We start from the raw sequence: 43,582 nt of genomic DNA, 5'->3' as shown, positions 1-43,582 counted from the left end.
AGCTCGGGTCGTCCTCGCCGAACTCGGTCAGCAAGACGCGGCAGGAACGAGCCGGATGCCGAGTCGGCGAAGCCGAACCTCAATCGCGGGCACCGAGACGTCGAAGTAGCCGGCCATGCGGATCAGCGTGCAGCCCTCGTCTTCGAGTCGTCTCACCGCGTCCTCGGGCATCAGTAGGTTCGCGGCGAACTCGTTGGCATAGAACTCGTGGGCGTCGGTCTTCGACGTCCGTTTGTCGACGAACGCGAACCCTTCCCGCAGGTCTCCCAGCGTCTCGGTTCGCTCGACGAAGTGGCCGAGCTCGTGCGCGCACGTGAACCGTTTCCGAGGACGCGTCTCGGACTCCTCGACGAAGATCACCGGCTGAGTGCGAAGCCGGGAGATCACCATCCCGGACGTCCCGTCCTCGAGCGGTGCCTCGGAAGCGCGCACACCCATGTTCGCGGCGATCTCGAACGGATCGACAGGGAAATCTCGGCCTCGCCAATGCGTAGCGAGCGTGTCCTCAGCGGCGCGACGGGCAGCCTCCTTGATCAGCATCGCCCGAACACCTCCCCTGCCGTGTCATCTCTTGCGCTGCATATGGCAAGAGAGTATCTAGCGCGACTCTAGCTGTCCCCGATACGCCTGACCATTTGGGCACCCCAAGCCGATCCCGGCGCCACATCATTCCCCGCGGAAACGTTCGATACCTCGTCAATGCAAGGAGACAACCGGTGACAACTCGGCACACATCGCATCGTCGCGTCGACGCCGCGAACCTGATCGTGCTCGTGGTCGCCGTCGCCTCCGGCATCTTCGCCTACACGCTCGTCACCTACGCGAGCATGAACGCACTGGTGATCGTCCCGGCAGTAGTGGTCGCGACCCTCAGTGTGCCGAACCTCATCAAGCGCGAAGCCCCGCGTGAGTGACGGCGCAGATCAGAGTCACTCACAGAGTCAAGGGAACCAACCGCATCCTGCGTGCGTCGAAACCTGCATGGACGAGGGGGATGGGACCCGCGACTCGACTGGGTGCTGTGGGAAGTCGAGATCCTCGCGTGGCACGAGACGGGCGGGGACGGCGCCGAGTGAGCTTCCCTCTCACGCGGTGCCGTCCCGCCGCTCACGCTAGCAGCCTATCGAACGAATGTGCGAACATCGGCAGGTGAGGCACACCGAACCCGCACCGACGCACTGCGGCAACGGGCACCCGCTCAGCGCGCGCCGCGTCATCGTCGGCTGGCTGCCCTGCGCCTGCACCGCCGTCACCAACGGCGGCCACCGCACCCACACCTGCCCAGCCTGCGGACACGTCACCCACACACCCGCGTGCACCCGGTGACCGGATGCGTCAGCCGGCGCGCTGAACTCGCGGCCGTAGTACCCACACGAGAACGCCGACTCCGACCGAGAGGAATCCGCCGACGAGGAAGAACATGCTCACGGCTTCGCTGGCAACGAACCCGAGGCCAATGCCGCCGAACATCGCGAGCACGCCGAGGATCGCTAGCAGACGCGAGATCGCGCGGTATGCGTGCACCGGACTGATCGTTCCCGCCGGCGCCTGTGTCGGCGCGGGCGCCGCCGACTCTGTCCATGCTGCCCCGTCCCAGTACCGCACGGTTCCAGCCATCTCGGGATCGGGGTACCAGCCCGCTGCCATCTGTGTCATGGCGTGATTCATATCAGATCTTTCGGGCGGTGCGAACTCTTCATGCGACCTTGTCGCGTTGTGACTCTTGGTGCGCCTTCCACCATCGGCCGACGTTTTTGTCGGAGGTGTCGCATGCGCGGGCGATCGCGCGGAAGGAGAGCGCGGGGTTCGCGGTCTTCATAGAGATGACGCGCTGTCGCGTCTCTTCGGTCGCGGCTGTCGCACCGTTCGTGACCTGCGCGTTCGGGATCGAGGTGAGCTTCGGTGTCGCGGGTGCGACGACGGGGATCGGGACGGTGTCGCACTCGGCTTCCGGCTTCGCCGCGGCGACATCGGGTGTCGCGGGCGAGATGTCGGTCGCGGTGTGCGCCACTGCGGCAGGTGGTGTCGCGCGGCGCGACGTCGCGGGCTCGGTGCGTGTGGGTGCGACATCGGCGCTCTCGCTGTCGCGGCGTGCTTGGTCGTGCATCTTGACCGCGAGGTGCGGTGCGACGAGCAGGCACAGCGGCGGGACGACGTAGACGGCGGCCGTCGCGGCGGGCGGGAGCGGGCCGGGCGGGAGCATGCCGGCGGTGATCGCGGCGATGACGGACACCGAGGTTCCGGCGCCGAGCATCACCCACGCGTAGCGGTGCGCGGACGGCGTGGAGAGGGTGAGGACGCCGCGGGTCGCGACGATCGCGAGGCCGTCGACGGCGAGCGGCCACAGATGCGCGGTGACGGTGCCGTAACCCGCGCGCTCGGCCAACTCGGCGAGCTTGCTGTAGCTGAGGATGAATCCGATCGCGGCGATCGCGTAGGGCGCAGCGATGTCGAGCCGCCGGCCGAAGCGAGCGCCGCCGGACGGCGCGGCGCTCATTTCGCGTCTCCGGTCGGCCAACCCACGTCGATGCCGTCCCTGATGAGGCTGTGGGCGCCGTAGTGAGCGTTCGCGAAGACGTGCGCGTTCGCCAGCTCGATGATCATCGCGTTCAGTGCGGCCCGGATCTCGGGCTGATCCTCGTATCGGTCGCGGTAGTCGGTCGCGATCTTGAAGGCGTCGTACGTGAAGCGTTCGGTCATGTCGGGTGTCCTGTCAGGAGGCGCGGCGCGCGAGGTTCGGGCGGCATGTGGGGCAGGCGACGAGAGCGTCGGCGTCGAGCCACCCGTGGTCGCAGTCGGTGCATGCTGTGGGCCCCGCGGGCACGTCGGTGCGCGGTGCGGTGAGCATCTGCCAGGAGCCGATCCAGCCCTGGACGTAGAGCGTGGGGCGTTCGCTGCGCTGGTGTGCGGCGGCGTGGCGCACGAGGGCGTCGATGCCGTGCTGCGTGATCAGGTGCGAGATCTCGGCGGCCTGGTCCGGTCGGAGCGAGTCCCATCGGGCGGTGATGCCCGCGGTGCGGCATGCGCTCCGGAGCGCGTCGAGTTCGTCGTCGGAGTCGACCTCCACCACCACAGCGCGCTCGGGCGTCGTGCTCGGCTGCACGGGCTTCGCGGCTGCCGGGGTTGTGGTTGTTGATCGGTCCTTTCTTACGGTCCTTTCTAAGGGGCCTGGCGAACCGGCGTCCGGTTCACCGGTCGGAAAACCAGGCGCCGGTTTTCCAGGCCCCGGTGGCGTGGGGACCGGGGACGGATTATCAGGCTCCGGTGGCGCGAGCACCGGGGACGGGTTTTCAGGCTCCGGCTCGGCGAACGCCGGGGACGCGATTTCAGTCGTCGGGCTGACCTGCGGCGGAGTGGGCCGATCGGTGACGGGCTCCTCGTGGACCGTCGAGACGGTCGCGATGCGTCCGGTCCTCGGGTCACGGACCTTCTCACGGACGAGGTAGCCGACTGTCTCGAGCTCGGACAGCGCTCTGCGGATCGCGTCACGGCCTTCCCCTGGCGTCTCGCGTGCGAGGGTCTCGGCACGGGTCGACCAATTCTCCGGCCTGGAGAGGATGGAGGCGAGGACCCCGCGGGCCCGGAACGAGAGACGCGCGTCGGTGAGGACCTTGTTCTGCAGGATCGTGTAGGAGTCCTGCTTGCGCGCAGCGCGACGGATCGTCATGCGATCACCTGCTGCTGCATCTGGGTATGCTTGTGCATCGTTCGACTGCTTTCCTTTCAGAGAATGTCGGACGTTCTGGACCCGTCGCGAGTGCCCTCTCGCGGCGGGTCTCTCTTTTCGGTTGTGTGCCTCATATTGACACGAACCATTGCCGCATGTCTAGATGAGACATGCGCAATGAGGGAGAAGGGTCGGGGATCATCCCCGAGTGGGACGTCGCTGACCGCATGCGGAAGGCGATGCGGGTGGCCGGCCTGCCGACTGGCGTGATGGCGGATCGGCTCGGCGTGTCGCGCGAGAGCGTCGGGCGATGGATCAACGGCCGGGTCAACCCCAGCCTCGACACACTGAACCGCTGGTCCGAGGTGACTGGTGTCTCGTACGCGTGGATCCGATTCGGCGACGACGCGCACAACAACGACAGCTGACCGTGCGTGCTGCACTTCTGCTGCACGCACGGCCTCACGGCACGCGCAGACCGGGCGCATTACCTGGTCAACTACGGTGCCCCCAGTAGGGCTCGAACCTACGACCTGCGGATTAAAAGTCCGTAGCTCTACCAACTGAGCTATAGGGGCGCGGTCGCAGAGTTTAACGGACCGGTGTGCACCCCGGTAGCCGGGTGACGACCGAGCGACCGCTCGGATTGCCTTGCCCTATGACGTCGGTCATACTTCTGCTGCGCGACGGCTGGTTTCGGTGTGCGGCGAGCGGATTCTCCATCGCGCCCGTGGACCGGCAGAACGCCCCCTCGGGCGACCGCCGGCAGTGACCGGAAGTAACGGAGCACCGAAGCCCGTCGATCCGACGCAGAGCACGTCCACCCATTCCTACGGTGCCGTAGGGTGGCGAAGTCACATCGCATTACGGAGGCAGAACCAATGGCGAGGGACCTGACCCAACTCGAGCTCCTGCAAGAGCTGGCAGGTGTGGCCGAAGAGAACGTCAACCGGCACCTGTCCATGGCCAAGGAGTGGCATCCGCACGACTACGTCCCGTGGGACGAGGGACGTAACTTCGCCGCGCTCGGCGGCGACGACTGGGACCTCGAGCAGTCCCAGCTCGACGAGGTCGCCCGCGCGGCGATGATCACCAACCTCCTCACCGAGGACAACCTCCCCTCCTACCATCGCGAGATCGCCGACAACTTCTCACGCGACGGCGCGTGGGGCACGTGGGTCGGCCGGTGGACCGCCGAGGAGAACCGGCACGGCATCGTGATGCGCGACTACCTCGTCGTCACGCGCGCCGTCGATCCCGTCGCGCTCGAGCGCGCCCGCATGACGCACATGACGAACGGTTTCGCGTCGCCCGCCGAGATGGGCGGCGAAGGCGGCAGCTTCCTGCACTCGGTGTCGTACGTGACCTTCCAGGAGCTGGCGACCCGCGTCTCGCACCGCAACACGGGTAAGGCGTGCAACGACCCGATCGCCGACCGCATGCTGCAGCGCATCGCGGCCGACGAGAACCTGCACATGATCTTCTACCGCAACATGTGCGGTGCGGCCCTCGACCTCGCGCCCGATCAGGCCCTCGAATCGATCACCCAGGTCCTCGAGCGCTTCGAGATGCCCGGCGCCGGAATGCCCGACTTCCGCCGCAACGGCGTGCTCATGGCCAAGCACGGCATCTACGACCTGCGTCAGCACCTCGAAGAGGTCGTCCAGCCGGTGCTCCGGAAGTGGCGGATCTTCGAGCGCACCGACTTCACCGCGCGGGGCGAGGCGACTCGCGAACGGCTCGGCGAGTTCCTCGAGAAGCTCGACTCGCAGGCGTCCCGCTTCGAGGAGCAGCGCGATCGCATGCTCGCCCGCGAGGCCGCCAAGCGCGAGAAGAGCGCCGCCGCAGCCGTCTGAGCCGAGGCGGCCACCCGCCGCGACCCGATATCCTGTGCCCGGTGCCCGCGCGACGGGCACAGGTGCGTTCGGCCCCCGCGCACACAGCCGTCAGCCCACGTCACCGCCATTCCGCAGTCCAGAGGTTCCCCTTCATGACCCTTCGCATCGGTTCGCTCGAGCTCGCCAGTCCCGTCGTGCTCGCCCCCATGGCGGGCGTGACCAACGTGGCGTTCCGCACACTGTGCCGCGAGCTCGAAGCCGAGCGTGCCGGGAGCACGTCCGGGCTGTACGTGTGCGAGATGGTGACGGCGCGCGCGCTCGTCGAACGTCAGCCGGCGACGATGCACATGACGACGTTCGCGCCGATCGAGACACCGCGCTCGCTGCAGCTGTACACCGTCGATCCCGAGTACACGTACGCCGCGGCCAAGATGATCGTCGACGAGAACCTCGCCGATCACATCGACATGAACTTCGGCTGCCCCGTCCCCAAGGTCACGCGCAAGGGCGGCGGTTCGGCGCTGCCCTACAAGCGCCGGCTCTTCGGGCAGATCGTCGCGGCGGCCGTCAGGGCCACCGAGGGAACCGACATCCCGGTGACGGTGAAGATGCGGGTCGGGATCGACGACACCCACCACACGCACCTCGACGCGGGCCGGATCGCCGCCGCGGAGGGCGCGGCCGCCGTCGCCCTGCACGCCCGCACCGCGGCGCAGCGCTACTCGGGGCAGGCCGACTGGAACGAGATCACGCGGCTCAAGGAGCACGTCACCGACGTCCCGGTGCTCGGCAACGGCGACATCTTCGCCGCCGAGGACGCCGCCGCCATGATGGCGCAGACGGGGTGCGACGGCGTCGTCGTCGGACGCGGCTGCCTCGGCCGGCCCTGGCTGTTCGCGGAGCTGAGCGCCGCGCTCAACGGTCGCGAGATCCCGACCCCGCCGACCCTCGGCGAGGTCACGGCGATCATCCGCCGCCACGCCGAGCTGCTCGCCGACCACCACGGCGAGGACAAGGGCATGCGCGAGCTGCGCAAGCACGTCGCGTGGTACCTCCGTGGCTTCCCCGCCGGATCGGACCTGCGATCGTCGATGTCGCTGGTGAGCAACCTCACCGAACTCGACGATCTGCTGAGCCGGCTCGACCCCACCGTGCCCTTCCCGAAGGACGCCGAGGGCCCGCGCGGCCGTCAGGGCTCGCCCGGCAACGTCGCACTTCCGGACGGGTGGCTCGACGATCCCGAGGACGACTCGGTGCCCGCCGGTGCGGAGCTGATGCACTCGGGCGGCTGACCGGCACGCCTTCGGGCGGCCGGCCACCGTGGCGCCGCCACGCCCGCGCCACGACTGGAACCCCGTCACGTCATCAGTACTATGGGCGCAATCCGTCGAGTCGACGGTTGCTGGTCCTGTCGGCGGAGAGTTCGGAGTACGACTGTGGGTGACGACCGCGATGAGGAGTCGCCCGCACCCGATTCCCGCGCCCCCTGGGAACGCCCGCTCGCTCGCCGCGACTACCGCGAATCCCGGCCTCCCGGCCACGTGCCGCCCGCGCATCGGCGCCACCCGGAGCCGACCGGCGACCCGTACGATCCCGACCGCACCGAGGTCATCGAACCCGTAGCGGCCACCCCTCCGCCACCGGCTGCCGTCCCGCAGGCCGTCGGCGCGACGCGTGCCGCACGCTCCGCGACGGATCGCCGCCGCAGCCGCAAGCGCATGCGAGTCCTCGGGCGCACCCTCGTCACGCTGGCGTCGATCGTCGCGCTCGCCGCGACCGGCACCGTCTGGGGATACCTGCGCGCGACGGAGGGCAAGCTCTCGCAGGTCTCGGCGCTCGACACCGAGTCGGACGACATCGTCGACGCGCTCGGTCAGCTCGGCGACGAGACCTATCTCGTCGTCGGCACCGACACCCGGGCCGGAGCGTCCGGCGAGATCGGTGCCGGCACGGTCGACGACGCCGGCGGCGCTCGTGCCGACACCGTGATCCTCGTGAACATCCCGGCCGATCGCTCGCGCGTCGTGGCGGTGTCGTTCCCCCGCGACCTCGACGTCGAGCGGCCGCAGTGCGAGGGCTGGGACAACGACACCGGCACGTACACGGGCGAGATGTTCGACAGCGCCTACGGTGACAAGCTCAACGCGACGTACGCGCTCGGCGGCCCGAAGTGCCTCGTCAAGGTCATCCAGAAGATGTCCGGCCTCAAGATCGGGCACTTCGTCGGCATGGACTTCGCCGGTTTCGAGACGATGGTCGATCAGATCGGCGGCGTCGACGTGTGCACCACCGCTCCGCTCGTCGACGGCATCCTCGGCACCATCATCGCGGACCCGGGCAATCACCGACTCGAGGGCCGCAGGGCGCTCGACTACGTCCGGGCACGCCACATCGAGGCCGAGGGCAACAGCGACTACGGGCGCATCACACGCCAGCAGAAGTTCCTGTCCAGCCTGCTGCGGGAAGCGCTGTCCGGCCGGGTGCTGCTCAATCCCGGCAAGCTCGGCGGACTCGTCGACGCGTTCACCCGGGAGACGTTCGTGGAGAACATCGACACCCGCTCGCTGCTGAGCCTCGCGCGCTCGCTGCAGAACGTCGATGCGGGCGCCGTCACCTTCCTCACCGTCCCCACCGCGGGCACGAACGACTGGGGCAACGAGATCCCCCGCACGGACGACATCGACGCGATCTTCCGCGCGATCATCGACGACGCCCCGCTCCCGGGCGAGGAGCGCGCCGAGCCGATCGCGCCGCCGGCGGACGCACCGGCCGAGGCTCCCACCGCCGTCGAGGCCCTCGATCCCTCCGAGGTCTCGGTGCAGGTCTCCAACGCCTCGGGCATCAGCGGCAGCGCCGCGACGACGGCGGACTCGCTCGCGGTGTACGGCTACCAGATCCTCAGCGTCGGCAACTACACCGAGACGACGTACGACACCCTGGTGCGCTTCTCCCCCGGCAACGAGTCCGAGGCCGCGACCGTCGCGTCGAGCATCCCCGGCGCCGTCCTCGAGTCCGCTCCCGGCCTCGGCGGGTCGATCGAAGTGGTCCTCGGTTCCGGAGCGCCCGCGTCGATCAACGCTCCCGCGGTCGTCGGTACGCCGCTCGACGCGACACCGCAGCAGATCGGGAGCGCACCCGAGATCGAGATCCCTTCGGACCTCGCCGTCGTGAACGCGGGCGACACCACCTGCACGTGAGAATCGCGTCGCACGGTGCTCTCGTTCACCTCCCGTTCACCGACGGTCCGTGACTTGTATTCCCAGCATGCGTAGGATTTCGAACCATGCGTGCGGCTTACAACGACAAGATGACCGAGCTCGGTGACCTGCTCGGCGAAATGGCGGGTCTCGCCGGCGAGGCGATGGACAAGGCCACTCGTGCTCTGCTCCAGGCCGACCTGACGCTGGCCGAACAGGTCATCAGCGACCACGACCGGATCACCGAGCTGAGCACCGTGTCCGAAGAACGGGCCTTCGCCCTCCTCGCGCTGCAGGCACCCGTCGCGGGCGACCTGCGCTCGGTCGTCAGCGGCATCCAGATGGTCGCCGACATCGACCGAATGGGCGCGCTCGCGCTCCACGTCGCGAAGATCGCGCGCCGTCGGCACCCGAATCACGTTCTCCCCGAAGAGGTCAACGGCTACTTCGCCGAGATGGGCCGGATCGCGGTGTCGATCGGCGCAGCGGCGAAGGTCGTCCTCGAGACCCGCGACCCGGAACTCGCCGCGCGGTTGCGCGACGAGGACGAGGCGATGGACGACCTCCACCGCCACCTGTTCACGGTCCTCATGGACCGCGACTGGAGCCACGGCGTCGCCGCGGCGGTGGACATCACGCTGCTCGGCCGCTTCTACGAGCGCTTCGCCGATCACGCCGTCGAGGTCGGGCGTCGTGTCATCTTCCTCGTGACGGGCAAGCTGCCCGACGACGACGCCACCGTGAAGGCCGACGCGGACAACCTCACGACGTACCCGGACTAGCACCGGCTTCCCACCGCACACGAACGAGCGCCCCGGCTGGACAGCCGGGGCGCTCGCTTTCGTTCGGGTGATCTCGCAGGGGGCCGGGTCTCAGCCGAAGCGGCCCGAGATGTAGTCCTCGGTAGCCTTCTGCGACGGGTTGGAGAAGATCTTCTCGGTGTCGTCGATCTCGACGAGCTTGCCGGGCTTGCCGGTCGCCTCGAGGTTGAAGAACGCCGTCTGATCGCTCACGCGCGCTGCCTGCTGCATGTTGTGCGTCACGATCACGATCGTGTAGTCCTGCTTGAGCTCGGTGATGAGGTCCTCGATCGCGAGCGTCGAGATCGGGTCGAGCGCCGAACACGGCTCGTCCATCAGCAGGACGTCGGGCTGGACGGCGATCGCACGGGCGATGCAGAGCCGCTGCTGCTGTCCGCCGGAGAGTCCGCCGCCGGGCTTGTCGAGCCGATCCTTGACCTCGTTCCACAGGTTCGCGCCGCGCAGCGAATTCTCGGCAACCTCGTCGAGACGCTTCCGGTTGCGCTCACCCTGCAGCTTGAGCCCCGCGACGACGTTGTCGCGAATCGACATCGTCGGGAACGGGTTGGGGCGCTGGAAGACCATGCCGATCGTCTTGCGCACACCGACCGGGTCGACACCCGAGCCGTAGATGTCCTCGCCGTCGAGCAGGATCGAACCCTCGACGCGGGCACCCGGGGTCACCTCGTGCATGCGGTTGATCGACCGCAGCACGGTCGACTTGCCGCAGCCCGACGGACCGATGAACGCGGTGACTCCGCGCGGCGGAACCGACAGTCCGACGTCGGCGACGGCATGGAACTTGCCGTAGTAGATGTTGACGTCCTTGAGATCCAGACGCTTGGCCATCAGTGGCTCCCTATCGGTTTCGGGTCGTGCGAAGAACGGGGGCGGCGCGTCACTTGCTGCGCACCTGCGAGAAGTGACCGATCGTCTTGGCTGCGATGTTGAGGATCGCGATGAGCAGGATCAGCGTCAGCGCCGCTCCCCACACGCGGTTCGAGCCGGCCTCGGTCGGGTTGTTCATCTCGGCGACCATGACACCGGGGAGGGTGCCCATCTCGCCGCCGAACAGATTGAAGTTGATGAAGGGCGCGTAGCCCACGAGGATCAGCAGCGGCGCGGTCTCGCCCATGACGCGAGCGACCGCGAGCATGATGCCCGTGATGATGCCGGGGCCCGCCGTCGGCAGGACGATCCGGGCGATCGTCTTCCACTTGGGCACGCCGAGCGCGTACGACGCCTCACGCAGATCCTGCGGCACGATGCGCAGCATCTCCTCCGTCGAGCGCACGACGATCGGCACCATGAGGAGGACGAGCGCGAGCGCGACGGCGAATCCGGACTTCGGCATCCCGAAGGTTGCGACCCACAGCGCGAAGATGAACAGCGCCGCGACGATCGACGGAACACCGCTGAGGATGTCGACCATGAACGTCGTGATGCGCGCGAGCTTCGAACGCCGGTCCGCGTACTCGACGAGGTAGATCGCGACGAAGACACCGAACGGGATCGAGATGACGGCGCACACGAGTCCCTGCAGGATCGTGCCCACGAGGGCGTGGTAGACGCCGCCGCCGTCCGACGACGCCGTGAGCCCGCTGAGCGAGTTGCTGAACCACGTCGAACTCGTGATCGCGGGAAGACCCTTCGACACGACGGTGACGAGGACCCAGATCAGCGGGACGAGGGCGATCAGCACCGCGAGCGTCACGAGCACGGTCGCGAGGACGTCGCTGAAGCGGCGCCGCGCGCCGACGCCGGTGAACGTCGGCGACTTGATCGGGCGATCGAGGGTGGATGTGCTCATCTCGCTAGTCCTTCTTGCCCGCGACGACGGCACGTGCGGCGGCGTTCACGACGAACGTGAGCACGAAGAGCACGAGCCCGGCGGCGATGTAGGCACCGGCCTGGATGTTGTTGTTGAACTCGGCGTAACCGAGTGCGATCTTCGACGCGATCGTCGAGCCACCGTCGAAGAGCGACCACGAGAACGCTTCCGACGTCGTGCGCAGAATGAGGTACAGCGCCATCGTCTCACCGAGAGCGCGGCCGAGGCCGAGCATCGAGCCACTGATGTAGCCCGACTTGCCGAACGGCAGGACCGTGGTCTTGACGACCTCCCAGCGCGTCGCGCCGAGCGCGAGCGCCGCCTCGATGTGGGCGGTCGGCGTCTGGACGAAGACCTCGCGGGTCACGGCGGTGATGACGGGCAGGATCATGACGCCGAGCACGATGCCGGCGGTGAAGATCGTGCCGCCGCCCGCGATCGAGCCGCTTCCACTCGCGAAGAGCGGGAACCAGCCGAGATTCGAGTTGAGCCACTCGGCGAACGGGACGATCGCGGGGCCGAACACGAGCAGTCCCCACAGGCCGTAGACGACCGAGGGCACCGCGGCGAGCAGGTCGATGACGTACGCGAGCGGGCGCTTGAGCCACGACGGCGCGTACGAGGTGAGGAAGATCGCGATCCCGAGTGCGACGGGCATCGCGAGGACGAGCGCGAACAGCGACACCAGCACGGTGACCTGCAGCAGGTCGAGGACGCCGAACGCCATGTCGCCGATGTCGACCGTGCGCCATTCGCGGCTGGTGAGGAAGTTCGCCTCGTTGCGGGAGAGCGCGGGGACCGCTCGCCAGACGAGGAAGATGCCGATCGCCGCGATGACGACCGACACGAAGGCCGCGGAGCCCGTCGAGAGCGACCGGAAGATCCGGTCTCCCGGACGGCCTTTCGCGTTGCCACGGATCCGCTCGTCTCGCTGCGGATCCGGTTCGCGAGAGCCTGGTGCGGCATCGTCGCGGGTCTGGGTGGAGCTCACGTCGGCCTCCGCTACGGCGTTGTTCGGACCGCCCGCCCCCGGCCTGGCCGGGGTGGAGCGGGCGTTGGATCTGGGCGCGTCACTCATGCGCTCACATTCACTTTCCTGTTACCGAATAGTAGATCCACGGGCGGTCCGAACTCGTCACGTCGTGATGGGAAGAACGTCGATCAGGCGATCGCCGCGACCGACGCGGTGATCTTCTCGCGCATCGAATCCGGGAGCGGCGCGTAGCCCTGCTCGGCGAGGCCTTCCTGACCCTCGTTCGCTGCGCTGGTGAGGAAGGACTTGACCGCGGCACTGGTGTCGGCGTCGTAGCCGGCCGAGCACACGATCTCGTACGTCGCGAGCATGAGCGGGTACGCCTCGGCACTGGTGTTGCCGTAGATCGACGACAGGTCGAGCGTCAGGTCGCCGGGGCCGCCGTCACCCACGAAGGCAGCTTCCTCGATCGCCTTGCCGGTCGTGGTCTCGTTCAGCTCGACGGGGCCGTTGCCGTTGTCGAGCTTCGCGATGGTGAGGTCGTTCTGCTTCGCGAAGGACTCCTCGACGTACGTGATCGAGTTGGGTCCGCCGGCGACTGCCTGCGCGACGCCCGCCGAGCCCTTGGCGCCCTCACCGACACCGCCCGTGAAGTCCGAGCCGGCACCCGACGTCCAGGACTCGGGGGCGGCGGTCTCGAGGTACTTCTGGAAGTTGTCGGTCGTGCCCGACGAGTCCGAGCGCACGATCGGCGTGATTCGCTCCGCGGGAAGCGAAACGCCCTCGTTGAGGGCCGCGATCGCCGGATCGTTCCACTCGGTGATCTGGCCGTTGAAGATCTTCGCCGTGGTGTCGGCGTCGAGGACGAGATCGTCGACGCCCTCGAGGTTGAAGGCGAGCGCGACCGGGCCGAACACGAGCGGCAGGTTCCATGCCTCGCCGCCGACGCAGCGGTTCTTGGCCTCCTCGGCCTGCTCGTCCTTGATCGCCGAGTCGGAGCCGGCGAAGTCGACCTGGCTCGCGACGAACTGCGTCCGGCCGTCACCCGAGCCGGTCGGGTTGTACGCGACGTTGACCGTCTTGCCCTGCTGCTGGCAGACGGCGATGTAGGTGGCGACGAACTGATCCATCGCGTTCTTCTGCGCCGACGACCCCGCACCCGAGAGATTCGGCTTGCCCTCGCACGTGGCGTCGGAGTTCGCCGCGTCGATCCCGCTCGATGCCGAGTTGTCGTCGCTGCCGCACGCCGCCAGGGTCATCGTCCCCACCAGAAGCGCCCCGGCTGCCGCGCCGGCTCGAAGCACTCCACTGCGCCTGAGATTCACTCGTTCCTCCGAAGTCGGTTCTGTGCACGGGGCACCAGATGGACCGTCGCCACCCAGCGAGTCAACGTAAGGGCCGCTCGTGTCCACTCTCTCGCCGACGAGTGAACGGAAAGTGAACAGCAGGAACAGTTGTCGGCCGACGTGAGCGCATTCACTCTGCGGCGGTGATCGCGGTCACGCGCGCATAGGCGACGTCGACGTGGAACCGCGTGAAACCCAGGCGTTCGTACGTGTGCAGCGCCGCGGCGTTGTCGCCCTCGACGTAGAGCAGGACGGTCCCGAGACCGAGGTCCGCGAGATGCTGCATCCCGGCGATCGTCAGGACGCGGCCGAGGCCACGGCCCTGCGCATCGGGATCGACGCCGACGACGTACACCTCGCCCGCCTCGGGTTCGTCGCCCTGCGCCGGATGAACCTTGGTCCAGTGGAATCCGAGGAGCCGCCCCGTGCCGTCGTCGACCGCGAGGAACAGCCCGCGCGGATCGAACCACGGCTCGGCGCGGCGTTCGGCGACGTCACGCTCGGTCCACGTGCCCTGTTCCGGGTGCCACGCGAACGCGGCGGCGTTGACGCGCAGCAGTTCGGCGTCGTCGGCGGGGCCCTCGTAGGTCCGGAGCGTCACGCCCGCGGGCACCTCCACGGGGGGAATCGGATCGGCGAGCGGGCGGCGGAGTTGCAGCAGCTCCCGCGCTCCCGACAGTCCCAGCCGGGCCGCGACGGCGCGCGCCGCCGGTAGGTCGCCGTGCGCCCACACCCGCGCGCCGGGACCGCCTTCGTCGAGCGCGGCCGACACGAGCGCGGCACCGAGACCGCGGCCGCGATGCTCGGGATCGACGACGACCTCCGCCATCGCGACGTGGTCGTCGTGCCCCGGAACGACCTGGGCGTACCCGGCCACCGCACCCGACTCGGTGTCGACGACGAGGTGACGTGCGGCGTCGCCGCGGCCGTGCACGGCGTGGACGCCCTGTTCCGCCACCGGAGCGGTGCCGTCGGCGGCCGTTGCCTTCGCGAGGAGGGCGTCGACCTGCCCGGGATCGGCGACGGCGCCGGACCACTCGGGGCTGCGCGGCGTGCCGGGCTCGAACCGCGTCATCGGAGGGGCGAGCCGTCCATGTCGGGGAACTCGAGGTCGCCCGACTCGCTCTCGTCCGCGACGACGAGACCGCCCGACTTGCTCCGCGTCGGGCGGACGGCCTTGTAGCCGACGTTGCGGACGGTGCCGATGAGCGATTCGTACTCGCTGCCGAGCTTGGCGCGCAGCCGCCGCACGTGGACGTCGACGGTGCGGGTGCCGCCGAAGAAGTCGTAGCCCCACACTTCCTGGAGCAATTGGGCGCGCGTGAAGACGCGGCCCGCGTGCTGCGCGAGGTACTTGAGGAGTTCGAACTCCTTGTAGGTGAGGTCGAGCGGCTTGCCACGCAGCCGGGCGGTGTACGTGCCCTCGTCGATCACGAGTTCGCCGAGCGTGATCTTGCCGGACGCCTCGGGGGCGGCGGCACCGCCGCTGCGGCCGACCAGCAGACGCAGCCGCGCGTCGACCTCGGCGGGGCCGGTGCCGGGCAGCAGGATGTCGTCGAGACCCCAGTCGGAGCTCACCGCGACGAGACCGCCCTCGGTCAGGACGGCGACGACCGGGACGGCGGATCCCGTGCTTCCCAGCAAGCGGCACAGGCCTCGCGCGGCGGCGAGATCGGTGCGAGCATCGACGAGCGCGACGTCGGCGGCCCCCGCCTCGAGCAGCGACGACACTTCGGTCGGCGCCGGCCGGACGGTGTGCGCGAGCAGCGCCAACGCCGGAAGCACGGCTTTCGGGTCGGGGTCGGAGGTGAGAAGCAGGAGCTCCACACGACCTCCTCTCTGTGCTGCGACAGTAGGGCCGCGACTCGGACACATGTCGCGATCGGGTCGCAAACAGAGTAGCGGTGTTCGGTCCGGTTCGCCTCGGCGAACCCCGGTAGAGCACAGCATGCTCCCGTTCGGCGACTTCCGGCCCGTACGGCACAACAGCCCGCACTGCACAATGGCCCGCACTGCACAATGGTCCGGTGCGCAAACTCATCGCCGGACTCGCCCTGCTGCTGGGGCTCGCCGTGCTCGTGGACTTCGGGTCCGCGGCCTACGCCGAGTACCGGATCTCGAGAGAGCTGCGCAAGGGCGCCGAACTCGACGCCGACCCCGAGGTCACGATCAGCGGCTTCTCGTTCCTGACGCAGGTCGCCGACGGCTCGTACCGCGACATCGCGATCCGTGCGCAGGGGGTGCGCAGCGACGTCGTCGGCGAGGTGACGATCGAGGCCGACCTTCGCGGCGTCCACGCCCCGTACTCGGCCCTGGTCGACGGAGAGCTCACGTCGTTGCCGGTCGACGTGCTCGAGGGCCGTGTCCTCGTCGGCGCGACGGAGCTCGGCCGTTTCCTCGGCATCCCGGATCTCGAGGTGTCCGCACCGCCCGCGAGCAGGTCCGACGGCACGGGCGGCTCGGGCGGCTCGGGCCCGACGACCGCCGGCGGCGTCGTCCTGACGGGGACGGTGCCCGTGGGTCCCATCGAGACCACGGTGTCGGTGCAGGCCGACCTCGTGCTCGCGGACGGCGACGTGCACATCGTCGCGAGCGACTTCTACTTCGGGCCGGAGGGACAGGCCGACTTCTCCATCCCCGATCCGCTCGAACCCGTCGTCCTCGGCCTGTTCACGCGCACGATCGATCCCGAGCAGCTGCCGTTCGGCGTCGTGCCCACCGAGGTCTACGCCGAGGGCTCGCAGATCGTCGTCGAGGGCATCGGGGAGGACGTCACGATCACGCTCGACGAGGTGCAGGCGTGAACGGTCTGCTCGTGGTCCTCGCGATCGTCGTCGTGGCGGTCGTCGTCGGGCTGCTGTTGCGTCGCCGGGAGGGCGCCGTGCGCGCGACGGCGCCGTCGCCCGACGGAACGCCGTCGCCGCTCGCCGCGATCCCCGAGATCGACGCTCGCCCCGCCGGCAGCCCCGTCGTCCTGCACTTCTCTGCCGACTGGTGCGGCCCCTGCGCGGCGGTGCGACGCGTCGTCGCGCGGGTGACCGAGGAGTTGGCCGAGACCGCGGCACCGCCGCTCGACGTCGAACTCGACATCGACGAACATCCCGCGCTGGCAGCGGAATTCGGAGTCCTGTCGCTTCCCACCACGTTCGTTCTCGACGGCGACCTGCACGAGCGTTTCCGCATCGCGGGCGTTCCCGTGGCCGCTGCGCTGCGCGAATCCGTTGCGCCCCTCACAGGGGGCGCGGGTTCCGCTCCGCGAGAAAACGGGTAGGCTCTGGGCCGTGCATACCCCGACCGAGCTGTTGCTCACCCGACGCCGCGCAGTGGACCTGTGCCGCCTCGGGGTGTGTTGCTGTACCTGTCGCTGATCGTCGTCCGTCGCCGCCTCGCGGCGCCGAGCCCCACCGGCTCGCCCCGATCGATCGCACGTCGCGCACAGGGATCGTGTTCTCACGAGATGCTCCCGTAGGCGCGCCGTCGCCCGCCAGCGCAGGAGCATCATGTCCGCACCGAACACCCCCACCGTCGGCGCCACGGAGACCCCGTCGCCCTCGAACGACCTCCCCGGCACCGTGACACGCGTGGACGTCCGGGGACCGCGCTTCGTCGCATGGATCACCACAGCCGTCCTCGCGGCCGCAATCGTCGTCGCCTCCTTCTCCCCCGTCGTGGCGGGAATCGTCCTCGCCCTGCAGGCCGTCGTGTTCGCGATCGGCGCCGCGCTCGGCCCGCATCGCGGCCCGTACGGCCGGGTCTTCCGTGCGCTGGTGGTTCCCCGTCTGACCCCGGTGACGGAGACCGAACCGGTCGCGCCGCTGCGTTTCGCGCAGACGGTCGGCTTCGTCTTCGCCGCCGTCGGGGCGATCGCGATGCTCGCGGGCGTCGTCGCCGTCGGCTTCGTCGCCGCGGGATTCGCCCTGTTCGCGGCACTGCTCAACGCCGCGTTCGGCTTCTGCCTCGGCTGCACGATCTACCCGCTCGTCCTTCGCCTGCGCCCGGCCCACTGAGCTCGTCCCCGAAGCAGGTCGTCCCGACTCGTTTCTCGTCACGAATCGTTTTCTCGTCACAGCTCGACACACCGAAAGGAATCCCATGGCTCGCTCCGACGTCCTGGTCTCTGCCGACTGGGCAGAGCAGAACCTGAACGCTCCGAAGACCGTCTTCGTCGAGGTCGACGAGGACACCAGCGCCTACGACGGTGGCCACATCGAAGGCGCCATCAAGCTCGACTGGCGCAAGGACCTGCAGGACGGAGTCCGCCGCGACTTCCTGAACCAGGAGCAGTTCTCCGAGCTCCTGTCGGCTCGCGGCATCGCCAACGACGACACCGTCGTCCTCTACGGCGGCAACAACAACTGGTTCGCGGCCTACGCGTACTGGTACTTCAAGCTCTACGGCCACCAGGACGTCAAGCTGATCGACGGCGGCCGCAAGAAGTGGGAACTCGACGGACGTCCGCTGTCCAAGGACACCGTGACGCGCGAGGCCACCGAGTACAAGGCGTCGTCGCCCGACCTGTCGATCCGCGCGTTCCGCGACGAGGTCATCGACGCGATCGGCAGCAAGAACCTCGTCGACGTGCGTTCGCCCGACGAGTTCTCCGGCAAGATCCTCGCTCCCGCGCACCTTCCGCAGGAGCAGGCACAGCAGCGCGGGCACGTTCCCGGCGCCATCAACATCCCGTGGAGCACCACCGCGAACGAGGACGGCACCTTCAAGTCGGACTCCGATCTCGAGGAGCTCTACAAGGAGAAGGGCTACGAGGACGGCAAGGCGACGATCGCCTACTGCCGCATCGGCGAGCGGTCGAGCCACACCTGGTTCGTGCTGCACGAGATCCTCGGCAAGCCGGATGTGAAGAACTACGACGGCAGCTGGGTCGAATACGGCTCGCTGGTCGGCGCACCGATCGAGTTGGAGGCGAAGTAACCATGTGCGGAGCACCCGTTCAGACCCAGACGCTGCCCGCCGGCGTCGACGTCGAGAAGGAAACCGTCATCACCGGGCGCGTCCTCGCGGCCGACGGCCAGCCGATCGGCGGCGCGTTCGTGCGTCTGCTCGACGGCAGCGGTGAGTTCACCGCCGAGGTCGTGGCATCGGCCACCGGCGACTTCCGCTTCTTCGCCGCACCCGGCGAGTGGACCGTGCGCGCCCTGTCCTCGTCGGGCAACGGCACCGCCGCAGTGAGCCCGCAGGCTCCCGGCGTCCACACCGTGGACGTCACCGCTGCCGAGAAGTAGGACGGCGAGCGCCGAGCGCGGCCCCGGACCGATCACGTCGGTCCGGGGCCGCGCTCGTCCGTCCCGTGGTCCCGATCCCCCGTCTCGTCGTGCGATGCCCGAGCACGGCGTGCGAGTACGAGAGTTAGGATGACGACGTGGTCATTTTCTTCGAGCTCCTTCTGGTGCTGTGCTCCCTGCTCATCGCGTGGTTCACGTTCTACGTGATCTACCGTCTGGTCACCGACGAGTCGTGAGCCCCAGCGGCACCGGCACTCCCTCCGACGACGCGCACGACGCGTCGTCGGACTCCGGCAGCGCCGCCTCCGGGCCGGTTCCGGGTAGCGGCGACGCCGCGGTCGCGGCGGCCGCCGAGCGCGCCGAGGGCACGCGCGGACTCAACGTCCCGACGCTCCCCGATCTGCCGGTTCCGGACGACACCGCGAATCTCCGCCTCGGCCCCGATCTGAATCACGCCCTGCTCGCCGTCCTGCCGCTCGTCGGTGTGTGGCGCGGCGAGGGCGAGGGCCGCGACCTCGACGGCACCGACTACCGCTTCGGTCAGCAGATCGTCGTCTCGCACAACGGCGGCGAATACCTGTCGTGGAACTCCCAGACCTGGGTGCTCGGCGAGGACGGCGACTACCTCCGCGAGGATCAGCGCGAGACGGGTTTCTGGCGGGTCACGGGTGATCCGACCGCCGGTGCGAACAACGACGAGGTCGTCGAGCTGCTGCTGACCCACGCCTCGGGAGTCGTCGAGCTGTACTACGGCGAAGCACGCACACAGTCGTCGTGGGAACTCGCGACGGACGTCGTCATCCGCACGACGTCGGGGGCGCTCGTCGGCGGCGCGAAGCGGCTCTACGGAATCGTCGACGGCGGCGATCTCGCATACGTCGAAGAACGCGTTCTCGCCGACGGCGAACTCCAGCCGCGCATGTCCGCGCGGCTCTCCCGCTACATCGGCTGATCGCCCGGTCACCGGGATCGATCCTGCCCGCCGCGCTCGCGGCCCCCTACCGTCGTCCGGGAAGCCGGCGTCCGCCGGTTCGCCCCCGACGGAACGAGGATCAGCCGGTGCCCTTCGAAACGACACTTCCGGCCGGCGCGGCTCTCGTCTTCGGCGGCAGCGGCGGAATCGGCCGCGTCGTCGCGACGGAGTTCGCCGCCGCCGGCTCGGACGTCGCGGTGTGCTACCGTTCGCGACCCGAGATCGCCGAGAAGACCGCCACCGACCTGCGTGAACTCGGAGTGGCCGCGACGATCCACCGGGTCGACGTGCGCGACGCCGACGAACTCGCCGCCGCGGTCGACGGCGCGATCGCCGAACACTCCCGCATCCACACCCTCGTGTGGTGCGCCGGCCCCGTCGTCGAGCAGAACTCCCTCGCCGACACGAGCGCCGACGACTACCGCCGGTCGATCGAGATCGAGTCTCTCGGCATGTTCGGTGCGGTGCATGCGGTCCTGCCGCACATGCGTGAGCACGGCGGCGGATCGGTCGTCCACGTCGGATCCGCGGGCGACCGCCTGTTCCCGCCGCACGACGGCCTGTCCGTCCTGCCCAAGGCAGCGAACGAAGCGCTCGTGCGCGGTATCGCACGCGAGGAGGGCCGCCACGGGATCCGCGCGAACTCGGTTCTGGTCGGTGTGGTGGAGGCCGGCATGTTCCTCGCCCTGCGCGAGCGCGGCGTCCTCGACGAGAAGTGGGAGTCGGCCACGCGCGCGATGCTGCCGCTGCGCCGCTACGGCAAGGCCGAGGACATCGCCGCGGCGTGCGTCTTCCTCGCCTCCGACCGCGCGAACTACATCACGGGTGAGCAGTTGTCGGTCGCGGGCGGCTTCGGCGTCTGAGCCGTCCCGGGAGTCCGGGACGGCCCGGCCGTCAGCGGCGCTGGTAGGTCAGGCAGTGCGCGGTGTCGTCACCGCCACCGGCACCGACGCGGATGTCGCTCGCGGTGCATTCGAGGTCCTGGTTGTGGACGCAGTCGGCGCGCTGGCACGCTCCGACGAGCGACGTGACGCGGTCGAGGCCGCCCTTCGCGGACAGCGGGACGAACGTGCCGCACTCGGCGGTTCCGTTGTTCCCCGAAACGTTGATGGCGAAGGCATGGCAACCGTCGTGGTTGTACGAACAGTCGCTGACGGTGCATTCGCTGACGTGAGGCATTTCCATCGTGGTCATGAGGTCCTCCGACCGGTTCAGGGTGTCTACCTGTTTCTCACGGTAGGACTGCCCGGCCGCGGTGACCAGCAAGGAAAGGCTGCCCTGGCCCGGTGCGCGCGTCTCGTGCCCGAGACAGGGAACGGCCCCCGAGCCGTTCCCGCGACCGCCCGTGTCGGGGCGAGTGCGGGCCGATCGTGGACGGATCGGGCTCGGGGGCCGGGTGGCTGCCTGGAATTCGCCAGCCGCTCGCGCGGTCAGTGAATGCCGTCAGCGGTGGCGGCTAGCTGGCAGCCACCTCACGTGTCCAACAGTCGTTCATGTCTGGGACCACCTCCTTCCTCGTGTAATTCCCGAACGTACCCGCGACGCGCAGCGGCGGCAACGGATTTATTCGGCCGAGTGCGCGGCGACCGCCGGCCGCACCTCGATCACGCGGTCGGCGTCGGTGCCGGGCGGAAGCTGATGCGTCACGACGACGACCGCCCGCTCGGGTCCCACGAGCCCCGCGTCGCGCGCGAGCAGCCTGCGCAACACGTCCGCCCCGTCCGCGGCGTCGAGATGTTCCGTGGGCTCGTCGAGCAGCAGGATCGGCGCCCGCGAGAGCAGGGCGCGTGCGAGCAGCAACCGGCGGCGCTGCCCGCCCGAGACCGCGCGGGCGCCGGAGATCGTCGTGTCGAGCCCGTCGGGCAGCGCATCGACCCAGTCCGCGAGTCCGACGCGGCGCAGCACCTCCCGCGCCTCGTGCGTCGTCACGTCGCCGCGGACGACGCGCAGGTTCTCGAGCACGCTCGTGTCGAAGAGATGCGCGTCCTCCGCGAAGAACGCGACGGCGCGGCGCATGTCGTCGGGCACGATCGTCGCGACGTCGCGCCCGCCCGCCGTCAGGGTGCCCGCGACCGGCGGCAGCAGCCCCGCGAGCGTCATGAGTACCGTTGTCTTGCCCGCGCCACTGGGCCCGGTGAGCACGATGCGCGAGCCGGGAGCGACGTCGAGATCGAGCGGGTCCGTCGTGCGGGGTTCCGCGGTGCCTGCCGTCTCGCTGCCCGCCGGCCAGCCCGATCGGAGGCCTCGCGCCTCGAGCGTGCCGTGGCCGTCCCACGGCTCGTGCCCGACGGAGCGCGGCCGGTCGGCGTCGTCCAGCAGCGCGAGGATCCGCCGTGCGGACCCGCGGGCCCGACCGAGCGTGCGGGCGGCGTCGGGCAGCACAGCGGTCGCCTCGAAGGCCGAGAGCGGGAGCAGGACGAGGATGCCGAGCGCCATCGGGGACATGGCGCCCGAGCCGGTCGGCGAGAGGTCGGTGCCGTACAGCCCGAGCCCGACGAGCAGCGCCCCGATCACGCTCGCCCCGATCGCGAGCGGGGTCGCGGCGGCGGCGAGGGCGGACCATGTCGCCCCACGGTCGCGGTCACGCGTGGCCTGAGCCTGCGCCCGTCCTGCGAGTGCGACGGCATCGCCGAGCCGCCCCGCGACCCGCAGTTCGGCGGCGTGATCGAGCGCCGTGGTGGCGGCGTCGCTGTACGCGGCGCGTGAACGGACACCGGCGTCGTCGGCGACCTGCGCGGCCCGCGCCGACATCCACGGCGCGACGACTCCCGAGAGCACCAGTGCGACGGCGAGTATCAGGGCAACCACGGGCGAGATCAGCGCGATACCGCCGACGGCCAGGACCGCCATGACGGCCGCCACCGCGATCGGGATCACCGCGCGCACGACGACGTCACCGAGTTCGTCGACGTCCGCACCCGTCCGTGCGAGCAGATCGCCGCGCCGGATTCCCAGCGCCGCAGCGGGATCGCCGTCCGCGAGTCGGCGATAGAGATTCGCGCGCGCGGCCGTCGTTCCCCGCAGTGCGGTGTCGTGGGTACTGAGCCGTTCGAGATAGCGGAACAGGCCGCGCGAGATACCGAGCGCACGCACCGCAGTCACGGCCACGGTGAGGTCGAGGACGGGCGGCATCTCCCACGCCCGCATGATGAGCCACGCCGACAGTGCCGCGAGCGCGAGCGCACTGCCGAGCGTCGCGACCCCGGCGAGCACCGATCGCACGACGGCCCCGCGCTCGAGGTCGAGGAGGGCGAGCGCGCGGCGCAGCGGTGCGCGCTCGACCCGGGCCACCGCTGTGCTCACCACGACTCCCCCTGCGATTCCTGCCCGTTCGGGCCGTGTGGTTGCCCGTCGCCGTCGCTCTCGGCGCCGTCGCTCTCGGCGCCGTCGCTCTCGTCACCAGTCGAGCGGACCACGACGACGACGTCCGCGACCGCGACGAGACTCGGCCGGTGCGCGACGAGGACGATCGTGCGGCCCTGCGCCGCGCGCTCGCGTACCGCGTCGAGCACGACGCGCTCCGACTCGTCGTCGAGATGCGCGGTCGGTTCGTCCAGCAACAGAACCTGTTTCGGTGACGCCAGCACACGAGTGAGCGCGAGCCGCTGCCGCTGTCCGAGCGAGAGCCCGACGCCCTCGGAGCCGAGCATCGTGTCCCAGCCCTCGGGCAACTCCCGCAGCACGTCGTCGAAACCCGCTGCTGCCGCGGCGCTGTCGAGATCGTCGACAGGGCCCATCGCCTCGACGTTCTCCCGGACGGTGCCGGGGACGAGCGCGGGGCGCTGCGGCAGCCAGGCGACCTCGTGCCACCACGACTCCCGATCGAGGTCGGCGAGCGCGACGCCGCCGACCGTGACCGACCCGCGGTCCGGCTCGGTGAGCCCCAGGATCGCTTGCAGGACGGTCGACTTGCCCGATCCGTTCGCACCCGTGAAGACAGTGATGTGACCGGGCCGCAGGCGGGCACTCACGCCGTCGGGGGCGAAGCCGTGACGGGTCGCGATCGCGACGTCGGTCAGGACGATCGTCGCGCGCGGCGGAGCGGCGGTGGTCCCCGCGTCACGGACGCGGGGAGCGGCGCGGGCCTCGTCGATGATCCCGAACGCGCGGTTCGCGGCCGCGATCCCGTCCTCCGCGGCGTGGAATCGCTGACCGACCATGCGCAACGGCAGATACACCTCCGGGGCGAGGACGAGCGCGATGATCCCGGGAGTGAGGTCCATTCCCCCGTAGACGAGCCGGAGACCGATGCTCACGGCGACGAGCGCGACCGACAACGTCGCGAGGAGTTCGAGCACCATCGACGAGAGGAAAGCGATGCGCAACGCCGACATCGTCGTGGTGCGGTGGTGCTCGCCGAGTTCGCGAACCCGTTTGTCCGGCCCGCGCTCTCGGCCCAGCGCCCGGAGCGTCGGCAGGCCCGCGAGCAGATCCAGCATTCGCGACGAGAGCGTCGTCATCGCCGCGAGCGTGCGCACCGAACGGCCCTTCGTGAGCAGCCCGATGAGGATCATGAACACGGGGATCAGCGGCAGCGTCACGAGCACGATCCACGCCGACGTCGGATCGTGCACGAGGATGACGATCCAGGTCAGCGGCGTGAGCGTGCACGCGAGGACGAGCGAGGGCAGATAGCCCGTGAGATAGGGGCCGAGCGCGTCGAGTCCCCTGGTGAGGACGGTGGCGACGTCGTCGCGGCGAGGGTCGAGCGATCTCGGCGGCAGCGACGTCGCGGAGTCGAGCACCTCGGCCTTGATCTCCGCGACGGTGCGGTGCGCCGCGCGCTCGCCGAACCGTTCGCGCCCAGCTCGCGGCGACCCGGACCGCGACGGCGACGGCGAGTGCCGTGAGGTACGGCGCCCAGTGCGCCAGATCGACCTCGCGGTCGGTGATCGCCCCGCCGAGGACCGTCCCGATCACAACGGCGGTGACGATCACCATTGCCGTGTCGACGATCGACACCACGACGACGAGCGCGAGATAGCCACGCGCCGAACGTGACCAGCGCAGCAGGCGGGGATCGACGGGTCCGCGGCGCTCGCGCGGGCGCGGCGGCGGGGTGTCGTCCGATGGCGGCGTCGCGTCCCGCACGGGCACGTCGCGACGAGCCGAGGCCGTCACGAGTTCCGCATCTGCAGCCCGACGGAGGGCGGGATCTGCTCGGCCGAAATCCGCTGGCGAAACACCCAGTACGTCCAGCCCTGGTACAGCAGGACGATCGGGGTGATGAACACGGCGGCCCACGTCATGACGACGAGCGTGTAGTGGCTCGACGACGTGTTGTGGATCGTCAGGCTGTACTCCGGGTTCGTCGTCGACGGCATGACGTCGGGGAAGAGCGAACCGAAGAGCAGCACGCCCGCGGCGATGATCGCGACGGTCGTGAAGACGAACGCCCATCCCTCGCTGTCACGAATCGTGAACCACACCACCGAGATCAGCGAGACCGCCGCGACGACGACCGCCGCCCACGTCCATCCCGAGCCGTGCGCGAGCTGGGTCCACAGCGCGAACACCGCCGCCACCACGACGGTGGGGATCGCGAGCCGGCGCGACCACGCGAGGGCGTCGACCCGAACCTCGCCCGCCGTCTTGAGGCCGAGGAAGACAGCGCCGTGGAGCAGGAATATCAGCAGGAAGGTGAGCCCGCCCAGGAGCGCGTACGGGTTGAGCAGCCCCCACAGCGACGTCGTGACCTGCCGGTCGGCGTCGATCGCCACGCCCTGGACGATGTTCGCGAAGGCGACGCCCCACAGAATCGCCGGTGCCCACGAACCGATGGCGATACCGATGTCGGCGCGCTGCCGCCACGTGTCGTCGTCGATCTTGCCGCGCCACTCGATCGCGCAGATCCGCAGGATGAGCGCCACGAGGATCAGAAGCAGCGGGAAATAGAAACCCGAGAACAATGTGGCGTACCACTCGGGGAAGGCCGCGAACAGCGCACCGCCCGCGGTGATGAGCCAGACCTCGTTGCCGTCCCACACCGGGCCGATCGTGTTGAGCACGACGCGGCGCCGGGCCTCCCCGTCGGGCTTGCTCTTGCGGCCGAGGATCGGCAGCAGCATGCCCACACCGAAGTCGAATCCTTCGAGCACGAAGTACCCGAGGAACAGAAACGCGATGATGATGAACCACAGTTCCTGAAGTCCCACGACGACATCCTCTTCTTCGGTACGAGTGGTGACGGCCGGTCAGTACGCGAACGACAGCGTCTCGTGCTCTGCCGGACCCTCGTCGTCGCCCGGATCGGGTTTCGGACGGTCCGATTCCTGTGGCCCCGCAACGGCATAGCGTCTGATGAGGAAGAACCACACGACGAAGAGCGCGCCGTAGACGACGGTGAACGTGATGAGCGATATCCACACGGTCCACGCCGGATGACCGGACACACCCTGATCGACCGTCAGCCGGATCATGTCGACCCCGTTCGGCGCCGGGTGCACGACCCAGGGCTGGCGCCCCATCTCGGTGAAGATCCACCCCGCGATGTTGGCGAGGAAGGGGAACGGAATCGCGGCGATCGCGAGTTTCCCGAACCACGACTGCTCGGGCACTCTGCCCTTGCGTGTCACCCACAGACCTGCGAGGCCGAGCGCGAGCGAGCCCACCGCGAGACCGATCATCGCGCGGAACGACCAGTAGGTGACGAAGAGATTCGGGCGGTAGTCGCCGGGGCCGAACCGCTCCTCGTACTGGGCCTGGAGATCCTCGACGCCCTGCAGTTCGACGTCGGTGAATCGGCCCTCCGCGAGATACGGCAGCACGTACGGCACTTCGAGCAGATGGACGACGCTCTCGCAGTTGTTGTGCCGGCCGATGGTGAGGATCGAGAAGTCCGGATCGGTCTCGGTGTGGCACAACGATTCCGCGGACGCCATCTTCATCGGCTGCTGCTGGAACATGAGCTTGCCCTGGATGTCGCCTGTGACGACCAGGGCGATGCCCGAGACCAGCATGACGAGCAGCGCGAACCGCGTCGCGGGCCGGAACACCTGCCGCGCTTCGTTCTCGGAGAACTCGGCGTCCTCGGGCGCGGTGGTCGTCGCCTTCGCCTTGCGCATGTGGCGCACCATCCACCAGCCGCCGATACCGGCGACGAACGTTCCGGCGGTGAGGAATGCACCCGCGACGACGTGCGGGAAGGCGGCGAGTGCCGTGGGATTGGTGAGCAGCGTCCAGATGCTGTCCAGTTCGGCGCGGCCGTTCTCCTCGTTGTAGACGGCGCCGACGGGATGCTGCATGAAGGAGTTCGCGACGATGATGAAGTACGCGGACGCGTTGACACCGATCGCGGCGAGCCAGATCGTCGCCAGGTGAACGAGTTTCGGCAGCTTGCCCCAGCCGAAGATCCACAGGCCGATGAAGGTCGATTCGAGGAAGAACGCCACGAGCCCTTCGAGGGCGAGTGGTGCGCCGAAAATGTCGCCGACGAAGCGCGAGTACTCGGACCAGTTCATCCCGAACTGGAACTCCTGGACGATGCCGGTCGCGACGCCGAGCGCGAAGTTGATGAGGAAGAACTTGCCGAAGAACTTCGTGAGCCGATACCAGTGCTCTTTGCCCGTGACGACCCACATGGTCTGCATCACGGCGATCATCGGGGCGAGGCCGATGGTCAGGGGAACGAAGATGAAGTGGTAGACCGTGGTGATCCCGAACTGCCACCGCGCGACATCGAGTGCGTCCATTATCGGCTCCGACCGTGGCCCGTCGTCGTTGCAGGCATGGCCGAGTCGTGGGCTGGCGCATCGGCTGCCTGGGCACAAAGTTACTGCTGAGATTCCGGCTTCGTGGCCGAATCATCGACAGCCTTCTTCGTATTCAGGAAGACTAACGCCTCTACTACTTTCCGTAGTAGACCTGCGGACTATGACGTGCGCAACTGCTCGCCCTGCTCGATCGCGTCGTCGACGAGCGCGGAGAACGCCGCACCGTCGGCGACTTCGGGCAGAACCAGCCCGTCGAGGGTGTGCACGCGCGCCGCGAGGGTCACGCTCGACACGAGCCACACGCCGTCGGCGGTGATGAGATCGGCGGGCCGCATCGCCGCGTACTCGCACCGCACCCGGCGCCGGGCAGCGAGCGCGAACAGCGCCCGCTGCGTCGTCCCGGGCAGAATCCCCTGCGCGGGAGGAGGCGTCGTGAGCACGCCGTCTCGCGAGACGACCACGGTCGAGCGCGGCCCTTCGAGCACGAAGCCCTCGCTGCTGACGAAGACGACCTCGCGAGCACCCCGCTCCTCGGCGTAGCGCAGCGCCGCCATGTTGGTCGCATACGAGAGCGTCTTCGCCCCCAGCAGCTGCCACGGTGCGGCAGCCGCGAGATCGACCGAGAAGCCCCGTGTGAGCGTGATCGCCGTGACGCCCTCGGTCCGCGCCTCGTGCACCCGATCGGAGATGCCGGACACCGACACGAAGGCCGTGGGATCGCCGCCGCTCTCCGGGCCGCGGGTGCACACGAGCCGCATCGCACCCTCGGCGGTGTCGCCCCACTGCGTCGCCGCGACGTCGATGGCCGCGAGCCAGTCCTTCGCCGACGGGACGGCGAGATCGAGCATCGCCGCGGACTGCTGCATCCGCTCGAGGTGCGCGGCCGTCTGCATCGGCCGCCCGCCTCGCACCAGCAGCGTCTCGAAGACTCCGTCGCCGCGAACGACTCCCAGGTCGTCGGCGCGCAGCAAGGGCGCATCCGGATCGAGAACCTCGCCACGCAACGACACCAGCACGCGATCGCTCATGGCTTCAGCGTATCGGCTGCCCGTGCCCGCGACGGCCACTCCTGCGCGCGGCCGCCGGACCGGGAAGGAGGTCGTCCCTAGAATGGGGGCGTGGCGAATCATGATGTGGCCGACACCCCGCAGCCCGATCCGGAGACGACTCGCGTGCGCAGCCCACTCCTCGACGAGCCGGGCGCCGCGACGCCGTACGACGAATCGCCCGATGCCGGGGTTCCCTGGCACTTCGGCGACCCCTTCCGCGAGAGTCGCGCGGCCGAGCGCAGCGCCGTCGTCGTGGACCGGTCGCATCGCTTCGTCGCGACGATCACGGGTCCGGAGCGGCTCACGTGGCTGCACACGATCTCGAGCCAGCACATCGCGAATCTCCGCGACGGCGAGGGTGCCGAGGATCTCAGCCTCGACCTCAACGGCCGCATCGAGCATCACTTCGTCCTCACCGATCTGGACGGGACGCTGTGGCTCGACACCGAGGCCGAGCGCGGCCCGGCGCTGCTCGACTTCCTGAGCAAGATGGTCTTCTGGTCGAAGGTCGAGACGCGGGCCGCACCCGATCACGCCGTGCTGTCGCTGATCGGTCCGACGACGCCGCAGCTCCTCACCGAACTCGGCGCGACCGTCCCCGCCGCCCCGTACGCGGCGACGGCGCTGCCCGGAGGCCCCGAACTCTCCGACTCGGGCCTGCAGGGCGGCTTCGTGCGCCGCATGCCGTGGCCGGCCGAGCAGTCGTTCGATCTCGTGATCCCCCGCGCCGCTCTGGCGGCGACGTGGCGCGCACTGACCGCGGCCGGGGCGACGCCCGCCGGAAGCTGGACGTTCGAGGCGCTGCGCGTCGCGGCGCTGCGACCGCGCATCGGGGTCGACACCGACGAGCGCACGATCCCCCACGAGGTCGGGCTCATCGGCGGGCCCGGCGAGTTCGGCGCCGTGCATCTCGACAAGGGCTGCTATCGCGGCCAGGAGACCGTCGCGCGCGTCCACAACCTCGGCAAGCCGCCGCGCCGGCTCGTCCTGCTCCACATCGACGGCAGCGCCGACGCCCGTCCCGTACCGGGCGACGACGTCCTCGCGGGCGCGCGCTCGGTCGGCCGCGTCGGCACCGTGATCGACCATCACGACGACGGCCCGATCGCGCTCGCGCTCGTCAAGCGTGCCGTACCCGCCGACGCCGAACTCACCGCCGCCGGCGCCGCGGTCTCGATCGATCCCGAGTCGATCACCGACGACGACCGCGTCCAGGCCGGCCGCGCCGCGATCGATCGGCTGCGGGGCCGGTGACGGCACTCGGCCGTGTCGTCGCCGTGTGCGTCGTGCACACCGAGCGCGACAGCGGATCGCGGCGTGCCCCGCGCACCGCGATCGACAAGCGCCCCGTCGACGGCGACGTCCAGGTGGGGCTCCTGGGGCTCGCGGGCGATCACGTGTGCGACACCGAGTTCCACGGCGGTGAGCACAAGGCCGTCTACGCGTATCACGACGACGAGGCGCAGCGCTGGGCCGGCGAACTCGGCCGCGACGTCGCACCCGGCTGGTTCGGTGAGAACCTCCGCATCGCCGGGCCCGTGACGGCGACGGACGCGGTCGTCGGCGAGCGGTGGCGGATCGGCGAGCAGCTCGTTCTCGAGGTCACCGGTCCGCGTGTCCCGTGCGGGACGTTCGGGACGTGGACGGGCGAGCGCCGCTGGGTCAAGCGCTTCACCGAGCGCGCCGACACCGGCGCGTATCTGCGCGTCGTGACGGCGGGGCCGGTACGCGCCGGCGACGCGGTGCGCCGCATCCACGTTCCGGATCACGGCGTGACGGTGCGCGAGGTGTTCACCGGCGAGCAGCCGGACCGGCTCGAAGCCCTCCTCGCGGCGGTGCCGGACCTGTCGCCGAGCGCGACCGAGCGTATCGATCACCATCTGTCGCGTGCCGAACGCGCACGCGACGCGGAAGGACTCGCATGAGCGCCGATCTCGTCGAAGTCACGCGGTCGGGGACGCGGGAGTGCGTGCACCGCGGGTCGCTCGTCCTGCTCGATCCGGGTGGCGCGCGAACGGTGGCGCTGGGCTCGGTCGATGCGCCGATCTTCCCGCGGTCGACCAACAAGCCGTGGCAGGCGGTCGCGGCGCTGCGCAGCGGCTTCGTTCCCGGCTCGTCCGAGGAACTCGCGATCGCGGCGGCCTCGCACGCGGGCGAACCCGCGCACCTGCAGCACGTCCGCGCGATCCTCGCGCGTCACGGCATCGACGAAGCCGCGATCGCCGCTCCCCCGAGCCTGCCGGCGAACGAGCGCGAGCGGGCCCTCGCGATCGCGGCCGACGCTCCCCCGTCCCCCGCGTACATGGAGTGCTCGGGCAAGCACGCCGCGATGCTCGCCGCGTGCGCCGTCAACGACTGGCCGCTCGAGTCCTACCTCGACCCCGCGCACCCGATGCAGCTCGCGGTGATCGAGGCGCTCGCCGAGTTCGGCGGCGAGGACGAACCCGATCTCGGCATCGACGGCTGCGGGCTGCCGATCGTCCCGCTCACCCTGGCTCAGCTCGCGGCGTCCTTCGCGCGGCTCGTGTCGGCACCGATCGCGAGCCCCGAGGCGTCCGTCGCCGACGCGATGCGCCGCCATCCCTATCTCGTTTCGGGGACCGGTGCCGACGATCTGGCACTGATGTCCACGGTGGACGGTCTCGTGTGCAAGACGGGCGCCGACGGCGTCTTCGCGGGCGCGTTCGCCGACGGGACGGCCTTCGCGTTCAAGATCGACGACGGCGGCGAGCGAGCGCGGCTGCCGCTCGCGGCCGCGCTCGCCGAGCGCCACCTGGGATCGAGCGACGAGGATCTCGCCGCCCTCGCGTCGCGGCCCGTTCTCGGCGGCGGCGTCCGCGTCGGCACGGTGCGCGCCGTGCCGGGAATCCTCTGACGGCGATTCGCGCGCAGCGCGGCCCGCTCACCGGGAACGACACGACTGTGAGATGAAATCAACAAGCATGCGCGGGGTGGATGGAAGCGCGCGCGGATATTCCACGCTAGAGTGTGTGGCAGGAACTTACACATTCACACGGGGCCGCCAAATTCCCCAGGCTGCCCCGCGAAAGCGCGAGGGGGTCAGCCATGGGCCGCGGCCGGGCTAAGGCAAAGCAGACCAAGGTTGCACGCGAGCTGAAGTACAGCGTCCCGAACACGGACTTCGACAGCCTGCAGCGTGAGCTCTCGGGCAGCTCGGGTTCGCACCGTGACGACACCTACGATTCGCGAGACGACGAGGACGACTGGCGTCGCTGACGCCGTCACAGGTGCACCCGTCGACATCGGGGTGCACCACTCGTCACGAGTAGAACTCGGCACGAGCACGACGACGAAAGAGGAGGAGCCCCGGCCGGGGCTCCTCCTCTTTCTCGCGTTCGTGTGTCCGCGACCGCCGCTCAGAACCGCGGGTGATCGCCCACCAGCAGCGCGCGCTCGTCGTTCGCGTCGTGTGCCTTCTTGATCGTTCCGATGGTCCACGAGTCGACGTGGCGCGCGGTGAGCACCGCCATCGCGCGGTCGACGTCCTCGGGTGCGACGACGGCGACCATGCCGACGCCCATGTTGAAGGTCTTCTCCATCTCGGCGCGTTCGACGCGGCCACGCTGCGCGATCATCGCGAAGATCGGCGCGGGGCTCCACGTGCCGCGGTCGAGTTCGGCGTACAGCCCCTTGGGGACGACGCGCGCGAGGTTTCCGGCGAGGCCGCCACCCGTGACGTGGCTGAACGTCCGCACGTCGGTCTCGGCGGCGAGCGCGAGGCAGTCCTTCGCGTAGATCCGGGTGGGTTCGAGCAGTTCCTCGCCGAGGGTGCGGCCGAACTCGTCGACGTGTGCGCCGAGGTTCATGTGGTCGATCTCGAGGAGCACGCGGCGGGCGAGGGAGTAGCCGTTCGAGTGCAGGCCCGACGATCCCATCGCGATGACGACGTCGCCGGGACGGACGCGATCGGGTCCGAGGATGCGTTCGGCCTCGACGACACCGACACCGGTCGCCGAGAGGTCGTAGTCGCCGTCGGCCATGACGCCGGGATGCTCGGCGGTCTCGCCACCGAGGAGCGCGCAGCCCGCCTCGACGCAGCCCTGGGCGATGCCGCCGACGATCTGGGCGACGCGCTCGGGGACGACGCGGCCGACGGCGATGTAATCCTGCAGGAACAGCGGTTCGGCGCCGCACACGACGAGGTCGTCGACGACCATCGCGACGAGGTCGAGGCCGACGGTGTCGTGCTTGTCGAGGGCCTGTGCGACGGCGAGCTTGGTGCCGACGCCGTCGGTGGACGCCGCGAGCACGGGCTCGGTGTAGCCACCCTTGAGCGCGAACAGTCCCGCGAATCCGCCGAGGCCACCGAGGACCTCGGGGCGGCCCGCCTTCTTGGCCAGCGGCGCGAACAGCTCGACGGCGCGGTCGCCGGCCTCGATGTCCACACCCGCAGCCGCGTACGAAGCGCCGGCGCGGCCTGTCTGGTCGTCGGTCATGGGGTGTCGGCTCCAGCCTGTCGAGTCGTATCGGGCCTCCTCACGGTACCCGAGCGACGGTCGTCACAGACTGCCCGCTCCCGCGGAGACAGGCTCCGGTCAGGGGCGGCTGAGCGCGTCGACGTTGTCGTTCGTGTCGCCGAGCGGCGGCGTCGAGCCGAACATGTGCTCGAGCACGTTCTTGCCCATGTGGGTCTCGGCGGGCAGTTCGATCGGGTACTCGCCGTCGAAGCACGCGGCGCACAGCCGCGACGCGGGCTGCTCGGTGGCGCCGATCATGCCGTCGATGGAGATGTAGCCGAGCGAGTCCGCGCCGATCGAGCGGCGCACGCCCTCGATCATCTCGTCGAAGCTCGCGGCGGCGTCGGGCGTCGATCCGCCCGCGCCGTTCGCGATGAGTTCGGCGGGCGACGCGAAGTCGATGCCGTAGAAGCACGGCCACTTCACGGGCGGCGACGCGATGCGCACGTGGATCTCGAGGGCACCGGCCTCGCGGAGCATCCGGATGAGGGCGCGCTGGGTGTTGCCGCGGACGATCGAGTCGTCGACGACGACGAGCCGCTTGCCGCGGATCACCTCGCGCAGCGGATTGAGCTTGAGCCGGATGCCGAGCTGCCGGATGGTCTGCGACGGCTGAATGAAGGTGCGGCCCACGTACGCGTTCTTCATCAGGCCCTGACCGAACGGGATCCCCGAGCCCTGCGCGTACCCGACGGCGGCGGGCGTACCCGATTCGGGGACGGGGATCACGAGGTCCCCGTCGACGGGGTGTTCCTTCGCGAGGCGGCGGCCGATCTCGACGCGGGTGCCGTGCACCGAACGGCCCGAGATGACGCTGTCGGGCCGTGCGAGATAGACGTACTCGAACACGCAGCCCTTTGGCTCGGGTGCCGCGAACCGCGACGAGCGCACGCCGTCGGCGTCGATCGCGAGCAGCTCGCCCGGTTCGATGTCGCGGACGAACGCGGCGCCGACGATGTCGAGTGCCGCCGTCTCGCTCGCGACGACCCAGCCGCGGTGGAGCCGCCCGAGACACAGCGGCCGGACGCCGTGCGGGTCGCGTGCCGCGTAGAGCGTGTTCTCGTCCATGAAGGTGAGGCAGAACGCGCCGCGGAGGGTCGGCAGCAGATCCATCGCGGCCTGCTCGATGGTCCGGTCGGCGGCGCCGTGTGCGAGGAGCGCACCGACGATGTCGGAGTCGGACGTCGCGGCGGGCGCGGCGCCGTTGGTCACGCCTGAATCCCGCGCGCGCTGCGCGAGTTCGGCGGTGTTGACGAGGTTTCCGTTGTGACCGAGCGCGATACCCGTGCCCGCGGCGGTCGTGCGGAAGATCGGCTGCGCGTTCTCCCACGTCGTCGAGCCCGTCGTGGAGTAGCGGCAGTGCCCGACGGCGACGTGGCCGCGCATCGCGGCGAGGGTCTGCTCGTCGAAGACCTGGCTCACGAGACCGAGGTCCTTGAACACGAGGACCTGCGAGCCGTCGGCGACCGCGATGCCGGCGGCCTCCTGGCCGCGGTGCTGCAGCGCGTACAGGCCGTAGTAGCTGAGTTTCGCGACGTCCTCGCCCGGCGCCCACACACCGAAGACGCCGCACTCCTCGCGCGGTTCGTTCTCGGGGACGTCGTGACACTCGGACGCGGCGGACGGCGCACAGGCCGACCCGCACCCCGAATCCGGTGCGAGGAGGTTTCGGTTGTGGATGGATCCGGGTCCGGTCTCGGTCACCGAATAGCTCCCTCGCGATGGGTGGCGGTCGCGTGCGTCCCCGATTCTACGTGGACCGGACTGGCGCGGTTCCCCGAGGACGCGGCCGAGCGCGGCATGCGTGACCGGGGCCACTGCACGGCGGTCAGCTCGACGCGACGACGGGCAGCCAGTGGGCGACCTCGGCCGCGCGCGAACCGGACGCCGTGAGCCGTCCGGCCGCTTCGGCGGCGTCGAACGTCGTGATGCCCGTGGCGAGTTCGAGCCACGTCCGCGGATCCGTCTCGACGACGTTCGGGGGCGTCCCCCGCGTGTGCCGCGGTCCCTCGATGCACTGCACCGCGACGAACGGCGGCACCCGGACCTCGACGCTCGATCCCGGCGCGTCGTGTTCGAGGGTGCGTGCGGTCGACCGCACGGCGTCGGCGACGGCGGCACGGGGCGGTTCGTCGGCGTCGCCACGCAGCCAGTCGGCGACGGCGAGCACCGCGGCGCGGGTGTGGGCGGGGTCGACGGTCCTGCGAGGCACGGCTGCCGATCCTAGGCGCGCGGCGTCGTCACGCGGCGGCGCGGCCGGCCCACAGGGCGGCTCCGGCACCGCCGACGTTGACGGCGAGATGCAGCAGCGCCGGCGCCAGGACGCTGCCGGTCCGGCGGCGGAGCACGTCGAAGACGACGGCCGACGCACCGGTGAACGCGACCGTCCCGACGACCGACTCACCCGCGCGGTGCGCACCGCGTGCGTGCCAGAGCCCGAACGCCGCGGCGTGCAATGCGATCCCCGCGGCGGGCGGCAGTGCCCGCGACGACGCGTGCAGTGCGCCGCGGAACACGAGTTCCTCGACGAGAACGGTCCCGAGCGGGATGTGGACCAGCAGCCACTCGGCGACGTCGTTGCGGTCGGTGCGAGCGAGGCGACGCCGCAGCGGTGGGACGGAGAGCATCGTGGCGTACGCCGCGATCGGGACGGCGGCGACCGCGGCGCCCCGCGTCAGTCCGCTGCGGACCTGCTCGCGTGCGAGGCCGAGATCGGTGGCGCCGTGACCGCGCAGCCGCCACGCCGCGACGACCGCGCCCGCGGTCGCCGCGTTGATCGCGGTCCGTCCGCGCGGACCCGGACCGAGCGACGGGACGACGAGATTGTTCCAGCCGACCGCACCCGCCGCGAGAGCGAGCGCGGCCCGGAGGTCGAGCGGATGCCGTACTGCGGTGGGTGTCACTACTGCGGTGAGTGTCACTTCTCGGGTCCCGAATTGTGCCGGTAGTCCTCGAGGGTCGCACGCGCACGTTCGGTGTCCTGCGGCGTCCAGCCCTCGGGCTGGGCGATCGCCACCCAGCCGTCCAGAACCAGTGTGCCGTAGTTGTGGCCGTGCCCGTCGGGAACGCCCGCGGCGTTGGCGAGGTCTGCCGACACCTGCCAGAACGTCACGAACGGGAACCACTTCATCGACGGAGTGCGGTCGGAGCCCGGTGGCTCCTGTAGCCAGTCGGGTCTTTCGAACAGCAGGTCCGTCGTCCACCAGACGACGGGATCGGACGCGTGCTGGATGTAGAGGACGCGGGGCGAGAGCCACTCGCGCGTCGTGTCGTCGATGTCCTCCCGGTCGTTCGCGAACCGGACGACGAGCCCGCCCGCATACACGGGATCGACCTCGAGGGTCCCCGGATCGCGGCGCGCGACGAGCGACGACCACAGCTGATTGGCGTTGGGCGGGCCGACCCACAGCACGCCGTCGACCGTGCGGCGGATGTCCTCGAGCGAGTCGAACGCGCCTTCCCCCGCCTGGGTCCCGAGGCTCTCGCCGTAGACGAGCAGCTTCGGGCGCGTCTCCTCCGGTTCCTGCAGCCAGCGCGCGTGGACGGCGTCGACGAGACGTTTGCCCGCGTCGATCGCCTTCTGCCGGTCCGCGACGAACGAGATCCAGCTCGGCAGGTACGAGTACTGGCTCGCGACCAGCGCGCTGTCGCCGTTGTGGACGAGTTCGATCGCCTGCGCCGCCGTCGGATTCACCCAGCCGGTCCCCGTCGTCGGGATGACGACGAGCACCGATCGCGTGAACGCGCCGGTCCGCTCGAGTTCGCGGATGACGACGTCCATCCGCTCGTCGGGGTCCTCGGCGGTGTCGAGTCCCGCGTACACGCGGATCGGTTCGGCTGCGGGGCGGCCACTCGACGCCTGCAGTTCCTGTGCGTCGAGACCTCGCGAGACGAAGTTGCGGCCCTGCAGCCCGAGGGTGTCCCACGCGGCGAACGACTCGTCGCTGCCCGACCGCAGCGGACTCGTCGGCTGGAGCACGCCCTCGCTGGTCCCCTCGTTCTCGAGCGAGAACGCGTTGTTGACGGCCGAATACGTTCCGCGCACGAGCACGCCGTTGACGAGGGCCACGAGAACGATGACGACGACCGACACCCCGATGGTGAGCGACGTCCGCATCGAGAGGTGCGCGAACCGGATCAGCCGGCCCGCGATCCACCGCGCGATCTCCCGCAGGACGCGATAGGCGGCGACGATCGTCGCCGCAACGAGCATGCTCATCGCGATCGTGCGGATGTACGCGAACGTCGTCGTCTCGTCCATGTTCATCAGCCGCGCGATCTCGCGTTGCCAGCCCGCGCCGTAGACGAGCATGACGAGCGACACGAGCACCGATGTGAGGACGACGAAGACGCGCAGCGCGCCGTTCCACGGCCGCGGCAACGGCCACCAGCTGCGGCCGCGCAGCAGCCAGCGGCTCACCGCCCAGCCGATGATCGTGCCGAGCGTGTAGCCGATCGCCGCATTGATGCCGCCGATCAGCCCCTGGAACAGCCAGTCGCGCGGCAGCAGCGACGGCGTGAGCGACCAGCAGAAGAACAGCGACCCGACGGCGATCCCGGTGTAGTCGAGCCGCAGGTAGTCCCACGTCTCGTCGAGGATCGGCGGGACGTGGAACCGTGCGGGATCGATCAGCCGCGGATGGTCGTCACGCGTCCGATCTGGCGTCTCGGTCTCGGGATCGCCCAAGCGTCACCCGAACAATGCAGGAAGCGTTCCCTCGTGCGCCTCGCGCAGATCCGCGAGCGTCACGGCGAAGTGCCCCTGAACCTCGATCGAATCCGAGCCTTCGTCGACGACGCCGATCCGGACCCACGGCAGCCCGCGGGCACTGCACATTCCGGTGAACCGGGTCTCCTCGGTGCGCGGCACCGCCACGAGCACACGGCCCGCCGACTCCGAGAACAGCGTCACGAACGGGTCGGCGCCCTCGGGCAGCAGGATCCGGCAGCCCGTCTCCCCCGCGAGCGAGGCCTCGACGACGGCCTGCGCGAGGCCGCCCTCCGAGAGGTCGTGTGCGGCCGACACGAGGCCGTCGCGCGAGGCGGCGAGCAGGATGTCGGCGAGCAGCCGCTCGCGTTCGAGGTCGACCTGCGGCGGCACGCCACCGAGATGACCGTGCTCGACCTGCGACCAGATCGAGCCGTCGAACTCGTCGTGGGTGTCGCCGAGCAGGATCAGCGTCTCGCCGGGCTCGAGGCCGAGGCCCGTGGGGATGCGGCGATGCACGTCGTCGATGACGCCGAGCACGGCGACGACCGGCGTCGGATGGATCGCTGTGGCGCCCGTCTGGTTGTAGAACGAGACGTTGCCGCCGGTCACGGGGATGCCGAGCTGCGCGCAGCCGTCCGCGAGACCGCGGACGGCCTGCTGGAACTGCCACATGACGCCAGGGTCCTCGGGCGACCCGAAGTTGAGGCAGTTGCTCACGGCCTTCGGGGTCGAGCCCGTCACCGCGACGTTGCGGTACGCCTCGGCGAGCGCCAGCTGCGCGCCGCGGTACGGGTCGAGCTGGGTGTAGCGGCCGGACGCGTCGGTCGCGAGCGCGATGCCGCGACCGGTCTCCTCGTCGATCCGCACGACACCGGAGTCGGCGTGCTCGGCGAGCACGGTGTTGCCGCGCACGTAGCGGTCGTACTGCTCGGTGATCCACTTGCGGCTGCACAGCGCGGGCGAGGCGATCATCTTCAGCAGCGTCGCGCGAAGTTCCTCGGCGGTCTCGGGCCGCGCGAGCTGCGCGGTCGTGTTCGCGACGAGGGCGTCCTGGGTCGCGGGGCGCGCGACGGGCCGCTCGTACACCGGGCCCTCGTGAGCGACGGTGCGCGGCGGGACGTCGACGACGGTCTCGCCGTGCCACGAGATCGTGAGGTGCTCGCCGTCGGTCACCTCGCCGATGACGGTCGCGAGCACGTCCCACTTCTTGCACACGGCCATGAACTCGTCGACGTTCTCGGGCGTGACGACGGCGCACATGCGTTCCTGCGACTCGCTCGACAGCACCTCGGCGGGCGTCATGTTCGCGGCGCGCGTGGGCGCCTCGTCGAGCCGGATGTGCATGCCGCCGTCACCGGCGGCGGCGAGCTCGGACGTCGCGCACGACAGTCCCGCGCCGCCGAGATCCTGGATGCCGACGACGAGCTTCTCGCGGTAGAGGTCGAGACAGCACTCGATGAGCACCTTCTCGGTGAACGGGTCGCCGACCTGGACGGACGGTAGCTTCTTGCGGCCCTTGTTCGACGGATGCGCGCCACCGACCTCGTCGTCGCCACGCTCCTCGTCACCGTCGAAAGTCTCCGAGGCGAGCACCGAGACGCCGCCGATGCCGTCGAGGCCCGTGCGCGCGCCGAACAGGACGATCTTGTTGCCGGTGCCGGACGCGAACGCGAGGTGCAGGTCCTCGACGCGCATCGCGCCCGCGCACAGCGCGTTGACGAGCGGGTTGCCGTTGTAGGACTCGTCGAAGACGGTCTCGCCGCCGACGTTCGGCAGGCCGAGCGAGTTGCCGTAGCCGCCGACTCCGCGCACGACGCCGTCGACGACACGACGGGTGTCGGGGGCGTCGGCGCGGCCGAAGCGCAGCTGATCCATGACGGCGATCGGGCGCGCGCCCATGGCCATGATGTCGCGGACGATGCCGCCGACACCCGTCGCGGCGCCCTGGTAGGGCTCGACGTACGACGGGTGGTTGTGGCTCTCGACCTTGAAGGTGACGGCCCAGCCGTCGCCGATGTCGACGACGCCGGCGTTCTCGCCGATACCCGCGAGCATGTTCGAGCGCATCTCGTCGGTCGTCGTCTCGCCGAAGTAGCGCAGGTGCACCTTCGACGACTTGTAGGAGCAGTGCTCGCTCCACATCACGGAGTACATCGCGAGCTCGGCGTCGGTCGGGCGACGGCCGAGAATCTCACGGATACGGACGTACTCGTCCTCTTTGAGGCCGAGTTCCTTCCAGGGCTGGTCCACCTCCGGCGTCGCGGTGGCGTTCTCGACGGTATCGACCTGCGGAGACACTGAACGTGGTCCTTCCCGTGACAGACGAATCGGCTACACCGGTACGCGAGTGTCGCCGATTCGTCAGTCTACCGTCGCCGCCCCTCGTCACTCCGCAGAGGACGTTCCCGGCAGCCACAGTGCCAGATCGGGCCAGAAGACGAGGAGGACGAGCACTCCCCCGCTCACCGCGACGAACCACGCGGTCCCCTTGAACACGTCCGACAGCGTGATCCGCGTTCCGAGGTTCACGTCGGGGTTCTGCGCGATGCGATGGACGATGTAGCTGAGCAGTCCGATCGGCGGTGTCACGAGCGCGAGTTCCACCAGGATGATCATGAAGACGCCGAACCACACCAGATCGACGTCGTACACCGCGAGCACCGGCATGAGGATCGGCACCGTCAGCAGGATCAGCGCGAGCCCCTCCATGAACATGCCGAGGATCAGGAAGACCACGATCAGCAGGAGCAGGAACGCGACCCGCGAGAGCCCGAGTGCCGTGACCCGGTCGGTGAGGACGTCGGCGACGCCGCTGAGCGCGACGACTCTGGTGAGCACGTGAACGCCCATGAGCAGCAGGAAGATCGAGGCGACGCCGGCCGCCGTCTCGCGGAGCGACGCCGCGAGGGTGCGGCCGAGGAAGCGGACGCTGCGGTCGGGGCCGAACAGCCAGCCGAGCAGGACGGCGGCGATCGCACCGAACGCCCCGGCCTCGGTCGGTGTGAAGAGTCCCGAATACATGCCGCCGATGAGCAGCACCATGATGAAGGTGACGGGCGTGACGTCGACGAGCGAGCGCCAGCGTGCGCGCCACGTGTAGGTGCGGCCGGTCCGCGGCGCGAGCGTCGGGTCGATCGTGCAGCGGATCATGATCATGAGCCCGTACGCGAACGCCGTCACGAGGCCGGGGACGAGCGCGGCGAGCAACTGCGGGCCGACGGGCGTCTCGGCGACGCCCGCGTAGATGACGAGGACGACGCTCGGCGGGATGAGCATGCCGAGACTGCCCGACATCGCCACGACGCCCGTCGCGAGCGACGGCTTGTAGCCGGCGCGGATCATCTCGGGAATCGTCGTGCGGCCGAGCGTGTAGGTGATCGCGATCGTGCTGCCGCTCGACGCCGCGAGCCCGGCGCCCGCGTAGTTGGTGGAGACGGCGAGCCCGCCGGGGAGCTTCCCGAGCCAGTGTTCCGCCGCGGAGAAGAGTTTCGCGGTGAGCGCGAACTTGCCCATCGCGATGCCCATGAGGATGAACAGCGGGATCACCGACAGGCTCCAGCTCGCGGCGGACGCGAAGGGGACGTCCTCGAGTGTCACCGCCACCGCGCTCGTCCCCGCGAGCTTCCACAACCCGAGCGCGCCGGCCGCCATGATCGCGATACCGACGTGAATTCCAGTGGCGAGCAACATGATCGCGAGCACGATGGTGAGCAGACCGACGGTGGTGTCCTCCATCGTGGGAGTGAAGAGCACCACGAGGGCGAGGACGGCCGCCGCACCGACCAGCACCAGATAGCCGGTGTTCCAGCGCTTCTCGTTCGATCCGGTCCCGTCGCCGGGGCCGGGCGCGACGCCAGCGGGATCGTGCTGCGGGGCTTCAGCGTGCAGTGCCATCGGAGTCCTTCGATGCGCCGGGTCCCGCTCGCAGTACCGCGACGAGCGAGAGCAGGATTTGGACGGTGAACAGGGCGAAGCCCACGGCGAGCACGATCTTCACGGGCCACACGGGCACGGCGATCGCGGCGAGGGCGACCTGCCGGACCTCGGTCGCGAACACGGCGGCGACGATCGAGTACCACGTGAGGGCCGCGACCATCACGAGGGCGACGGCGCGCACGAGAACGTCGGAGAACCACTTGGTGGGTCCGGTGAGGTTCGCCGTGAGCAGGGTCGCCCCGATGTGTTCGCCGGCGCGCTCGGCGTAGGCCATCGACAGCATCACGACGATCACCATCGACCAGTTCTGGGTGATCTCGAGGGTGCCGGGCAGCGGGCTGTTGAAGAGGTTGCGGCCGGTGACGTCCACGGCGATGTGGAGTGCCATGAACACGGTGGTCAGACCGGCGACGGTGGCGCACCCGAACACGATCGCGGCGAACACGCGATCGAAGCGTCCACGCTCGTGTCGCGGTGTGGGCGTGATGTTCTCGGTGACGGTCATCGGTCGTCTCCCGGTCGCAGCGGCCCGAAGACCTCGTTCTCCATGTCGGTCCGGAAAGGGGCGAGGTCGAGCGCGGTCTCCTCGGGATCGGCCGACTCGGGTGCGGGTTCGTCGTAGCCCGCCGTTCCCAGCCGTTCGCGCCATTCCGTGAGCGTCGCGCGGTACCGGTCGATCACGGCGGCGGGATCGTCGATGCCGGGAGGTGCGTCGCTCGCGAGGCTCGCGCGCACCTGCTGCTGATGGTCACGCAGTGCGGTGACCATCGCGTCGTCGGCGGTGTGGAACTGCACGCCGTGCTCGGGCCCCTCGTCGAACTTGCGCTGTTCGAGGATCAGCGACTCCTGCCGCAGGTACTCCTCGTGCCAGGTCGGCAGCGCATCCCACATCGCCTGCTGCGCGTCGGGTGGCAGCGAGTCCCACACGTCGAGGTTCATGACGAGGAACTGCGTGTACCCGGTCAGCGGCACCTCGACGTAGTGCTTGGCGACCTCCCAGATCCCCAGGGAGACGAGGATCTTCGCGCTGACGACGGTGCAGTCGATGACGCCGCGCTGCAGACCCTCGTAGATCTCGCCGGTCGGGAGGCTCACCGGGACCATTCCCATCGCTTCGATCTCGGTGAAGTTGAACGCGCCACCGCTGCGGACGCGCTTGCCGGCGGCGTCGGCGAGGGAGGTCACGGGTTCCTTGCACGCGAGGTGGTAGTTGCTCGCCGGAGTCCAGGTGAACAACAGCTTCATGCCGCGGTCCTCGAACTGCTCGGTGACGGCGGGCTCGTTGAGTGCGAAGTCCGAGAGTGCGCCGAACGCCTGCATCGCGCCGAGCGGATACTCGGATTCGACGGCGCTGCCGAGCTTCGTCATCCAGTCCGTCACCGGGTACTCGGACGGGTAGTAGCTGGGCGTGAACATGCCGATGTCGGCGACTCCCCCGCGGATGCCCTGCGCCATGTCGGCACCCTTGAGCAGCGATCCGCCCCAGAACTGGTCGAACGTGACGACGCCGCCGGAGCGCTCCTCCACCTCGTCCGCGAACGCCTGGAACGGCCCGGCCGACGACGCCGACGTGTAGTCGGCGTAGCGCAGCGTGAGCGGCTCCATCTCGCTCAGGCTCGCGCCGGTGATGTCGTGGCCACCGCCGCACGCCGTGGCGGTCATCGCCCCGGCGAGAACTGCCGCGCAGGCCGCGCGGGTCGTTCGTTGCGTCATTGCACTCACCTTCTGTGGGATGAGGCAATTCAAGTGGCCTCCGTCACAGAGGGCAAAGAGCGGTGCGCAATGACACTCTTAGGCGTTCGCTATGGATGGGCAAAGAGACGCCCGGCCC

42 protein-coding genes, 1 tRNA gene and 1 pseudogene are annotated in these 43,582 nt (G+C 69.6%); 17 read left to right on the top strand and 27 right to left on the bottom strand.

The genetic code is table 11. The features are described from left to right. Positions 1-27: 27 nt before the first annotated feature. On the bottom strand, positions 28-540 hold the full coding sequence (locus tag RR1_RS11240; protein ID WP_010840176.1) for an ImmA/IrrE family metallo-endopeptidase: 513 nt from the start codon (positions 538-540) through the stop codon (positions 28-30). Positions 541-716: 176 nt separating this feature from the next. Between RR1_RS11240 and RR1_RS11235 the strand changes: the two genes are divergently transcribed. Next, positions 717-914 (top strand): hypothetical protein, encoded by a 198-nt coding sequence (locus RR1_RS11235; RefSeq protein WP_010840177.1) that lies wholly within the window; start codon positions 717-719, stop codon positions 912-914. Positions 915-1,335: 421 nt separating this feature from the next. Here the strand turns inward: RR1_RS11235 and RR1_RS11230 are convergent, their stop codons facing one another. The 4 genes from RR1_RS11230 to RR1_RS21945 are packed head-to-tail and all read right to left on the bottom strand — an operon-like array spanning position 1,336 to position 3,667. Next, positions 1,336-1,656 carry a DUF2510 domain-containing protein gene (locus tag RR1_RS11230; RefSeq protein ID WP_081634274.1) on the bottom strand — a complete coding sequence of 107 codons (321 nt, stop codon included), beginning with the start codon at positions 1,654-1,656 and terminating at the stop codon, positions 1,336-1,338. Between the two features lie 40 nt (positions 1,657-1,696). Then, positions 1,697-2,497, bottom strand: a complete 801-nt coding sequence (locus RR1_RS11225; protein ID WP_010840180.1) for a DUF2637 domain-containing protein — start codon at positions 2,495-2,497, stop codon at positions 1,697-1,699. Continuing rightward, the gene (locus RR1_RS11220) at positions 2,494-2,700 is read right to left on the bottom strand and encodes a hypothetical protein (RefSeq protein WP_010840181.1); all 207 of its coding nucleotides are present in this window, start codon (positions 2,698-2,700) and stop codon (positions 2,494-2,496) included. Before RR1_RS11220 ends, RR1_RS11225 begins: the two co-directional genes overlap by 4 nt. Before the next feature lie 13 nt (positions 2,701-2,713). After that, positions 2,714-3,667 carry a helix-turn-helix domain-containing protein gene (locus RR1_RS21945; RefSeq protein WP_010840182.1) on the bottom strand — a complete coding sequence of 318 codons (954 nt, stop codon included), beginning with the start codon at positions 3,665-3,667 and terminating at the stop codon, positions 2,714-2,716. Between the two features lie 170 nt (positions 3,668-3,837). Between RR1_RS21945 and RR1_RS11210 the strand changes: the two genes are divergently transcribed. Then, positions 3,838-4,095, top strand: a complete 258-nt coding sequence (locus tag RR1_RS11210; protein WP_010840183.1) for a helix-turn-helix domain-containing protein — start codon at positions 3,838-3,840, stop codon at positions 4,093-4,095. Positions 4,096-4,172: 77 nt separating this feature from the next. On the opposite strand, the gene RR1_RS11205 is transcribed toward RR1_RS11210, so the two are convergent. Beyond that, a tRNA-Lys gene (locus RR1_RS11205) sits at positions 4,173-4,245 on the bottom strand. A gap of 303 nt (positions 4,246-4,548) precedes the next feature. Here RR1_RS11205 and RR1_RS11200 point away from each other — a divergent pair. The 4 genes from RR1_RS11200 to phoU all read left to right on the top strand — a co-directional run bounded on the left by RR1_RS11200 (position 4,549) and on the right by phoU (position 9,484). Beyond that, positions 4,549-5,523: an acyl-ACP desaturase gene (locus RR1_RS11200; protein WP_010840185.1), complete on the top strand. Its 975-nt coding sequence runs from the start codon at positions 4,549-4,551 to the stop codon at positions 5,521-5,523. Positions 5,524-5,657: 134 nt separating this feature from the next. Continuing rightward, positions 5,658-6,797, top strand: coding sequence for a tRNA dihydrouridine synthase DusB (dusB, locus tag RR1_RS11195; protein WP_010840186.1), 1,140 nt, complete (start codon positions 5,658-5,660; stop codon positions 6,795-6,797). A gap of 144 nt (positions 6,798-6,941) precedes the next feature. Beyond that, positions 6,942-8,702 carry an LCP family protein gene (locus RR1_RS11190; RefSeq protein WP_040775417.1) on the top strand — a complete coding sequence of 587 codons (1,761 nt, stop codon included), beginning with the start codon at positions 6,942-6,944 and terminating at the stop codon, positions 8,700-8,702. Positions 8,703-8,788: 86 nt separating this feature from the next. Further along, positions 8,789-9,484: a phosphate signaling complex protein PhoU gene (gene phoU, locus RR1_RS11185; RefSeq protein ID WP_010840188.1), complete on the top strand. Its 696-nt coding sequence runs from the start codon at positions 8,789-8,791 to the stop codon at positions 9,482-9,484. Positions 9,485-9,574: 90 nt separating this feature from the next. On the opposite strand, the gene pstB is transcribed toward phoU, so the two are convergent. From pstB to RR1_RS11155, 6 genes are all read right to left on the bottom strand, one after another. Then, positions 9,575-10,351 carry a phosphate ABC transporter ATP-binding protein PstB gene (pstB, locus tag RR1_RS11180; protein WP_010840189.1) on the bottom strand — a complete coding sequence of 259 codons (777 nt, stop codon included), beginning with the start codon at positions 10,349-10,351 and terminating at the stop codon, positions 9,575-9,577. A 49-nt stretch (positions 10,352-10,400) separates the two neighbouring features. Then, positions 10,401-11,312 carry a phosphate ABC transporter permease PstA gene (gene pstA, locus RR1_RS11175; RefSeq protein ID WP_010840190.1) on the bottom strand — a complete coding sequence of 304 codons (912 nt, stop codon included), beginning with the start codon at positions 11,310-11,312 and terminating at the stop codon, positions 10,401-10,403. A 4-nt stretch (positions 11,313-11,316) separates the two neighbouring features. Next, entirely contained in the window at positions 11,317-12,411 is a 1,095-nt protein-coding gene (pstC, locus tag RR1_RS11170) for a phosphate ABC transporter permease subunit PstC (RefSeq protein ID WP_040775420.1), read from the bottom strand. Between the two features lie 83 nt (positions 12,412-12,494). Beyond that, the gene (gene pstS, locus RR1_RS11165; protein ID WP_040775423.1) at positions 12,495-13,631 is read right to left on the bottom strand and encodes a phosphate ABC transporter substrate-binding protein PstS; all 1,137 of its coding nucleotides are present in this window, start codon (positions 13,629-13,631) and stop codon (positions 12,495-12,497) included. A gap of 151 nt (positions 13,632-13,782) precedes the next feature. Continuing rightward, on the bottom strand, positions 13,783-14,727 hold the full coding sequence (gene mshD / locus RR1_RS11160) for a mycothiol synthase (RefSeq protein ID WP_010840193.1): 945 nt from the start codon (positions 14,725-14,727) through the stop codon (positions 13,783-13,785). Next, positions 14,724-15,479: a winged helix-turn-helix transcriptional regulator gene (locus RR1_RS11155; RefSeq protein ID WP_010840194.1), complete on the bottom strand. Its 756-nt coding sequence runs from the start codon at positions 15,477-15,479 to the stop codon at positions 14,724-14,726. Before RR1_RS11155 ends, mshD begins: the two co-directional genes overlap by 4 nt. A gap of 200 nt (positions 15,480-15,679) precedes the next feature. Here RR1_RS11155 and RR1_RS11150 point away from each other — a divergent pair, with 200 nt between their 5' ends. The 7 genes from RR1_RS11150 (at position 15,680) to RR1_RS11120 (ending at position 20,728) form a co-directional block, all read left to right on the top strand. Beyond that, positions 15,680-16,456: an LmeA family phospholipid-binding protein gene (locus tag RR1_RS11150; RefSeq protein ID WP_010840195.1), complete on the top strand. Its 777-nt coding sequence runs from the start codon at positions 15,680-15,682 to the stop codon at positions 16,454-16,456. Beyond that, positions 16,453-16,923: a thioredoxin family protein gene (locus RR1_RS11145; RefSeq protein WP_010840196.1), complete on the top strand. Its 471-nt coding sequence runs from the start codon at positions 16,453-16,455 to the stop codon at positions 16,921-16,923. The genes RR1_RS11150 and RR1_RS11145 overlap by 4 nt, the downstream gene beginning before the upstream one ends. Before the next feature lie 229 nt (positions 16,924-17,152). Next, complete coding sequence (locus RR1_RS11140) at positions 17,153-17,659, top strand: DUF4395 domain-containing protein (RefSeq protein WP_010840198.1); 507 nt, start codon at positions 17,153-17,155, stop codon at positions 17,657-17,659. Between the two features lie 85 nt (positions 17,660-17,744). Further along, positions 17,745-18,581: a sulfurtransferase gene (locus RR1_RS11135; RefSeq protein ID WP_010840199.1), complete on the top strand. Its 837-nt coding sequence runs from the start codon at positions 17,745-17,747 to the stop codon at positions 18,579-18,581. A gap of 2 nt (positions 18,582-18,583) precedes the next feature. Beyond that, a complete protein-coding gene (locus RR1_RS11130; RefSeq protein WP_010840200.1) occupies positions 18,584-18,892 on the top strand; it encodes a DUF1416 domain-containing protein in 309 nt (102 codons plus the stop codon). A 232-nt stretch (positions 18,893-19,124) separates the two neighbouring features. Then, positions 19,125-19,844: a heme-binding beta-barrel domain-containing protein gene (locus RR1_RS11125; protein WP_010840202.1), complete on the top strand. Its 720-nt coding sequence runs from the start codon at positions 19,125-19,127 to the stop codon at positions 19,842-19,844. A gap of 107 nt (positions 19,845-19,951) precedes the next feature. Beyond that, positions 19,952-20,728, top strand: a complete 777-nt coding sequence (locus tag RR1_RS11120; RefSeq protein WP_010840203.1) for an SDR family NAD(P)-dependent oxidoreductase — start codon at positions 19,952-19,954, stop codon at positions 20,726-20,728. 31 nt (positions 20,729-20,759) lie between these two features. On the opposite strand, the gene RR1_RS11115 is transcribed toward RR1_RS11120, so the two are convergent. From RR1_RS11115 to RR1_RS11085, 6 genes and pseudogenes are all read right to left on the bottom strand, one after another. After that, on the bottom strand, positions 20,760-21,059 hold the full coding sequence (locus tag RR1_RS11115) for a DUF1540 domain-containing protein (RefSeq protein ID WP_040775484.1): 300 nt from the start codon (positions 21,057-21,059) through the stop codon (positions 20,760-20,762). 369 nt (positions 21,060-21,428) lie between these two features. Next, entirely contained in the window at positions 21,429-23,168 is a 1,740-nt protein-coding gene (gene cydC / locus RR1_RS11110; RefSeq protein ID WP_238559093.1) for a thiol reductant ABC exporter subunit CydC, read from the bottom strand. 101 nt (positions 23,169-23,269) lie between these two features. Further along, positions 23,270-24,956, bottom strand: a pseudogene (gene cydD / locus RR1_RS11105) (thiol reductant ABC exporter subunit CydD); the annotation flags it as partial. Positions 24,957-24,982: 26 nt separating this feature from the next. Beyond that, positions 24,983-26,020, bottom strand: a complete 1,038-nt coding sequence (gene cydB / locus RR1_RS11095; RefSeq protein ID WP_010840207.1) for a cytochrome d ubiquinol oxidase subunit II — start codon at positions 26,018-26,020, stop codon at positions 24,983-24,985. A gap of 39 nt (positions 26,021-26,059) precedes the next feature. Continuing rightward, entirely contained in the window at positions 26,060-27,556 is a 1,497-nt protein-coding gene (locus RR1_RS11090) for a cytochrome ubiquinol oxidase subunit I (protein WP_010840208.1), read from the bottom strand. 179 nt (positions 27,557-27,735) lie between these two features. Further along, entirely contained in the window at positions 27,736-28,605 is an 870-nt protein-coding gene (locus RR1_RS11085; protein ID WP_010840210.1) for an aminodeoxychorismate lyase, read from the bottom strand. Between the two features lie 105 nt (positions 28,606-28,710). On the opposite strand from RR1_RS11085, the gene ygfZ reads away from it, so the two are divergent. The 4 genes from ygfZ to RR1_RS11065 all read left to right on the top strand — a co-directional run bounded on the left by ygfZ (position 28,711) and on the right by RR1_RS11065 (position 31,863). After that, on the top strand, positions 28,711-29,880 hold the full coding sequence (gene ygfZ / locus RR1_RS11080; protein WP_010840211.1) for a CAF17-like 4Fe-4S cluster assembly/insertion protein YgfZ: 1,170 nt from the start codon (positions 28,711-28,713) through the stop codon (positions 29,878-29,880). Next, positions 29,877-30,551, top strand: coding sequence for an MOSC domain-containing protein (locus RR1_RS11075; protein ID WP_010840212.1), 675 nt, complete (start codon positions 29,877-29,879; stop codon positions 30,549-30,551). The genes ygfZ and RR1_RS11075 overlap by 4 nt, the downstream gene beginning before the upstream one ends. Continuing rightward, positions 30,548-31,501: an asparaginase gene (locus RR1_RS11070; RefSeq protein ID WP_010840213.1), complete on the top strand. Its 954-nt coding sequence runs from the start codon at positions 30,548-30,550 to the stop codon at positions 31,499-31,501. Before RR1_RS11075 ends, RR1_RS11070 begins: the two co-directional genes overlap by 4 nt. A 191-nt stretch (positions 31,502-31,692) precedes the next feature. Then, positions 31,693-31,863 (top strand): DUF3073 domain-containing protein, encoded by a 171-nt coding sequence (locus RR1_RS11065; protein ID WP_010840214.1) that lies wholly within the window; start codon positions 31,693-31,695, stop codon positions 31,861-31,863. 140 nt (positions 31,864-32,003) lie between these two features. Here RR1_RS11065 and purM read toward each other — a convergent pair whose 3' ends face one another. The 9 genes from purM to RR1_RS11020 all read right to left on the bottom strand — a co-directional run bounded on the left by purM (position 32,004) and on the right by RR1_RS11020 (position 43,464). Further along, complete coding sequence (gene purM, locus RR1_RS11060) at positions 32,004-33,083, bottom strand: phosphoribosylformylglycinamidine cyclo-ligase (RefSeq protein ID WP_040775430.1); 1,080 nt, start codon at positions 33,081-33,083, stop codon at positions 32,004-32,006. Positions 33,084-33,182: 99 nt separating this feature from the next. Beyond that, on the bottom strand, positions 33,183-34,808 hold the full coding sequence (gene purF, locus RR1_RS11055; protein ID WP_010840216.1) for an amidophosphoribosyltransferase: 1,626 nt from the start codon (positions 34,806-34,808) through the stop codon (positions 33,183-33,185). A 124-nt stretch (positions 34,809-34,932) separates the two neighbouring features. Further along, positions 34,933-35,316 (bottom strand): sterol carrier family protein, encoded by a 384-nt coding sequence (locus RR1_RS11050; RefSeq protein ID WP_010840217.1) that lies wholly within the window; start codon positions 35,314-35,316, stop codon positions 34,933-34,935. A gap of 28 nt (positions 35,317-35,344) precedes the next feature. Beyond that, the gene (locus tag RR1_RS11045) at positions 35,345-36,007 is read right to left on the bottom strand and encodes a CPBP family intramembrane glutamic endopeptidase (RefSeq protein WP_040775487.1); all 663 of its coding nucleotides are present in this window, start codon (positions 36,005-36,007) and stop codon (positions 35,345-35,347) included. Positions 36,008-36,021: 14 nt separating this feature from the next. Next, on the bottom strand, positions 36,022-37,791 hold the full coding sequence (locus RR1_RS11040; protein WP_010840219.1) for an alpha/beta hydrolase: 1,770 nt from the start codon (positions 37,789-37,791) through the stop codon (positions 36,022-36,024). A 3-nt stretch (positions 37,792-37,794) separates the two neighbouring features. Further along, on the bottom strand, positions 37,795-40,113 hold the full coding sequence (purL, locus tag RR1_RS11035) for a phosphoribosylformylglycinamidine synthase subunit PurL (RefSeq protein WP_010840220.1): 2,319 nt from the start codon (positions 40,111-40,113) through the stop codon (positions 37,795-37,797). A gap of 87 nt (positions 40,114-40,200) precedes the next feature. Further along, the gene (locus RR1_RS11030; protein WP_010840221.1) at positions 40,201-41,709 is read right to left on the bottom strand and encodes a TRAP transporter large permease; all 1,509 of its coding nucleotides are present in this window, start codon (positions 41,707-41,709) and stop codon (positions 40,201-40,203) included. Continuing rightward, positions 41,693-42,256: a TRAP transporter small permease gene (locus RR1_RS11025; protein WP_010840222.1), complete on the bottom strand. Its 564-nt coding sequence runs from the start codon at positions 42,254-42,256 to the stop codon at positions 41,693-41,695. The genes RR1_RS11030 and RR1_RS11025 overlap by 17 nt, the downstream gene beginning before the upstream one ends. Then, the gene (locus RR1_RS11020; protein ID WP_010840223.1) at positions 42,253-43,464 is read right to left on the bottom strand and encodes a C4-dicarboxylate TRAP transporter substrate-binding protein; all 1,212 of its coding nucleotides are present in this window, start codon (positions 43,462-43,464) and stop codon (positions 42,253-42,255) included. The genes RR1_RS11025 and RR1_RS11020 overlap by 4 nt, the downstream gene beginning before the upstream one ends. Between the last annotated feature and the right edge of the window lie 118 nt (positions 43,465-43,582).

The sequence above is a fragment of the Rhodococcus rhodnii NBRC 100604 genome, from assembly GCF_001894925.1.
In the GTDB taxonomy this organism is placed as follows: domain Bacteria; phylum Actinomycetota; class Actinomycetes; order Mycobacteriales; family Mycobacteriaceae; genus Rhodococcus_F; species Rhodococcus_F rhodnii.
This window is presented reverse-complemented; position numbering and strand designations above follow the sequence as displayed.

What these genes read in the sequence shown, in the direction of transcription:
- RR1_RS11130 (WP_010840200.1), top strand. Translation starts at nt 18,584, where the DNA reads ATGTGCGGAGCACCCGTTCAGACCCAGACGCTGCCCGCCGGCGTCGAC.
- RR1_RS11210 (WP_010840183.1), top strand. Translation starts at nt 3,838, where the DNA reads ATGCGCAATGAGGGAGAAGGGTCGGGGATCATCCCCGAGTGGGACGTC.
- RR1_RS11225 (WP_010840180.1), bottom strand. Translation starts at nt 2,497, where the DNA reads ATGAGCGCCGCGCCGTCCGGCGGCGCTCGCTTCGGCCGGCGGCTCGAC.
- RR1_RS11030 (WP_010840221.1), bottom strand. Translation starts at nt 41,709, where the DNA reads ATGGCACTGCACGCTGAAGCCCCGCAGCACGATCCCGCTGGCGTCGCG.
- RR1_RS11070 (WP_010840213.1), top strand. Translation starts at nt 30,548, where the DNA reads ATGAGCGCCGATCTCGTCGAAGTCACGCGGTCGGGGACGCGGGAGTGC.
- RR1_RS11200 (WP_010840185.1), top strand. Translation starts at nt 4,549, where the DNA reads ATGGCGAGGGACCTGACCCAACTCGAGCTCCTGCAAGAGCTGGCAGGT.
- RR1_RS11135 (WP_010840199.1), top strand. Translation starts at nt 17,745, where the DNA reads ATGGCTCGCTCCGACGTCCTGGTCTCTGCCGACTGGGCAGAGCAGAAC.
- RR1_RS21945 (WP_010840182.1), bottom strand. Translation starts at nt 3,667, where the DNA reads ATGACGATCCGTCGCGCTGCGCGCAAGCAGGACTCCTACACGATCCTG.
- RR1_RS11025 (WP_010840222.1), bottom strand. Translation starts at nt 42,256, where the DNA reads ATGACCGTCACCGAGAACATCACGCCCACACCGCGACACGAGCGTGGA.
- RR1_RS11140 (WP_010840198.1), top strand. Translation starts at nt 17,153, where the DNA reads ATGTCCGCACCGAACACCCCCACCGTCGGCGCCACGGAGACCCCGTCG.
- mshD (WP_010840193.1), bottom strand. Translation starts at nt 14,727, where the DNA reads ATGACGCGGTTCGAGCCCGGCACGCCGCGCAGCCCCGAGTGGTCCGGC.
- RR1_RS11065 (WP_010840214.1), top strand. Translation starts at nt 31,693, where the DNA reads ATGGGCCGCGGCCGGGCTAAGGCAAAGCAGACCAAGGTTGCACGCGAG.
- RR1_RS11230 (WP_081634274.1), bottom strand. Translation starts at nt 1,656, where the DNA reads ATGACACAGATGGCAGCGGGCTGGTACCCCGATCCCGAGATGGCTGGA.
- pstC (WP_040775420.1), bottom strand. Translation starts at nt 12,411, where the DNA reads ATGAGTGACGCGCCCAGATCCAACGCCCGCTCCACCCCGGCCAGGCCG.
- RR1_RS11220 (WP_010840181.1), bottom strand. Translation starts at nt 2,700, where the DNA reads ATGACCGAACGCTTCACGTACGACGCCTTCAAGATCGCGACCGACTAC.
- RR1_RS11085 (WP_010840210.1), bottom strand. Translation starts at nt 28,605, where the DNA reads ATGAGCGATCGCGTGCTGGTGTCGTTGCGTGGCGAGGTTCTCGATCCG.
- phoU (WP_010840188.1), top strand. Translation starts at nt 8,789, where the DNA reads ATGCGTGCGGCTTACAACGACAAGATGACCGAGCTCGGTGACCTGCTC.
- RR1_RS11240 (WP_010840176.1), bottom strand. Translation starts at nt 540, where the DNA reads ATGCTGATCAAGGAGGCTGCCCGTCGCGCCGCTGAGGACACGCTCGCT.
- pstB (WP_010840189.1), bottom strand. Translation starts at nt 10,351, where the DNA reads ATGGCCAAGCGTCTGGATCTCAAGGACGTCAACATCTACTACGGCAAG.
- RR1_RS11090 (WP_010840208.1), bottom strand. Translation starts at nt 27,556, where the DNA reads ATGGACGCACTCGATGTCGCGCGGTGGCAGTTCGGGATCACCACGGTC.
- RR1_RS11115 (WP_040775484.1), bottom strand. Translation starts at nt 21,059, where the DNA reads ATGACCACGATGGAAATGCCTCACGTCAGCGAATGCACCGTCAGCGAC.
- purM (WP_040775430.1), bottom strand. Translation starts at nt 33,083, where the DNA reads ATGACCGACGACCAGACAGGCCGCGCCGGCGCTTCGTACGCGGCTGCG.
- dusB (WP_010840186.1), top strand. Translation starts at nt 5,658, where the DNA reads ATGACCCTTCGCATCGGTTCGCTCGAGCTCGCCAGTCCCGTCGTGCTC.
- RR1_RS11020 (WP_010840223.1), bottom strand. Translation starts at nt 43,464, where the DNA reads ATGACGCAACGAACGACCCGCGCGGCCTGCGCGGCAGTTCTCGCCGGG.
- pstA (WP_010840190.1), bottom strand. Translation starts at nt 11,312, where the DNA reads ATGAGCACATCCACCCTCGATCGCCCGATCAAGTCGCCGACGTTCACC.